The sequence below is a fragment of the Streptomyces bullii genome, assembly GCF_042657145.1.
Taxonomy (GTDB): domain Bacteria; phylum Actinomycetota; class Actinomycetes; order Streptomycetales; family Streptomycetaceae; genus Streptomyces; species Streptomyces bullii.
The window spans coordinates 1-57,429 of the sequence record NZ_JBHSNY010000019.1; the positions used below are offsets into that span (position 1 = coordinate 1).

At 69.2% G+C, this 57,429-nt stretch carries 50 protein-coding genes and 4 pseudogenes; 33 read left to right on the plus strand and 21 right to left on the minus strand.

The features are described 5' to 3' along the window. The 3 genes from ACFPZJ_RS37170 to ACFPZJ_RS37180 all read right to left on the minus strand — a co-directional run. Positions 1-144 (minus strand): transposase (locus ACFPZJ_RS37170; protein ID WP_381031230.1); only part of this gene is annotated, 144 nt, incomplete at its 3' end. A gap of 67 nt (positions 145-211) precedes the next feature. Then, entirely contained in the window at positions 212-1,978 is a 1,767-nt protein-coding gene (locus ACFPZJ_RS37175; RefSeq protein WP_381031136.1) for an outer membrane protein assembly factor BamB family protein, read from the minus strand. Next, positions 1,918-2,871: a hypothetical protein gene (locus ACFPZJ_RS37180; protein WP_381031138.1), complete on the minus strand. Its 954-nt coding sequence runs from the start codon at positions 2,869-2,871 to the stop codon at positions 1,918-1,920. Before ACFPZJ_RS37180 ends, ACFPZJ_RS37175 begins: the two co-directional genes overlap by 61 nt. A 602-nt stretch (positions 2,872-3,473) precedes the next feature. Here ACFPZJ_RS37180 and ACFPZJ_RS37185 point away from each other — a divergent pair. The 4 genes from ACFPZJ_RS37185 to ACFPZJ_RS37200 all read left to right on the plus strand — a co-directional run bounded on the left by ACFPZJ_RS37185 (position 3,474) and on the right by ACFPZJ_RS37200 (position 7,064). After that, the gene (locus ACFPZJ_RS37185) at positions 3,474-4,505 is read left to right on the plus strand and encodes a phosphoadenosine phosphosulfate reductase (protein WP_381031140.1); all 1,032 of its coding nucleotides are present in this window, start codon (positions 3,474-3,476) and stop codon (positions 4,503-4,505) included. Positions 4,506-4,553: 48 nt separating this feature from the next. After that, positions 4,554-4,895, plus strand: a complete 342-nt coding sequence (locus ACFPZJ_RS37190; RefSeq protein WP_229917461.1) for a hypothetical protein — start codon at positions 4,554-4,556, stop codon at positions 4,893-4,895. Between the two features lie 125 nt (positions 4,896-5,020). Further along, positions 5,021-5,725, plus strand: coding sequence for a hypothetical protein (locus tag ACFPZJ_RS37195; RefSeq protein WP_381031142.1), 705 nt, complete (start codon positions 5,021-5,023; stop codon positions 5,723-5,725). A 424-nt stretch (positions 5,726-6,149) separates the two neighbouring features. After that, positions 6,150-7,064, plus strand: coding sequence for a replication-relaxation family protein (locus ACFPZJ_RS37200; RefSeq protein WP_381031144.1), 915 nt, complete (start codon positions 6,150-6,152; stop codon positions 7,062-7,064). A 20-nt stretch (positions 7,065-7,084) separates the two neighbouring features. On the opposite strand, the gene ACFPZJ_RS37205 is transcribed toward ACFPZJ_RS37200, so the two are convergent. After that, positions 7,085-7,810, minus strand: a complete 726-nt coding sequence (locus tag ACFPZJ_RS37205) for a GNAT family N-acetyltransferase (RefSeq protein WP_381031146.1) — start codon at positions 7,808-7,810, stop codon at positions 7,085-7,087. A gap of 153 nt (positions 7,811-7,963) precedes the next feature. Between ACFPZJ_RS37205 and ACFPZJ_RS37210 the strand changes: the two genes are divergently transcribed. Continuing rightward, the gene (locus ACFPZJ_RS37210; RefSeq protein WP_381031148.1) at positions 7,964-9,091 is read left to right on the plus strand and encodes a hypothetical protein; all 1,128 of its coding nucleotides are present in this window, start codon (positions 7,964-7,966) and stop codon (positions 9,089-9,091) included. A gap of 205 nt (positions 9,092-9,296) precedes the next feature. On the opposite strand, the gene ACFPZJ_RS37215 is transcribed toward ACFPZJ_RS37210, so the two are convergent. Continuing rightward, positions 9,297-10,733 carry a hypothetical protein gene (locus ACFPZJ_RS37215; RefSeq protein WP_381031150.1) on the minus strand — a complete coding sequence of 479 codons (1,437 nt, stop codon included), beginning with the start codon at positions 10,731-10,733 and terminating at the stop codon, positions 9,297-9,299. Positions 10,734-10,758: 25 nt separating this feature from the next. Further along, positions 10,759-12,168 (minus strand): hypothetical protein, encoded by a 1,410-nt coding sequence (locus tag ACFPZJ_RS37220; protein ID WP_381031152.1) that lies wholly within the window; start codon positions 12,166-12,168, stop codon positions 10,759-10,761. 705 nt (positions 12,169-12,873) lie between these two features. Here ACFPZJ_RS37220 and ACFPZJ_RS37225 point away from each other — a divergent pair. The 22 genes from ACFPZJ_RS37225 to ACFPZJ_RS37330 all read left to right on the plus strand — a co-directional run bounded on the left by ACFPZJ_RS37225 (position 12,874) and on the right by ACFPZJ_RS37330 (position 37,209). Continuing rightward, positions 12,874-13,806: a conjugal transfer protein gene (locus ACFPZJ_RS37225; protein ID WP_381031153.1), complete on the plus strand. Its 933-nt coding sequence runs from the start codon at positions 12,874-12,876 to the stop codon at positions 13,804-13,806. Then, positions 13,803-14,144: a hypothetical protein gene (locus tag ACFPZJ_RS37230; protein ID WP_189891857.1), complete on the plus strand. Its 342-nt coding sequence runs from the start codon at positions 13,803-13,805 to the stop codon at positions 14,142-14,144. Before ACFPZJ_RS37225 ends, ACFPZJ_RS37230 begins: the two co-directional genes overlap by 4 nt. Further along, positions 14,141-14,722, plus strand: coding sequence for a hypothetical protein (locus ACFPZJ_RS37235; RefSeq protein WP_381031155.1), 582 nt, complete (start codon positions 14,141-14,143; stop codon positions 14,720-14,722). The genes ACFPZJ_RS37230 and ACFPZJ_RS37235 overlap by 4 nt, the downstream gene beginning before the upstream one ends. Further along, positions 14,719-17,406, plus strand: coding sequence for an ATP-binding protein (locus ACFPZJ_RS37240; protein ID WP_381031157.1), 2,688 nt, complete (start codon positions 14,719-14,721; stop codon positions 17,404-17,406). Before ACFPZJ_RS37235 ends, ACFPZJ_RS37240 begins: the two co-directional genes overlap by 4 nt. Then, on the plus strand, positions 17,403-17,759 hold the full coding sequence (locus ACFPZJ_RS37245; protein WP_381031159.1) for a hypothetical protein: 357 nt from the start codon (positions 17,403-17,405) through the stop codon (positions 17,757-17,759). The genes ACFPZJ_RS37240 and ACFPZJ_RS37245 overlap by 4 nt, the downstream gene beginning before the upstream one ends. A gap of 1 nt (position 17,760) precedes the next feature. Then, entirely contained in the window at positions 17,761-20,556 is a 2,796-nt protein-coding gene (locus tag ACFPZJ_RS37250) for a hypothetical protein (protein WP_381031161.1), read from the plus strand. A 35-nt stretch (positions 20,557-20,591) separates the two neighbouring features. Beyond that, positions 20,592-21,704, plus strand: coding sequence for a C40 family peptidase (locus ACFPZJ_RS37255; RefSeq protein ID WP_381031163.1), 1,113 nt, complete (start codon positions 20,592-20,594; stop codon positions 21,702-21,704). Positions 21,705-22,044: 340 nt separating this feature from the next. Next, positions 22,045-22,344, plus strand: coding sequence for a hypothetical protein (locus ACFPZJ_RS37260; protein ID WP_381031165.1), 300 nt, complete (start codon positions 22,045-22,047; stop codon positions 22,342-22,344). Then, on the plus strand, positions 22,320-24,947 hold the full coding sequence (locus ACFPZJ_RS37265) for an ATP/GTP-binding protein (protein WP_381031167.1): 2,628 nt from the start codon (positions 22,320-22,322) through the stop codon (positions 24,945-24,947). The genes ACFPZJ_RS37260 and ACFPZJ_RS37265 overlap by 25 nt, the downstream gene beginning before the upstream one ends. Before the next feature lie 279 nt (positions 24,948-25,226). Further along, positions 25,227-25,355, plus strand: a complete 129-nt coding sequence (locus ACFPZJ_RS37270) for a hypothetical protein (protein ID WP_381031169.1) — start codon at positions 25,227-25,229, stop codon at positions 25,353-25,355. A 386-nt stretch (positions 25,356-25,741) separates the two neighbouring features. After that, positions 25,742-26,341: a hypothetical protein gene (locus tag ACFPZJ_RS37275; protein WP_381031170.1), complete on the plus strand. Its 600-nt coding sequence runs from the start codon at positions 25,742-25,744 to the stop codon at positions 26,339-26,341. Next, positions 26,287-27,183, plus strand: a complete 897-nt coding sequence (locus ACFPZJ_RS37280) for an ATP/GTP-binding protein (protein WP_381031172.1) — start codon at positions 26,287-26,289, stop codon at positions 27,181-27,183. Before ACFPZJ_RS37275 ends, ACFPZJ_RS37280 begins: the two co-directional genes overlap by 55 nt. Before the next feature lie 21 nt (positions 27,184-27,204). Beyond that, the gene (locus ACFPZJ_RS37285) at positions 27,205-27,903 is read left to right on the plus strand and encodes an SAF domain-containing protein (RefSeq protein ID WP_381031174.1); all 699 of its coding nucleotides are present in this window, start codon (positions 27,205-27,207) and stop codon (positions 27,901-27,903) included. Continuing rightward, on the plus strand, positions 27,903-28,730 hold the full coding sequence (locus tag ACFPZJ_RS37290) for a CpaE/TadZ family protein (RefSeq protein ID WP_381031176.1): 828 nt from the start codon (positions 27,903-27,905) through the stop codon (positions 28,728-28,730). Before ACFPZJ_RS37285 ends, ACFPZJ_RS37290 begins: the two co-directional genes overlap by 1 nt. Continuing rightward, on the plus strand, positions 28,720-30,207 hold the full coding sequence (locus tag ACFPZJ_RS37295; RefSeq protein WP_381031178.1) for a CpaF family protein: 1,488 nt from the start codon (positions 28,720-28,722) through the stop codon (positions 30,205-30,207). The genes ACFPZJ_RS37290 and ACFPZJ_RS37295 overlap by 11 nt, the downstream gene beginning before the upstream one ends. Continuing rightward, positions 30,204-31,154: a type II secretion system F family protein gene (locus ACFPZJ_RS37300; protein WP_381031180.1), complete on the plus strand. Its 951-nt coding sequence runs from the start codon at positions 30,204-30,206 to the stop codon at positions 31,152-31,154. Before ACFPZJ_RS37295 ends, ACFPZJ_RS37300 begins: the two co-directional genes overlap by 4 nt. Then, positions 31,151-32,035, plus strand: coding sequence for a type II secretion system F family protein (locus ACFPZJ_RS37305; protein WP_381031182.1), 885 nt, complete (start codon positions 31,151-31,153; stop codon positions 32,033-32,035). Before ACFPZJ_RS37300 ends, ACFPZJ_RS37305 begins: the two co-directional genes overlap by 4 nt. A 42-nt stretch (positions 32,036-32,077) precedes the next feature. Beyond that, positions 32,078-32,386 carry a hypothetical protein gene (locus tag ACFPZJ_RS37310; protein ID WP_381031184.1) on the plus strand — a complete coding sequence of 103 codons (309 nt, stop codon included), beginning with the start codon at positions 32,078-32,080 and terminating at the stop codon, positions 32,384-32,386. Next, positions 32,386-32,811, plus strand: a complete 426-nt coding sequence (locus tag ACFPZJ_RS37315; protein ID WP_381031186.1) for a TadE/TadG family type IV pilus assembly protein — start codon at positions 32,386-32,388, stop codon at positions 32,809-32,811. Before ACFPZJ_RS37310 ends, ACFPZJ_RS37315 begins: the two co-directional genes overlap by 1 nt. A gap of 14 nt (positions 32,812-32,825) precedes the next feature. Beyond that, on the plus strand, positions 32,826-33,272 hold the full coding sequence (locus tag ACFPZJ_RS37320; protein ID WP_381031188.1) for a TadE/TadG family type IV pilus assembly protein: 447 nt from the start codon (positions 32,826-32,828) through the stop codon (positions 33,270-33,272). Next, positions 33,269-33,721 carry a TadE/TadG family type IV pilus assembly protein gene (locus tag ACFPZJ_RS37325; RefSeq protein ID WP_381031190.1) on the plus strand — a complete coding sequence of 151 codons (453 nt, stop codon included), beginning with the start codon at positions 33,269-33,271 and terminating at the stop codon, positions 33,719-33,721. Before ACFPZJ_RS37320 ends, ACFPZJ_RS37325 begins: the two co-directional genes overlap by 4 nt. Continuing rightward, positions 33,721-37,209: a hypothetical protein gene (locus ACFPZJ_RS37330; protein WP_381031192.1), complete on the plus strand. Its 3,489-nt coding sequence runs from the start codon at positions 33,721-33,723 to the stop codon at positions 37,207-37,209. Before ACFPZJ_RS37325 ends, ACFPZJ_RS37330 begins: the two co-directional genes overlap by 1 nt. Before the next feature lie 28 nt (positions 37,210-37,237). Here ACFPZJ_RS37330 and ACFPZJ_RS37335 read toward each other — a convergent pair whose 3' ends face one another. Then, positions 37,238-37,414, minus strand: a complete 177-nt coding sequence (locus ACFPZJ_RS37335; protein ID WP_381031194.1) for a hypothetical protein — start codon at positions 37,412-37,414, stop codon at positions 37,238-37,240. A 152-nt stretch (positions 37,415-37,566) separates the two neighbouring features. Further along, on the minus strand, positions 37,567-38,688 hold the full coding sequence (locus tag ACFPZJ_RS37340) for a DUF2637 domain-containing protein (protein WP_417801343.1): 1,122 nt from the start codon (positions 38,686-38,688) through the stop codon (positions 37,567-37,569). Positions 38,689-38,810: 122 nt separating this feature from the next. Between ACFPZJ_RS37340 and ACFPZJ_RS37345 the strand changes: the two genes are divergently transcribed. Beyond that, complete coding sequence (locus ACFPZJ_RS37345) at positions 38,811-39,290, plus strand: hypothetical protein (RefSeq protein ID WP_381031197.1); 480 nt, start codon at positions 38,811-38,813, stop codon at positions 39,288-39,290. A gap of 752 nt (positions 39,291-40,042) precedes the next feature. On the opposite strand, the pseudogene ACFPZJ_RS37350 reads toward ACFPZJ_RS37345, so the two are convergent. Together ACFPZJ_RS37350 and bla are read right to left on the minus strand one after the other, a co-directional pair. After that, a pseudogene (locus ACFPZJ_RS37350) lies at positions 40,043-41,046 on the minus strand (IS5 family transposase). A gap of 72 nt (positions 41,047-41,118) precedes the next feature. After that, positions 41,119-42,059 (minus strand): annotated as a pseudogene (gene bla, locus ACFPZJ_RS37355) (class A beta-lactamase). 145 nt (positions 42,060-42,204) lie between these two features. Here bla and ACFPZJ_RS37360 point away from each other — a divergent pair. From ACFPZJ_RS37360 to ACFPZJ_RS37370, 3 genes and pseudogenes are all read left to right on the plus strand, one after another. Further along, positions 42,205-43,107 (plus strand): LysR family transcriptional regulator, encoded by a 903-nt coding sequence (locus ACFPZJ_RS37360; RefSeq protein WP_381031199.1) that lies wholly within the window; start codon positions 42,205-42,207, stop codon positions 43,105-43,107. Continuing rightward, positions 43,104-44,045 (plus strand): serine hydrolase, encoded by a 942-nt coding sequence (locus tag ACFPZJ_RS37365; protein WP_381031201.1) that lies wholly within the window; start codon positions 43,104-43,106, stop codon positions 44,043-44,045. Before ACFPZJ_RS37360 ends, ACFPZJ_RS37365 begins: the two co-directional genes overlap by 4 nt. An 83-nt stretch (positions 44,046-44,128) precedes the next feature. Then, positions 44,129-44,260: pseudogene (locus tag ACFPZJ_RS37370) on the plus strand (IS5/IS1182 family transposase); the annotation flags it as partial. Positions 44,261-44,320: 60 nt separating this feature from the next. On the opposite strand, the gene ACFPZJ_RS37375 reads toward ACFPZJ_RS37370, so the two are convergent. The 10 genes and pseudogenes from ACFPZJ_RS37375 to ACFPZJ_RS37420 all read right to left on the minus strand — a co-directional run bounded on the left by ACFPZJ_RS37375 (position 44,321) and on the right by ACFPZJ_RS37420 (position 51,921). Next, complete coding sequence (locus ACFPZJ_RS37375) at positions 44,321-45,247, minus strand: hypothetical protein (RefSeq protein ID WP_381031203.1); 927 nt, start codon at positions 45,245-45,247, stop codon at positions 44,321-44,323. A gap of 10 nt (positions 45,248-45,257) precedes the next feature. Further along, positions 45,258-46,082 (minus strand): helix-turn-helix domain-containing protein, encoded by an 825-nt coding sequence (locus tag ACFPZJ_RS37380; protein ID WP_381031205.1) that lies wholly within the window; start codon positions 46,080-46,082, stop codon positions 45,258-45,260. A gap of 125 nt (positions 46,083-46,207) precedes the next feature. Beyond that, the gene (locus ACFPZJ_RS37385) at positions 46,208-46,420 is read right to left on the minus strand and encodes a hypothetical protein (protein WP_381031207.1); all 213 of its coding nucleotides are present in this window, start codon (positions 46,418-46,420) and stop codon (positions 46,208-46,210) included. 439 nt (positions 46,421-46,859) lie between these two features. After that, positions 46,860-47,449: pseudogene (locus tag ACFPZJ_RS37390) on the minus strand (transposase family protein); the annotation flags it as partial. Between the two features lie 389 nt (positions 47,450-47,838). After that, complete coding sequence (locus ACFPZJ_RS37395; RefSeq protein ID WP_381031208.1) at positions 47,839-48,162, minus strand: DUF6087 family protein; 324 nt, start codon at positions 48,160-48,162, stop codon at positions 47,839-47,841. Between the two features lie 69 nt (positions 48,163-48,231). After that, on the minus strand, positions 48,232-49,368 hold the full coding sequence (locus tag ACFPZJ_RS37400) for a methyltransferase domain-containing protein (protein ID WP_381031210.1): 1,137 nt from the start codon (positions 49,366-49,368) through the stop codon (positions 48,232-48,234). Next, positions 49,368-50,333 (minus strand): ATP-grasp ribosomal peptide maturase, encoded by a 966-nt coding sequence (gene tgmB / locus ACFPZJ_RS37405; RefSeq protein ID WP_381031212.1) that lies wholly within the window; start codon positions 50,331-50,333, stop codon positions 49,368-49,370. Before tgmB ends, ACFPZJ_RS37400 begins: the two co-directional genes overlap by 1 nt. After that, the gene (tgmA, locus tag ACFPZJ_RS37410) at positions 50,333-50,629 is read right to left on the minus strand and encodes a putative ATP-grasp-modified RiPP (RefSeq protein WP_381031214.1); all 297 of its coding nucleotides are present in this window, start codon (positions 50,627-50,629) and stop codon (positions 50,333-50,335) included. Before tgmA ends, tgmB begins: the two co-directional genes overlap by 1 nt. Positions 50,630-50,884: 255 nt before the next feature. After that, the gene (locus tag ACFPZJ_RS37415; protein ID WP_381031216.1) at positions 50,885-51,058 is read right to left on the minus strand and encodes a hypothetical protein; all 174 of its coding nucleotides are present in this window, start codon (positions 51,056-51,058) and stop codon (positions 50,885-50,887) included. Between the two features lie 620 nt (positions 51,059-51,678). Further along, positions 51,679-51,921, minus strand: a complete 243-nt coding sequence (locus ACFPZJ_RS37420; protein WP_381031218.1) for a hypothetical protein — start codon at positions 51,919-51,921, stop codon at positions 51,679-51,681. 112 nt (positions 51,922-52,033) lie between these two features. On the opposite strand from ACFPZJ_RS37420, the gene ACFPZJ_RS37425 reads away from it, so the two are divergent. Continuing rightward, positions 52,034-53,374: a hypothetical protein gene (locus ACFPZJ_RS37425; protein ID WP_381031220.1), complete on the plus strand. Its 1,341-nt coding sequence runs from the start codon at positions 52,034-52,036 to the stop codon at positions 53,372-53,374. Here ACFPZJ_RS37425 and ACFPZJ_RS37430 read toward each other — a convergent pair. Beyond that, positions 53,352-53,885 (minus strand): NUDIX hydrolase, encoded by a 534-nt coding sequence (locus ACFPZJ_RS37430; protein WP_381031221.1) that lies wholly within the window; start codon positions 53,883-53,885, stop codon positions 53,352-53,354. The two genes, ACFPZJ_RS37425 and ACFPZJ_RS37430, sit on opposite strands and share 23 nt — an antisense overlap. Before the next feature lie 746 nt (positions 53,886-54,631). On the opposite strand from ACFPZJ_RS37430, the gene ACFPZJ_RS37435 reads away from it, so the two are divergent. Further along, entirely contained in the window at positions 54,632-57,184 is a 2,553-nt protein-coding gene (locus ACFPZJ_RS37435) for a DEAD/DEAH box helicase (protein ID WP_381031223.1), read from the plus strand. The last annotated feature ends 245 nt before the right edge of the window (positions 57,185-57,429 follow it).

Sequence of the window (57,429 nt, forward strand, 5' to 3'; positions counted from 1 at the left end):
GTGCACCCACTGCGTCCCGGTCCGGAACTTGTAGGCGATCGCGTCGATCACCTCACGGTGGTCCCGCCAGCGGCCACCACGCTTCGGCGTCCGGTCCGGGAGCAACGGCTCGATCCGCGCCCACTGCACATCAGTCAACGGCACACCCGGACCAACGACCGACTGATCCAAACGAAACTGCCTAGGGCTTCGCAGCAGGACTTAACTGGGGTCAGTCGTGGCTCCCCGACAGCTCAACCGCTTCGGCAGCGCGCCGGACCAAGGCAGGCGTGGTAGGTGTGGTAGTGATCCGCACCACGGACGTGCCGACCCGAACGTATACGGCGTATATCTGGCCGCTAGGAGGTTCCTCCGTGACAGCAATACGCCGTGATCCGATCCATTCGGCGGTCTGAAAACTGAGACGGGCCAAGGCCAATCGGGAACGCATCAGGCGTTCGGCTTCTCGTGCGGAAGGTGCAGTGTACTCGACAGAAAGACGGATCAACGGTGCTGTGCCCTTATCTGGCACATAGGTACAGGCCGAAGGCTGCGGCAGACGCGTGCCAAAAATAGAGCGCCGCTGCGGAATGGGAGTGTACTGGACGGAGGTTGACAGTTTACCGAAATGAAGGAGGCGGCATGCATCTGGCCATCTTGCTGGCGGCAAGCCAGCGAGGGCAGGGTGAGGATTCCCCGGGTCGGCGACAAGACGGTATACGGTGAGTCGGCCAAACAGACCATCCGGAGGCGTAACCGTATTACCCTTCTCTTCCCAGATAGCCAGTAGGTCCCCGTGAGATCCGATGAGCTCCGTGTGCCACACACTGCTAAGCACTGGCACCTGTACGGAGTGTCCGGAGTCAAGCGCCAAATACTCAACATACGTAGCCATCGGCCATTCATGACGAATCTGACCGATCATTGCGTTACCTTCTAGCTCCAGAGACGCGTAGACGGGGCGGTCCCAGAGCGTCTCACCTCGATTGACATCGAGGGCGCGCAGGCGGAAGGGCTTATATTCCTTCTCCTGTGGATCCCTTTCTTGTACGTAAAGCACCGACCCTTTCCGGGTTAGGCTCCATACGTAATCACTTCCACGCGATAATAGGCGCCCAGAATCAGAATACATACGAAGCTCTTCCCCTACTTTCACCGCGATGTCACCAGCGTCAGACGGGGTGAGTCGCAGCTGATAGGGGTACCCGATAGCGTCATATGCACTGGGTTCGACGGGCATGCGTATAGCCTGCTGCCAGAGTCTCCTGCCGGTGAGGGAATCCAGAGCGGTCAACTTGGCCAGGGATCCCGGAGAACGGTGCCACATGAAGACGTACCAAATTTTTCCCGCGTCGGCGTATACGGCGCTGTACTCCAGCGATTGAAAGCGTAGGCCCGCGATCGTGGGTTCGGCACTCCATCGCTGAGCCCCGGTGTAGACATCGAATGCTTTAACCTTTACGGGAAAACCACTGAAGACTGCGGCGATTCTTCCCGTGAGGGCCACCCGTGGCCCCAGCCCGGAAGGTTGGGCGACATCCCTGTGCCAGACTTGCCGACCAGTTGCCACGTCGTAGCCACGGAGCAAGACGGGATCAGATCCAACAGCCGTCCAAGCAATCACTAGCGTCGAGCCGTTGATGCGCAACTGCTCCGCCCCGTATTCCTGCGGAATACCGTGAGGAAGTACCTCGGAGATGCGACTTCCGGTCGCCATCCTGCTAATGATCAGCCCACGGCCGTCGCGTACCGATGACACAATGTATCCATGGTCGGCATACAGGCCGTTTAGCTCGCCGAGGTTGAGGTCTGCGTTCCATACTTCACGCAGCCCCACCGCAGGAGGCCATGCACGGGTAGGGCCACCCGTCCCCACAATCCAGGGCCAGAGCGCCAGGCATACAGCCACTAACACGGGACGGACCCACCGCTTCATGGTCAGCATTTTTGGTTGGTGGCCGACGGTACACACCAACTGCCTGGGGGAGCCTGCACCCATGCCCCCTCGGACTCGTTGAAGACCTGGGTGTAACCCCGAGGGCGGTCCTGGGGCCCTGTGATGCGGAACGGTTTACCGCCCGAGGAGCGGATGACCACTTCTTTGGATTTCCCGTCCGCGATGACGTTAACCAGCACATCGAACTCGTACGCTGCTGTGCGTGCGGTGAATGACATTGCCAGCGTGGTCTGCTCGCCCCGCACTAGATCAATTTGATGCGAGCGGAAGTAGGCCCGACTTTCCTCCTTCGCCTTCCCCTTGTCCATAACGAAAACAGGGTTGCGTCGGTCCAAGTTGGCAGCGAGAGGGATCGTACTGACCTCGCCAGCAGTCGCCGGCAAGAAATACGCCCCACTCAACCGGGGCTGCTTCCGCAGGATGCGAGGACGCATATCGATCACTCTCGCCTTGCTCCGCCACCCCTCAAGTACGGCGACAACGTTCATCTGGCCGACCGGCTCCGCCCGTCGGCGTTGCAGAAAATCCTGCCATTGCTCGCTAGCGGCGGGCTCCGCCAGCATGGCCCGGTCCCGCTGAGTGCTTACCGCGTTTCGTAGCGCAAATGGCCCCTCATCCACAGAAATTGTGACGTTTGCTACCTTAATTGGCGGCTTGCCAGTGGCCCTGTCGACCACGTCGGGCACATCGTTCTGAAACCAGCCGGTGAAGAGAGCCGTAGCCACGCCTCCAATAACCACTGCGGCCACCCCTCCTCCCCAAGCCTTCAACGCAGTTCGCTTGGACGCTTGGGTCTCGCCCTCACCGGAAGCATCCGCATCTCGCGCCGGCGCGCTCGCCGGGCCGGGCACCTCAGGCGTGCGGGCCGCGGCCACATCACCATCCGCCCCCGAAACTGCATCACCGCGGTCACGCGCCGCAGGATCCTGCGTCATCCCGCCCCCTCGACATGTCTTGCACAGCGCTCGTTCAAGAGCTTGCGGGACGCAGTTTGGTTCTACTTGACGCCTTAGACAACAGGTAGACCGAAATTGTTAAAATAGAACGAAATGAGTCTGTGTTGTGGCAAGAGCTGAACGGTCTGGCAGACGAACCCGCGTGCTCAACCGCCGCGTCGGCGGTTGAGCACGCGGGTTCCCGCTCGTGCCCCTCCAAGAATCTGCGAACCTGCGCGCTTCCGACCGGGCAGCGCAGAAGATCCGCCGCGCCGAGCAGGGCCACGAATACGCCGCTGCTCAACTCCTTGCGCTCGGAGCTCCGCGGCCGCGGCCCGGCTGCGACCCGGCTCTGTGGCTGCGTGAGGCCCTGGTCGCGGTTGGCGCCCGCAACGTCCGGCACCGCGGTGTGCACCGCTACGTGTTCCGGCTTGGCCGGACCCGCCGTGAGCGGGAGGAGATCGAGCTCGGTCTCCCCGTGCTGCGGCCCTACCCGAAACGTCCAGACGCCGAGCCTGCAGCGGCGTGAGGTGCTCGGGCACCGCCGTCCGCGATCGGCCGCCAGTCCTGGCGCCCCCCGTTCTCGTCTCCTTGGAGCTGCCATGCCTTCGCGTACCGTCCACCGCCCGCCTCGCCTGCCCGACTTGACCTCCTACGACCTGCTCGCGCCCCAGCTGTCCGGCGGCAAGGACAGCGCGGTCATGATGTTTGTGTTCATGGAAGCCACCCGGGCCGCCGGCGTGGACGACCGGGTGATCTCCTACCACTCCAGCCTCGGAGTGCTGGAGTGGCCGCCGGTGGTCTTTGGCGGCATCCGTTATCCCGGGGTGTCCGAGCTCGCCGCGCTGCAGAGCGCTGCCTTCGGGGTGCCGGCCGAGCGGCACCTGGAGGTCACCCGCACGATGCCGGGCCCGGACGGCACCCGGATGCCGCGCAGCCTGCTGACCGAGATCGCGGCGTACGGGCGCTTCCCGCGCATGGGCAGCCCGTACTGTCGCAAGAGCGCCAAGGAGAGCGTGGTCTCCAGCGCCTGGACGCCGATCGTCAACCGTCTGAAGCGCGAGCTCGGCCGCCCGGTGCGGATCCTCAAGGTCATGGGTCTGCGCAGCGACGAGGGGCCCGACCGCAAGAAGCGGGCGGCGTTCCGTACGGTGCAGGCCAACAGTGCGCGCGTCGTCGACGAGTGGCTGCCCGTCAAGGACTGGTCGACCGACGCGGTCAAGGAGTGGCACGCCGACGCGCCGGTGCCGTACTGCTGGACGTACGATTCGGCGCCCGGTGCGGGCGACTGGGGCGGAACCTCCCGCTGCTCGTGCTCGCTGTGCGTCTTCGCCTCCCGCCACGACGTGCTGCTCTCCATCGGCCGGCGGCCGCGGCTGGCCGACCTGTACGCCGAGGTCGAACAGGTCCGAGGCGACAGCTTCCGCGCTGACTGGCGCATCACCGATCTGATCCGGCACGCCGCGGCCTGCGGAGCGCCCGACCCCGGCGTGGTCTGCTCCGACGACGGCCCGGAGTTCACCGCCCTCGAGGAGCAGGTCCGCGCGGCTATGGAGGAGGAGCCCCGCAAGGAGCCCGACCTGGCCCGGCGGGCACGACGATCGCCGTGCGATGGCTGTGCCGCTCCGCTCTGAAGATTTCCCACAAGCCTCTGATCTTTCTTGAAGGGCATACTGCTGATGATGACGACGACCACCCAGCGCCTCCTCGACCTCGCCGCGGCCGCACCGGCCAGCCACGACGAGGACCTGGTGCTGCTCCTGCGCGAAGCGAGTGAGCTGTACCAGCAGGGTTTTGCAGACCTGCGCGACACGGTGGCGGCCCGCTTCGCCGGGCTGTCCGGCGGGGATCTGGTGGCGGCCGCGACCGCGGCCGGCATGCCGTGCGATGCGTCCCAGGACCGCGACGAGCTGGTCCTGCTGCTCGCCTTGGCCGAGTGGGAGATGACTCCGGCGGCCCTGGCCTACTCGGAGATGGCCCAGGACGCGGCTCGCCGCGGTGTGTGCCTGATCCCGGAGGAATGACTTCTTCCTCGCGCCGGCCGGGAAAACCTGGGCAGCGTACTGGACCCCCGCCCCAAACTCCTGCCATTATGTGAGTTGTGAGCCGGGCAGGCCGGCTCACCTCCGACAGGACGGACGGTTCTGCCATGACCTCGCGCCGTGAGCCTCGCCTGGCCGACGCTGCCGAGATCGCGGCTGAACAGGGCCTGACGCCCGCGCGGATCAGCGGCCTCTACAACGACCGCGCCGAGAACGGCTTCCCCGAAATCGCCGACATGCGCGGCCGCGCCCGCCTGTGGGACCACGCGAAGGTCACCGAGTGGTTCGCGAACCGCCCGCCGGCACGCCTGCGCGAGCACACACCGCCCGCCCGTGACCCGCAGGACCTGCTGAACGCCGCCGAGGCCTCGAGGTTCCTGGGCTACAAGAACCCCAACCAGGTCACCACCTTCGTCCGCGACCACCCCGGGTACTTCCCCGACCCGGACGTCGTCGAAGAGCTGGGCACCGCCGAAAACCCCTACCGCCGACAGCTGTGGCGCGTGCAGACCCTGCTGGACTGGATGGCCACCCGGCCGGGCCGCGGCAAGCACGCCGGCGCGAAGCGCACTGCCCCCGCACTGCCCGACGTCCCTGTCGACGGCGACCCCGACGAGCTCCTCGGAGCGACTCAGGCCGCGGCACTGCTGGGGTTCAAAAGCGTCAACTCCTTCTCCAGCAGCCTGTCCCAGGGCAATCTGCCCCTGCTGGAAACCCCCGACGCTCTCACGGAGAAGGGCGGGCGCCGACGGTGGACGCGTCGGCGCATCCTCGAGCAGGCCGCCCAACCCCGGGGCAGAAACCGGCGGTGAGCGCCCTTTCGCCCACCGCCCCATAGACGCGGCATCCGGTTACGGGTCGTTGGTCCCTTGCGGGCCGGGTGTCGCACGATGGCCGGCATGGCGTGGCTCGCCACCACGCCCCGCAGCAGCCCTCGGCTGCTGCGGACCGGCCATCGCCGAACTTCTCATGGGGCCGCCCTCTTCCTGGTTCACCCCCAGCCCCTTGCCGTAAAGCTGGCGAACTCCCCGGCAGGAGCAAGCTGCTCTGGCGCGCGGGCCCGCCCAGTGGTCGGGGCCATGGACGTCAGCAAAGACGCAGAGCGCGAGGCTGTTTCGACTTCGTGACCATGGTCGGGGCTTCCTGGTCGGGGGTCTGGTCGGGGCCTGCGGGTTTCCTCAGCAGCAACCGACGGTCTCCGCCGGAGACCACCACGGCCGCGGAAGGAAACGTCTCATGAGCAGCGCCGCACGGAGCACTCCGGCGACGAAACCGGCCCCCAGCCCCGCTGAGCCCTTGGCCCACCAAGTGCTGGCGGGGCTCGCCCAGCACCGCATCGCCACCACCAGCCAGTTGCGCCGGATGCTGCGCCCGGACGGCACGCGACAGCTGATGTCCCGTGTTCTGAACAGGCTGCGCTCCGACGGCTTCGTCGACTGCACGGTGCTGCCGGACGCGAACCGGACCCGTACCAACGCCTGGTACCTCACGCAGGAAGGCGCCCGGCTGACCCGGGACCTGCCCGTCCTGCGGGGGCGGCCGCCCTACCCCATCACCTCGACCACAGCAGCGTCGCTGAAGACCCCGCACACGCTCGCCGTCGTTCGCGCTCACCTTGCTTTCGCCGCAGACGCCCGCCGGCTCGGGCACGAGCACGGCCCCTGGGACTGGACCCCTGAGGTGTCCCACTCCATCGGCGAGGGCGAGCGGATCGTGGCCGACGCGGTGATGTACTACACGGTCGTCGAGAGCGAACACCGGCGAAAGCTGCGTGCGTTCGTGGAAGTCGATCGCAGCACCATGAGCAGTGAGCGGCTGGCCGTGAAGCTGATCGAATACGCCCGCCTGTTCCAGTACGAGGCCCAGCCCGTCGGCCGGCGGAGGCAGGCCACCGCCGGTCCCGCCTGGCTGCGCTGGTATCCGGTTTTTCCCCGGGTGCTCTTCGTACTCACCGGTGCCTCCCGGGCCAGGCTGGAGAATCGGATGAGCGATCTGCAGGCAATGGTCGCTCAGCACCCGCTCGTGGCGGGTCTCGCTCGGGAGGTCCGGCTGGGAGCCGCCGTGCTGGAAGACCTGGAGCAGCTCGGTCCCTCCCAGGACGTGTGGATGCCTCTGGTCGGCGGTAATCCTCGCCCGTGGACGGACCTGTGAGGTGAACGGCCGGCGGCCGCTCAGCGGGGAGGCCGCCAGCGGGTGAACACGCATTGGTCGGGGCCGGCGTGGATGCCGAAGGGGAGGTCGATCCGGTCGAGAAGGAATCCCTCGCCGGGGGCGTGCACGGTGTATCCGCAGCCCTTATAGAAGGCGCCCAGGTCCCGCTCGGTCTCGAAGGACCCGTACAGCAGGAAGTAGTCGAGCTGGTCGTAGACCTGCCAGGCCCGCTTCAGCAGGAAGCTGGCGAGGCCCTGGCCGCGGGCCTGCTCGGCTACCGCAAGGCCGTGTACTTTGGCGATGGCCACGCTCAGGGTCACAGCCTGCACGTTGCTGTACCCGTGCTCCAGAGCCCGCTCGATGATGGTTCCGGGGGCGGTGACGGACAGAGCGCCGATCGGCCGGTCCTGCTCGTCGACCGCCACGAGAGTTAGGCTGACACTGGCCATCGAGTCGGCCATCGAGTGCCCGATGGTCCGGCGCGCGAAGTCCTCGAAGAACGTCTTGGTGGTGCCGTCCAGACCGTCCAGGAGGGCGGCACCTGCCGTGCCCTGCTCGATGGAGGACCGCAGAGCCGGAATGAGCCGGGCTCCAGCCGTGTCGAGCAGCGCGTCGACGGTGTCCGTGTCCGCTGCCGTGGCGAGCCGTACGCGGGTGCCGGCGGGGCCGGGCCAGCCCTTCCGTAGCCGGTCGGCGGACAGCCGTACTGGTCTGCTGCTGCCCTTCTTCGCGGTGCGCTTGGCCATGGACAGCCCCCTGGGGTCGGCATGAACTGGGACGACGCTGAGCGCCATGAGGGATGCTGTCCACCGCGAAGGCCGTTCAAGGACCGTTTCCCGGCCGAATGCTCATGCTCTGTGGGCCAGTTGGAGCCTGCCTGGGTGGGTGATGATGACGCGGTGAGTCTGGATCTGAGCAACTACGAGCTCCGCTGGCCGACGTCGCTGTTCGTGTCCGAAGGCGAGCGCGTCCTTCGGTCGTCGAACACCTCGTGGGAGGAGCAGGCGGTATGGCTGCTGACGGAGGCCCTGGTCGGCACCACAGCGGCGGCCGACTTCGAGGACCTGCCCGAGCGCCCCGCACCCTCGGACGATCCGTGGGCCAGCACCACCCCCGGCTGGGGGCAGCGGGGCGGGATGGACAAGCGGGAGTGGCTGAAGGAGCTGGTCAGCCGCGCAGCCGAACTGCGGCATGCGGCCGAGCCGCGACCGTACTGGCCACAGCGGCAGGGCCGCGGCCTGTCGCACGACGGCAGCACAGCACGCGACACCCGCCGTGACTTCACCCGGATCATTAGCGACTTCGCCGACAACGGCTACCTGGCGGAGGTCTTCGGCGAGGAATGCGTCGACGACCCCACCGAGCTGCCGGACGCCTCACGAGTGATCGAGCGGCGACTGGGCATCCCGGACCTGTGGCCTCTGACCCCGGAAACATGGGACGAGGACACCTTCTTCGGTCTGATCGAGGTCTTCCACGACCTAGTCAGCCGGCCCCGCACCCGCCGCTTCCACTCCTGGAACAACTGCGGGTGGCACCACTCGGAGTTCCACAACGGGCCCGCCCGCATCCTGTACCGGGGCAAGGTCAACGAGCTACTGCGCGAGGCCGGCATCGAGTACGAGCTGGCTGCCGAAGGCGAGGACCTCGGGCGCCTGGTCGCCGTCACCGACGACGCCCGCAGCGCGCTGGTACACCAGGCGCTCAACGACAGCGCCCCGGACATCACGACCCGGGTCCGCCACGCGATCGCCCTGTTCCGCGGCCGGGACACGACGGTGGAGAGCAAGCGGTCGGCGATCGTCACCCTCGCGGGCATCCTCGAGGAACGCCGCGCCCTGCTCAAGGACAAGCTCGGCAAGGACGAGGGGGCACTGTTCGAGATCGCCAACCGATACGACCTGCGCCACCGCAAGGCAGACCAGCGCGGCGACTACGACGAAGCGTTCCTGGACTGGATCTTCTGGTGGTACCTCGGAACGGTGGAGCTCACCAACCGGCTCATTGCGTCCCGGATCGCTGGCTGACCCTCGCGCACCATTACCCGAACCCATGGTCGAAGCCCTTCAGGACCGGGTCAAGCTCGGCGGCGGCGCCGCACAGCGAGCACAGTCGCCGGCGCGAGCGTTAAGTGTGGATCAGCCTGCCGCCCCAGGACGCCGGTCCTGGGACGGCAGGCGTTCGTCTGAACCGTCGTGGTCGCTTGATCAGCGTTCTGCTCCCACGTTGCTGTCAGACGCTCTGGCACAGCGGCGGCAGGAGTCCGTCGCCCGGCCAGAAGGGTTGCTCGGCCGCCAGGCCGGTGAGGAACATGCCGACCTCGGTCAGGACCTTGGTGCGGTCGTCCGGTCCGTAGACGGTGAACTCCCCTGCTGCAGCGTCGAAGGCGCGCACCTGGCTCTCGGGGCCGGTGCAGATCAGGGCCCGGGCGACTTCGGGGAGCCCGAGGCTGAGGGCATCGCACATCTGTGTCTGTACCAGGTGCACCAGGTCGACGGTGACGCTCTCCCAGTCGCCGACCGCCGGCCAGTCGGCGCCGCCGTTCAGTTCGTGGGTAAGGGTGGCCAGCGGGATGATCTCGCCCGGCCGCCGTCCTTGGGTGAGGAGGGCGTGGATCCGAGTGCCGTCGGGCTGGAGTACCTGCGGATGGAGCAGGGTGTCGGCGGCAACGAGGGTGGTGTTGATCTCCTGGGTACCGGGGCCGGGGTAGTAGGGCTCGTGCGCGAAGAGCAGGTAGACCGCTGAGGTGCGGGCAGCGGTGTTGGGTCCGGGCATGACGAGTGCTCCCTCCGGTGGTGAGGTGCCGGGCGTGTGCTGAGGTGCTGGCAATGTCGTCGACCGGGCGCCAGGCGGCCGCCCCGGTTTGCGGGCCTGGTCCGCGTGGTCCGGCCGGGCCTGGGCGGGTGCGTGCTTGAGGATCCGGGCGACCTGGTCGGCGAGCTGGAGCATCAGCCGTTCGCAGGTGATGAGTGCGCATGATGCCGAGCGTGTGTCTTGCGTCTGCACCATGTCGGCGGCGTCCCACAGCAGGTGCTGGCCGATCTCGGCCGACCGGCGCAGTTCGTAGCGGTCGCTGCCGGCGGCGGCCTTGATGAGGCAGGTGTGCAGGGCGGCGAGGCGCTGGAGGTAGCGGCAGGCGCTGGCACCTTCGACGCTGCGGACGTGTTCGCGGGCCCGGGCGTCCAGCGTGGCCGGCAGGTGTTCGGCGAGCAGCGGAGCGAGCAAGATCGCTGGCAGGGCGACGTCGGCGGGGATGCCATCGGCCATGGCGAACAGGCCGGCGACCAGGCTGAAGAACGCCACCGCGACGGTGCCGAAGCGCAGCGAGGCGCGGATGCCGGGGGCCAGGCCGATGCGCCGGGCGGAGCGCCTGGTCAGCCAGCGCAGGGCCATGCGCTGCGTGGGTGTGGCCGATGGGGTGAGGACTCCGATCTGGTGGGGGAGTTCAGGCCGTGAACCGTCGCCTGGGACCGTCCAGGCGAGCCAGCCCCACCGGGTGCGCTCGTAGACGAGCACGGGTTCGCACTCGGCTGTGCAGGTGTGGTCGCGGACGTGGCCGGTTCGCAGGGCGCGTGCGTGTTCCGCCTCCCACCGGCCCGGGGCAGCCGCGAAGGGGTGCAGGTGCTGCGCGAACCCGGGTGGCGATGGTGTGCGGCGGGTGTCGGTCACGGGCTGCTTCCTTCCGGTTGGTCGGTCAGGCGGAGGCGCACGTCGTGCAGCGGCCGTCGCCGTCGGGGTGGGCTCGCTTGCGAGTCGGGCCGGGGCAGGTGCGGCACAGCGGCCAGCCGAGGCAGGTGGGGCAGAGGTCTTCGCCGGGGGCGGTGGCGGGCACGCCGCAGCCAGCGCACTCGACGAGGGCCCGGTAGGTGAGGGCTTGGGTCACGGAGCGGGCAGCGGCCGCTGTCGATGACCTGGTCGCCTCCACGAACGGTTCGTCCAGCGGGGCCGCGGCGGGGCGGGCGGCGCTGGCGGGCGGCGGGTAGGCCTGGGCGGCGCGGAGCCGGGCGGCGATGATCGCGCCGATGGAGGTGCGCACCGGGTTCGGCAGCGGCCGGTCGGTGATGACGTGGCGCAGCTGCTCGGGACTCCAGCCGGCCTCCAGCATCACGGTCGCCACGCGGCCTTGATCAGTCAGTGCCGGCCCGGTCAGCAGCAGTTCGGGACGGCTCGCCCCGATGTCCAGCAGCAGCCGGATCCCCGCGTGCATCTCGTCCGCCGGAGGCGGTGGCTTCGGCGACGTTGTCGCGTGCGAGGGGGCCGTCCGTGCGTTCGTGCGCGCCGCGTCGCCGCGATCGCACGGACGGAGGGGGTTGGTCTTCTGCTTGTTGGTCTTCTTAACGATGGTGTTCTTAGTGCCGGGATCAGCCAACACTGGCTCAGCCAATCCTGGATAACCCGACTCTGGTTGTGAGCTGGGGTTTTGCAGGGCGGGCAGGTCGGTGATGAAGTACAGGGCCTGCCCAAGCGTGCCGTCGGGGTTGCGGTCCCGGTCGCGCAGCAGGAATCCGTGGTGCTCCAGTTCCTCCAGGCCGGTGGTCACCGCGTCGACGCGTTCGCGGCCGTGTCGCGCCAGGTTGGCGACGGTGATCTGCCAGCCGTCCCGGTGGGTGCTGATGTAGCCGAACAGTCCCTTCGCCTTGAAGGAGATCCGGCTGTCCCTAAACAGCGCGTTGGCGATCTGCGTGAACTGGTCTCCGGCCATCACCCCGCGGCGGATGCCCGCGCCGAAGTCGGTGTCGCTGCTGGCTTCCCGGAAGGTGGATGCTGGGTCGATCGGGGGAACGTCCGGAGCGGCGGGACGGTCGGTGATGCTGTAGACGATCTCTCCGAGGGTGCCGTTGGGGCGGCGCACGCGATCGCGGACCAGGTAACCGAACTTCTCCAGCTCGTTCAGTCCTGCCCGCACCGCGTCTCGCCCGTCGGGGCCCAGGGCGACGAGGGCGGCGATGGTCACCAGCCATCCGTTGCGGTGGGTGCTGATGTAGCCGAAGAGGCCCTTCGCTCGGTACGAGATGCGGCTGTCGCGGAACAACCCGTTGGCGATCTGCGTGAACTGATCGGCCGCCATCACGCCGCGGCGGACCCCGGATCCGAAGCCGCTCATCGCGCCGTCCGGTATGCAGGCCGCGTGCGGTGGCCACGGCAGCGCACCGTGCCCGCCGGGGTGGGGCGGCCGGTGGGCGCGAGGGCGGAGGCGTACGTGCGTTCCATGCCGTCAGCTCATCCGCCGGCCCCGACCAGGCTGACGGCCATGAGCCCCGACCATCGGTCACGATCCGGCAACGCAGCCTTCTAGCTGCCGTGGTCGGGGTCGTGGTCGGGCCGACCACGCCGTGCCAGCACGGTGCGCAGTCGTTGCGCAGCCCCGATTGCGCAGCCTTCGTGGGCGTTGCGCAATCGGCCTGCGCAACCGATCGAGGGTCGTGCGCAGTCGGGTTGTGTGCCGCGGGTGCGCAGTACGGCCCGCGGATCCCGATGTCCTGTTGCGCAGGGTCGGGTGTGCCGATGCGCAGGCTGCCCCCGCGGGTCTGGTGGTGTCCTTCTGCGCGCTCGCGTACGGCGCCGGCCGGGGTGCGGCAGACGGGCGCCAGCGCATCCGTCGGCGGGGTGCCGGCGGATGACGCGGTGAGCGCCCACAGACCCAGGTTGGCTCCATGGTCGGGTCTGTGGTCGGGCCGACCATGACCCCGACCACGGGCTTCGTGTCCCCATCGTGACCGTGGTCGGGGTCTCGTGGTTGGTGGTCGGGTCGGGGTCGGCGGGTTTTCTCAAGGTCAGCAATCACACGTTCTGACCTGGGAGTTTGACCATGTCTCCTGGCAAGCAGGCCTCACAGAGCGAGGCTGCTGCTCCGATGGCGGGTGGCGCCCGGCTGGAGGCGATGCGGCGCCGCGTCCGGCTCTCGCGCTTGGCGGTCTGGACGGTCATCGCGGCCGGCCCCGTCGCCCTGGCCGTCGCCGTCGCCTCCACCCCGACCACGGTCGAGGCGGCTACTCCGGCCAAGCCCACCGCCGTGCGCACCGCGGCGGCCGCCGCCAACCCGGCCGGCTATGCGCAGTTGTTCGTCAGCGCGTGGCTGCGCAGCAGCGCCGATGACGCGACGACTGCGCAGGCGCGGCTTGCGCAGTCGATGGCGCCGGACGTCGAGCTGCCCAACCCGGCAGCGGGTGCGCAGTCGTCGCCTGCGTCCGTGACCGCGGTGCGCAGTGCGCAACGCGCGGACGGCGCGTGGTCGGTGACGGTGGCTGCGCAGTACGCCAACGGAACGGTGCGCTACTACACGGTGCCGGTGGCCGCCGAGGCCTCGGGCGCCTCGTTCACGGTGACCGGCGCGCCCGGCGTGGTGGCCGGCCCGGGCCGGGCCGAGGTGCCGAGGTCGCCGTACGGCGTGAGTGTCCCGGAGGGTGAGCTGTCCTCAGCCGTAGGGGAGTTCCTCGCCGCCTACCTGACCGGCGCCGGCGAGGTCGACCGCTACCTCGCGCCCGGTGTGCAGATGTCGGCCGTCTCCCCCGCTCCGTACACGGCGGTGTCCGTCGAGCAGGTGTCCGCGGTCGAGGAAGACGCGGCCGGCGAGAAGGTGCCGGCCGACGGCACGGCGGTGCGGGTCCTCGTCCGGGTGGAAGGCCGGGACGCCGGTGGTCGGTGGCCGCTGGCGTACGAGCTCACGCTCAAGGCCCGCTCCGGCCGGTGGGAAGTCGCCGCGCTTGAGTCCGGGACCGCTCAGGGCGGGGGTGTCCGGTGAACACGATGCACAGCCTGGTGCTCGCCGGGCAGCTCAACGACCTCGGCGACTCGTGGATCAACATGTTCAAGGAGTGGGCGACCAAGGGTCTGCAGGCCGGTCTCGTCTGCCTCGTCGTCGTCATCATGATCCAGAAGTTCAGTCTCAAGGCGGGGATCGGCGCCCTGCTGCTGATGATCATCGCGCTTGGGCTGTACAACTCCCGCGAGAGTCTCGCGAACATGTTCGAGGACGAGGTGAAGAACCCGGCCAAGGGCGCACCCGTCGTCCCCGGCGTCGTTCAGTCCGAACTCCCGTCCTCTCGTGACCACTCGCGGGGCGTCGGGGGCTGGCTGTGACCGCGGCAGCGGCGCGGGTGGGCCGCTTCTACACCGCCGCCCGACGCCACCCATGGGTGCTGGGCAAGGTCGCCGACTGGAAGATCCCGCTCGGCCCCTACACGCCCGCGCAGATCGCGGTCGCCGTCGGCGGCGGTTTCCTCCTGATCAAGACCATCAGCTGGTGGTCGTGGATGGGCCCGGTCCCCATCGTCGCGTGGCTGCTGGCGATCTGGACGGTACGCCGGCCGAAGATCCGGGGCCGTGCGCCGCTGCAGGCCGCGTTGGGCTGGGTGCTGCTCGGCTGGCAGCCGAAGGGCGGGCGGATCGGTGGGCGGGCGGCCCGTGACCGCGCTGCCCGCCCGCTGCTCGGCGGCTTCTCGATCGAGGGCGCGCCCGCGCTGGACCCGGCGGTGAAGGCCAGACCATCCTCTGCGACTCGGCAGAGTGCTGCCTCTCGGGCGCCGCTTGCGCGGCCGGCCGCCGGTCGCTCGTCCGCGCGCCGCCCCACGGAGCCGGTTGCTCCTGTCATGCCCGCGGGGCCGGTCTCTGGTGTGCAGCAGCTGCTCGCGCTCGCCCAGCAGGGGGGTGCGCGGTGAGGGTTCCAATCCGTCACATCGCCGGGCACCTCGTGTGGTCGACGCACGGCAGCGTGTGGGCTGTCTACCGCCTGAACCCTGGCCCGGACGCGCAGGGCCAGCGCGAGGAGACCGTTCAGGGCACGTACCTGCCCGCCGCAGTCCGCGACGAACAGCTCGCCAAAATCACGCACTTGGTGCGGTCGCTGTCCGGGGCACCGCGGCTGTTCGGTCTGTGCGCGCAGGTCGATCCGGGTGAGATCGCCCTCAAGATGATCGAGGGCATTGAGCCGGCCGAGCAGGCACCCGGTGCGGGCCGGCACCCGTGGGTGGAGAACGTCGAGGCCACCCTGGAGCTGCTGGACGACCAGGAGATGCACCACCGCACCCTGTGGCTGGCCGTGCCCCTGCAGACCGAGACCGGCGGCCTGCAGGTCTCCGCGCAACTCGGCGCGGCGTGGGCAGAGATAGCGCCGATGCTGGGCATGCGCCCGGCACCGGTGGCACGCCGCGAGGTGACCGCCTACCGCGAGCAGGCCTCCCGGGTGGAGGCCGCGCTCGCCGGCGGCATCGCCTTCCGCCCCGCCCGCCCGGCGGAGATCGTGTGGATGATCCAGCACGCGCTCCACCGCGGTCTTGCCGAGCCCCTGCTTGCCGAGGCCGAGACCAGCGAGTTGTACGGCGGGCAGATCCGGGACGGCGTGCTGCGCTCCCCCAGCTACGCCGACCTGGGCCAGGTCCGCCTGCAGGAGGGAGGCATCGACCCCGAGCTCGACGACGTCGACGAGCTGAAGACCGCGGGCCGGATCACCCGGTCGGGACGCAAGGCCTGGTGGCGGGTGAACACCGGCTCGCCGCTGGGGCGGCGCTGGCTGCAGGTCGAGTCCGACACCGGGGTGGGCTATCAGGCGCAGTTGGCGCTGGCCGAGTGCCCGCCCGCGGTCAGCCAGGACGCCGCGGACCTGTTCGCCCAGCTGGAGCTGCTCGACTTTCCCGTCGACTACACGGTCGACCTCACGCTGGTGCCCGCGGAGAAGGCCCGCGATCAGGTGCGGCGCAAGAAGAACGAACTGATCGACCAGGCCGACCAGTACGACGCCCGCCCGACCGGCATGCCGGCCTCGCTGACCGAGGCCGCCCGCGACTTGGGCGAGCTGGATGCCCGCCTGTCGCGCACGTCGGTCGAGGTTGAGGTGCAGTCGGTGACCGTGCTGACGGTGTGGGGGCCGACGGCGGCCGTCTGCGACGCCCGGGCCCGCGCCCTGGCCGCACTGCTCGGCGGAGCCGACTACCGCGCCGTGCGCCCGGCCGGCCTGCAGGAAGCCCTGTTCACCCTCGGCCTGCCCGGCACCGTACGGCCTGGCGTGGTGCGGGAGTTCACCCAGCACCAGATCAGTGAGGACTGGGCGCTTTCCGGGGCCTTCACCACCGCTCAGGTCGGCGACCCCAACGGGATGTTCCTCGGCATCGACCTGGACTGCGGTACCACCCGCCCCGTCATGATCAACGTGGCGGACGCGCCCAAGGTCGACGCGTCCGCGTCGATGGGGATCGTCGGGGATCTCGGCGCGGGCAAGAGCGTGCTGCAGAAGCTGATCGCAGAGGCGGTGTGGGCGCGCGGCGGCTGCGCAATCTGCATCGACCGCACTCCGGTCCGTGAGTGGGCCACCTTCGCCCGCACCGCGGCCAAGGGCCGCGCCCAGATCATCGACGCCGCCCAGGCCGAGGTCTCCATCGACCCGCTGCGCATGTTCAACGGGCCCGAAGGACGGCACTACGCCCTGTCCTACCTCACCCTGCAGCTCGGCATCGGACCGATGAGCACCAACGGCGAGGTCCTCCACCACGCCGTCGAGCAGGCAGCCGCCGGCCCGGAGCCGTCCATGCACCGCGTCCTTGAGGTCCTCGAGGAGATGGCCACGCACGAGGTGGGCAAGCGGAAGGACTCGGCCTCCACCCTCGCCGGACTCATCCGCGTCGTCGCCAGCAACTCCCTGGCCCGGATGGTCTTCGACCCGACGCTGCCGCCGGTACGGCTGGACGCCTCCAGCACCACCGACATGATCGTGATCACCACGACCGGGCTGAAACTGCCGCCCAAGGCAGCGTTCGACAAGCCGGAGGTCCTGCACCAGCAGCCGCTGGAGGCGCTGATCGGCCGCGCGGTGCTCTACCTGATCGCCGCGATCGCCCGCCAGACGGCGTTCGAGGACCCCGAGCGGTTCACCCAGGTGGTCCTGGACGAGTTGTACTGGCTGACCTCCTCCGCCGAGGGCACCGCCCTGGTCCACGAGATCCTCCACGACGGCCGCAAGCACGGCGCCGGGCTCCTGGCGGGCTCGCACGACGCCGAGGAACTCGGCCCGGACCGGGGCCTCATGGCCTACCGCGCGCTCGCCCGCACCACCGACCGCGAACGCGCCCGCCGCGGCCTGGAGTTCGTCGGGCTCGATCCCAACGACGACGCACTGGTGCGGCTGGTGACCACCGGCCTTTCCCCCGTCGGCCAGAAGGGGCGAGAGGGCGAGTTCCTGCTGACCTGCCCGCGCCAGAACACCGGCCGCATCAAGGTCTCCATCCCCCGCATCCCGCGTATCACCACCTCCATCACCACCACGCCCGGACGCCGCACGAGCGCTGCCCCGCCTTCCGTAACCGGTGCTGGTGAGGCCGTGGATGCCCGTCCGAAGGAGTACGTCCGATGACCACGTCTTCCTGGAACCGCGCCCGGCGCGTCGCCGCGGCCGCGAGCGTCCTCACCGTTCTCGCCGTCGTCGCGGGCGCGGTCATCCTCGCCCTTGGGGTGGGCGTGCCGGACACATGGTGGCCGAACACCGGACAGGCCTTCGCCACCAGCACCCGCACCGCGCACCACGATCCCTGCGCCTTGATCGTCGGCCCGGCCAAGGCCTACTGCGAACGGGGCGCCACCACCACCGCGTCCGCTGAGAGGCGGGACGTGGCTGGTGCAGCGTGGAGACTGGGCACCGCCGGTGCCGGTATAGCTGCCCTGGCGGTGTGGCGGCTGCGGTCCGTCGCTGGGCAAAGGCGGCACTGACGTGCTCCGTCCAGACCGCGCGACCCTGCGTTCCGCCGGCTTCGTCGTGCTGCTCACCGGCGTGTTCCTCATGGTGAACAGCCAGGTGGTGTACGCGGCGAGCGGCACCAGCGAGACGGGAGACCTCCTCGCACCGCTCAACATCACATCTTCCGAGGGCGTGCCGGTGGGTGGGTATGAGCTGAACGCCGAGGGGGGTTCCATCGTCAGCTTCAAGACGCAGTCCCTCGCCTTCGCCCTGTCTGGCCTGTTCACCCTGATCCGGCTGCTGGTGGGCTTGGCCGGGTGGGCGATCGAGGTGGCCTTCCGGTTCCCGCTGCTGCAGATCCTCACCCGCCCGGCGCAGAAGGTTGCCGACGCCTACAACAACGTGGTCGTCGACACCCTCGGGTTGAAGGGGTTGTTGCTGGCCTGGGCGTTCGTCTTCGCCGGATTCCTGATCGTGCGCGGTCGGGTCGGCCGGGGTCTCGGCGAAATCTTCCTGACCCTTATGATCGCGGCCTTCGCGGCATCCACGTTCGTACGCCCCGACTATCTGCTCGCCCAGGACGGCCCACTGGGGCAGACCCAGCAGGTGGCCGCCGAGGTCGCCCAGGAAAGCGTCAACTCCTATGACTGGGGAGGCAAGCTCGCCAGCCGGGGACCGTGCGACGGCATGGCCGGCAATGCCGAGATCAAGTGCCTGGAGCACGAAGCGGAACGGCCGGTCTCCTCCACGGACATTGCCCGCCCTCTGCAGGACTCGCTCACCAACGCATTGATCGTGAAGCCGTTCATGCTCCTGCAGTACGGGCGCGTCCTGGACCCCGGCAAGGAGTCCGACCGCAAGGCCTACGCCGTACATCTGAAGTGGGTCGCCGGCGGATACAAAGCCTCCGACAGCGCAGACCGTGACGCCAATTGTGATCAGCTCGCCAAACCGGCCCGGCGGCACTGCGAAGAGCAGAACAAGAAGAAGGATGCCTGCAGCCTGGTCGAAGGCCCGGCCAAGCAGTACTGCCAGCGGGACATTGGCGGCATGCCCAGCAGCGGAGGTCTGCCGGAGCTGACGCCCGGCGGCGAGCTGCTGGACGCCTCCCACGCGATCGTCACCGACGAGGACCGCGAGTTCTCCGCCTTCCTGCAGGACATGAAGAAGGCCGGCGACGTCGGCACGGCGTGCGCCAACTACGCCGAGAAGCCCACCTGGTGGCGGGTCGGCGGCGCCTTACTGCTGCTGATCGCCGCGCTGTTCATCTGCGGCATGCTGCTGTCCAGTGCGATCGTCCTGCTGGGCACCCAGGGCGTCTGCGCTGCGGCGGCGGCCGCTGGCGGCATCGCCTTCGTCGCGGGCATGCTGCCTGGGCCCGCGCGCCAGTCAGTGTGGAAGTGGCTGTCGCTGTGGGGCATCGCGGCCCTGGCGGTGGTCGGGATCTGCGCGTTCGTGCCGTTCTTCGGGATCGCCGTGGACGCCACGATCACCGACGGGCCTGACCTGATGGTAGAGCGGATCCTGCTAATCGACGTGCTGGCCATTGCCGGTACGGCCGGGCACCGCCGTCTGCTGGTCGGCATCACGTCCTTCGGCCGGCGCATGGCGATGCGGATGCGCTATGCCAAGGTCGGCGGCACGCACATGCCCGGTGACACCTCCGAGCTCGGCGCCGCGCTCGCTATGAACTCCCCCGCAGCGATGGGCGGATACGGCGGCGGGCTGCGCGCCTTCACCGGCGGGGGCGGCAGGTTGGGGATGCCCGGCACCCAGCAGCGGCTGATGGGCGCGCTCACCTCCCTGTTCGACGGCGCGGGCATGCCGGTGGACACTGGCGGGCTCCTCGCCGATGCCACCGCCGAAGCCGGGCGCGGCCTGGCACCGCTCACTGCTGCCGCAGCCGTGGGCGGGCTGGGCGCACGGCTCGGTGCCAAGGGCGCGCACTGGTTGCTGATCGGCCGCCGTCCGGACAAGGAGCAGTTGGCCAAGTGGCGCAAGCCCGCAGCAGATGGCGATACGGGCGGGGGCGGGCCGTCGGGCGGCGGGGACGGTGGTTCAGGCGGCGGCGCAGGTCCGCGGCGGCCCTCAGGCCCGCCCGACCGGTACCGCAACGAGCAGGGCCAGGTCGTCGACCGCAACACCGGCCAGGTACTGCACGACCAGAACAGCGACCGCACGCTGCTGTCGACCCGGGCCCACAACCGGCTGGTCCGTTTCCGCGGGTACCGCATCCTCAACCGGGGCGGCCGGGCCGCGTACGGGGCGACTGTCGGTCTGCCGGCGAACGTCCGCCGGGCGCGGTCGGGGGGCTCGCGCTACTCCCAGGACGCCCTCCAGCAAGTGCGGGTATGGGGCAACACCGTCCGCGAGGACGGCCGGGCCTGGGGCGATACGGGGCGTCACGTGGCCCGTGTCCTGCGGGAGAACAGCGGCAGCGGCGCACCTGGTCCATTCGCCAGCCGCCGCCTGCCGACTGCAGCCACGCCGGCGCCGTCCCCTCGCCCGGCAACGCCTGCGCGTCCCGCACCGTCCGGCCGTCCCTCGGGTGTCCGTCCGGCACCTGCCCCCGCGCGGCCCGCTCCGTCGGCGGGCGGTCCCGCGGCGACTGCGCCTCCGGCACCGCTCCCGCGCCGGGAAGGCCCTACGCCGCAGCCTCGGTCCGATCTCGGCGGGCCCGTTCTCCCCGGAGGCGGGAGCGCCCGCAACCGGACGCGTGACGAGGCGCGGGCCCGGATGCAGGAGCTGATGCGGCGAACCGCGCCCGAGGCCGAACGTCTGCGCCGGGAGCGGGCCCGGCGGCGCAACGAGGACGGTGACGACGAGTGAAGCCGCCGGGACGCCGCGTCCGGCGGTGGGGATGCATGGTGGCGCTGCTGATGTTCGCTGCCGTGTGCTGTGCCGCGCCGGTGGGGAACGCGATCAGCGCGTACGTCGCGCTGAAGACGGGTGCACAGGACGACGGCGGGATCGCCGAAGGGGGCAGCGCCGCCGACATCCCTCCCCGGATGCTGACCGCCTACAAGAACGCCGTCCAGCAAGTCGGGAAGTACTCGCCGAAGTGCCAGGGCATGCGCTGGCCGATCCTCGCGGGGATCGCCAAAGTCGAGTCCAATCACGCCATCGGACGGAACATCGCCGACAACGGCGACATCCGCCCGAAGATCTACGGGGTGCTCCTCAACGGCTCCGGCCAGGGCGGCAACACCACCGTCTTCCCCGACACCGACGGCGGCAAGTGGGACGGCACCGCGAACGGGGAGCGCGCCGTCGGCCCCTTTCAGTTCCTGCCCTCCACCTGGGAGGGAATCGGCAAGGACGTCAACGGCGACAAGATCGCCGACCCGCACAACGCTGACGACGCCGCCCTCGGCGCCGCGATCTACCTGTGCGGCAACGGCCGTGACCTGACGAAGCGGTCGCAGTTGAAGGCCGCGATCATGCAGTACAACCACTCGAGCGAGTACGTCGCCAACGTACTGGGGTGGATCGATAAGTACACGGCGGCCGCCAAGGACCCGGACCTGAAGAACGTCACGGGGAAGGTCCGCACCGTCATCGAGGCCGCACTGTCCCAGCGGGGTGTCCCGTACTCGTGGGGCGGCGGCAACGCGAGCGGCAAGTCGTACGGGTTCTGCTGCTCGCCCAGTGGCAAGAGCGGCGCGAGTATCAAGGGCTTCGACTGCTCCGGGCTGACCACCTACGCGTACGCCAAGGTCGGCATCCGCCTGCCGCGCACCGCGGCTGCCCAGGCCGGTGTCGGCAAGCGGATCCCGGCCAGCCTCGGCACGGGCGCGCTCAAGCCCGGTGACCTCGTCTTCTATGCCACCGCTCCTGGACGCGATTCCACGATCTACCACGTCGGCATCTACGTGGGCAGCGGACAGATGGTCAACGCCCCGCGCCCGGGCACCGTGGTGCGCCTGGACGCCGTCAACGCGATGTCCGGCTACGCGGGGGGTGCACGGCTGCTGTGACCACCACCTCGCGCTCACCACGCCTTCTGCTGCTGAGTACCGTCCTGCTCGCCGTCGCAGGCGTCGCTCTGCTGAGTGTGCCGCACGGTAAGGAGCCGTCGGCTCCGGGGACGGCATCGACCGCGCATGCGACTACGGATGCATCATCGGCGGTTGCTCCGCCTCCCGCCGACAAACCGAACTCCGGCACGGCTGCCTCCCCGACGCCCGCCGCGTCGACGCCGTCGGCTGTCCCCTCCGCTCCGCCGCCGCACGGCGAGGGAGTGGCCGGCGACCGGGTCATTCAGCGGAACCTGGAGGCAGCCTGGCCTGCTGACCTCCTGCCGATGACGAGCGCGAGTTGCTCACCGCCGGTCGCGCGCTGCTGCGTGCGGACGCCACCGGAGTCGGCCGCGCGAAGTGGCCTTCCGTCTTCGGCGACGCAGGCCAGGCGGTGGTCCCGGCGTTCACCACCGCTCACTTCCGCATCCAGGCCGCGATCGCCCGCCGCGACGGCAGCCCGAACAGGGCGGTGGTCCATCTGGTGTGGGCTGGCATGGACCGCGGCGGCACCTTCACCGACCTGCGCATCACCGACTGGTTCTTCACTCGCACTATCAAGAAGGGAGCAGCGACGTGGACTCCGCAGCCTCGTACCTGAGAGACCGGGCCGATGACACGGCCGCTGGTCAGGTACTCGGCCTGGTCACAGGCCTGGTCGACGCCGTCGACTGGCTCTACGACCACTGGTACCTGCTGGCCCTGGTCGTTGCCTTGGCCTGGGGGGTCGGCGAGATCGTGGTGCGTCGGCTGGCGGCACGCGCCTCGGCCGAGCGGATGGCCCTGGAGCTGGTGTCCAGCCGGCACTTCGCCCCCAGCCTGGAGGAGATCTTCCGCCGCGGCGTCCAGCTCGCCCGCGCTTCCACGGCCATGCCCTGGTGGGCGCCCCGCCGGGCGAAGGCCGTACAGATCCGGCTGCGTGCGGACGGCTCCAGCCCGCTGCGCTACCGCATCGAGGGCCCGGCCGGCGGTCAGCGGCTTTTGTCCATCACCCCGTTCGGGCCGGACGTCACTGTCAACCGGGCCCGGCCGATCGCCGATGAGCCGAGGACGCACACCGTGCGCGCGGAGTTCATCCTGCGCGGCAAGCCCACGGCACCCTTGCGCGAGGTGCCCCTCACCCCGGACCCGCTGCAGCCGCTCATCGACGCCGTGTCCGACCTGCGCGCCGAGCTCGGCGACCTCGCCGAGATCCGGCTCGACATCCAGCGCGCCCCCAAATGGGCACTGCGGGCGCGCCGGATTCAGTTGATGGGCGCCGCCCGCCGCGCGGAGCGCCGGGAGGCACAGCGGGCCGCACGCTGGCTGCGGCAGGATGCCGGCGGCATCGAGGACTCCCTCACCTGGCAGCTGCAGCAGTTGCTCAGCGACAAGCCCGCTGCGGGCGCCGGCCGGCGGTTGGTCATGCCGCCGGTGCCCCGCCGGGTCGAGCCGGCCGAGGCGCTGGGCAAGCTCGCCGACGACGACCACCTCGTCCGGGTTCAGCTGCTGGTGATGTGCGCCTCGAACACCGAGGGCCGAGCCCAGGCCCGGCTCGCCCAACTCCAGGCCGCGCTGGATGTGTTCGGCGGCCGCTCGAGGTGGGCCATGCGCGGATGGCGGCTGGGACCGTGGCGGATCGGCGCCGACCACTGGCCCACCAAGCGTGCTTTCGAGCGCCGCTGGAATCTGGGGCACTGCCAGCCGCCCCGCGCCAACTGGGTGAGGTTGGAAGAGCTGACGGGCCTGCTCAAGCCGCCCACCATGCACTGCCGTCTGCCGGTACTCGCCGGTGACCTGCCGACGTTCGAGTTCGGCGATCCGGAGCTGCTGCTCCAGGGCATCTACCGGGGCCCGGACGGCCGCGAGCGCCTGGTCGCCACCTACGCCGAGGAAACCCTGTTCGAGGTGGGGGTGGGTAAGGCTGGCGGCGGTAAGACCGAGCGGGCTTTGGCGCAGGCGATCGGCTGGGCGCATGCCGGGGGCGGGTTGCTGTTCGTCGACCCTCACCGTGACTCCTGGCCCCGGGCCACCACGTTCCTCGCGCACGAGGCCCTCATGCGGCGGATCGCGCTCGTCGACCTCAACGGCCTGGGCGCCAACCCGTTGGTGAGTTCGTGGAATCCGCTCGGCATGCACCACGGGCAGGCGGCGCACGAGGTCGTCGAGGCCATCACCGACGCCTACGCCTCCGCACTGGCCTGGGACGATGCGACCGCACCCCGGGCGATCACCATCCTCACCGCCGCGTTGGCCGTCCTGGTCGCCGTCAACGAGGCCGCCTGTCAGGCCGGCCGCCCCGAGGACCAGGCCACGATCTTCCACGTGCGGGCACTGCTGACCGATGCTGCGTTCCGCAAGGCAGCGCTCGCGACGGTCACCGATCGTCTGGACGAGGAGACCCGGTCCTGGTGGCAGGTGGTCTTCCCGACCTTGCCGCCGGACGCGTTCGCCGTGGTCCTCAACCCGATCGCCCGGCTGGCCGCCAACCCCATCACGCGTGCCTTCCTCGGCCAGCCGGTCGGCGTCTACAACATCCGCGCCGCGATGGACTCGCGGATGGTCGTGTGGGTGTGCCCGGGCGGCAACGGGCCCACCGACCGGTTGGTGACCGCGCTGCTGGCCCGTGATTTGCTGCGGGCCGTGCGCTCCCGGCGCGACACCCCGGAAGCCAGGCGGGTGCCGTTCCGCCCGTACTTCGACGAGCTGATCACGTTGACTGGCGCGGCGCCGGAGACCATCGCTGCCATGTTCGAGGACTTCCGGAAGTACAGGTGCCAAGTCCACGGCATGACCCAGCTGCTGGCACGACTGCCCTCGCCCGTGCGGCTGTCTCTGGTGCAGAACGCGTCCACGCTGGCCACCACGGCCGGGTCGAAGTCCGCGATCGCACCGATCACCGCCGAGTGGGGCGATGACCCCAGCCCGGACCGGGTGGCCACCATGGAGCGGTTCGAGCACTACGTGTCCATGAACGTGCACGGGCGCCGGGTGGGGCCGGTGCAACTGCGTGGGCCCCATCTTGACGCGGTCTTCGCCGCTCAGGCCCGCCCGCGGCAGGTTCCCGTGCTGGAGCAGGCCGCCCTCGCGAACGCCGGGGCGCTCCCCCTGGATCGGCTCATCGGCCGCGCAGCCGAGCAGATCGGCCGCGTCGCTGCCTTCCTCGCGGAGCACTCCCCCGCCACCGCCACCCCCGTACCTCTGACGAAGGAGGAGTACGAGTGATCGTCGCCCAGCCGCACGGCCGCAGATCCCGTCCCTCGGAGGGCGCGGACAATGTCGCAGCCTTGCAACTGCGCCCGAAACCCCTTGAGATTTGCTCACGCGAACATCTAGTTTACTTCGCACAAGGGAGTTTCACCCGTGGAACCCCTTTGCTGTGGACGGACGTTTAGGGGACGTCACATGTCTCAAGCTCTTGGTGAAGTTCGCACAGTCGAAACGGACGGCGAGGGAGAGTGGCCCATCCGGACGCGGGCCGTCACGTATGTCGGGAGTGCCTGCGTGGTCCAAGGGGGCAGCGACTTCGACGTTGCCGATCTGGGCATGGTGCGCAGCCGCTTCCCCGACCGGCACGTCACCCTCGACGGCGACGTGATCACGGTGTGGCCGCCGGCCCGGCAGCAGGGATGAGGCGTCGCGGGTTCGGCGAGAGGCATCCGGTGGCCTCCAACGCCACCGAGGTCGGCCGCGAGAAGAACCGGCGTGTCGAGATCCGGTTCTTGCGCACAGCGGACCCACAAGGTTCGTTCGACCCGGCGGACGCGTCCTGACGGTGTGCGGGAGTGACGAGTGAAGACACAGACCTACAAATCGACATCCGGTTCCGAATGTGACCGGATACGTCCCGAGTTGTACGAGTGAACTCAAATATCAAGCTGGGAAGTTGACTGGCATATGCGTAACCTTGCGATCACGCAAACGCATTACCGCAGCTGGACCAGGCCGCGGTTCTGGGCCGCCGCATGTCGGAGGCCGGGGGCGGCGGTCTACCGCACCGCGTCGTACGGGGAGACAACGTGACAGTTACACAACGACGCTCATCGGGGCTGGATATCGCCACGGTTCGCACCCGGAAGCACGCAACCGCGCTGATCCTCGCCGGCAGTCTGCTGGCGCTGGCCGGATGTAGCGACAGCGATTCGGAGACGTCGTCCAAGCCCAGCCCCACCCCGACGGCTGTCTCTCCGTCCCCCAGTTCCACCGCCGGCGCCGAGGACGCCGCTGTCATCGCGGCGTACACCAGCTCCTGGGACGCTCAGACCGCGGCCTACGCCAAGGCCTCCTCCGCGGGTACTGACCTGAAGAAGAACACCACCTTCAAAGCCCTGGCCGACATCGAGAAGGACCTCTCGGCAATGCGGAAGGCAGGCCAGGTGACCACCGGCAAGCCGGTGATCCATCCCAAGGTCGTAAAGGTGACCGACGCCAAAATCCCCACGGCCACGGTCGCGGACTGCGTCGACACCACGAACTGGACGTTGATCGACAAGGCCTCGAAGAAAGAGGTCCCGCTGCCCACGACGCGGCTCACCAAATACGTCAGCACCGCAACGCTTGAAAAGTGGGGGAAGACGTGGATGGTCACGAAGTTGACCGCTCAAGATCAGTCCTGCTGACCCGACGACTCGCCGCACTCACTGGCGCCCTCGTCCTGGCCTCGGCAGGTGTCGCGCACGCCGACGATGATCCCGTCGATGCCGGCAAGTGCCAGGTCATCAAGTTCTGTGTCGGCGTCGGCGTCGGTGACGAGACCGGCGGAAGCGGCGGGCAGGCGGGCGGCTCCACAGGCGGCAGCAGCGACAGCGACAGCAAACTCAAGTGCGGCTACACCAAGATTGAGCCGAAGCCGCCGGCCGAACACCCAGCATGGAAGGGCAAGGACCCCGCGAAGTACGACATGTATTTCATGTCCTGTTCGGATGGCGGCCTGAACAACCCGGACGGATTCATTGTCGTGCCGGAGGGGCAGCCTCCGGTGCCGCAGGTGGACCCACAGGAGTTGGCTCAGCGCGCGGTGGACTCCATGACCCTGCTCGGTCCCGACATCGCCAGTCCCCGCGCGGCCGGGAAGTACACCGTGGGTGTTCCGATGTGGATGTGGGTCAACCAGAGCGCCACGACCTACGGTCCGAACACCGCGTCGGCTTCGGCGGGCGGGATCACCGTCACCGCGACCGCGAAGGTGTCGAAGATCGTGTGGACGATGGGCGATGGCGCCTCCGTGACGTGCAACGGCCCCGGCACGCCCTACACCTCGTCCCAGGGCATGGCCCAGTCTCCGGACTGCGGGCACGTGTACTCCAAGACCTCGGCCGGTGCCCAGAACGGCAAGTTCCCGGTGACTGCGACCTCGACGTGGACGATCAACTGGCAGGGCGGCGGACAGGCCGGCCAGCTCACCGAGGTTCGGCAGACCAACGTGCAGGTGGCAGTCGGCGAAGTACAAGTCGTCAGGTAGAGCCGCCGGAAGGACTGAACGGTGAGCAAGACCCAAGTAGAGACATCCCCGAACGGACTTCCCCAGCAGGGACGCGTGGCCGGACCGGTGAGGCCGCCCCGGGTTTCGGCTCGCAGGCGGCGACCAGGTGTCATCGCCCTGTCGCTGGCGCTGATCGCCGCCGGGGGCGCCGGAGTTGCCGTCCTGCTGCTCCAAGTCGGCAACCGCACGGAAGTTGTGACCGTGGTCCGCGACGTCCAGGTCGGCCAGGTTCTCACCGAGGACGACCTGGGCAAGGCGTCCATTGCCCTGGACCCGGCCGTCAAGGCGGTGCGCGCCGACGACCTGAAGTCGGTGGTGGGCAAGCGGGCCGCCGTTGAGCTCATGCCCGGATCCCTGCTCGCCCCCTCACAGGTGACGAAGGACTCGCTGGTGAAGGCCGGCGAGCAGCTGGTGCCGATCGGCCTGGAGCCCAAGCGGATCCCGGCCACCGCGCTGGTGCCGGGCCAGAAGGTAAAACTGGTGCACGTCCCGGCTCAGGGAACCACAGACACCGGCAAGACGTCCGACGCCGCGCCTCAGACCATCGACGGCCGGGTCGTCAAGGCATCCAGCGCCGCCCCGGGTACAGGAATCGTGGTCGTCGACGTGGCCACCTCTGCCACTGACGGCCCCACGGCCGCCGCATGGGAGGCGGCCGGCACCCTGCGCCTGGTCCTCACTGCCCCGGACGGTAACTGATGGCTGTGATCGCACTCGCAGGCTGCAGCGGAGCGCCCGGCGTGACCACGAGCGCTCTCGCCCTGCTGCTGTCATGGCCGCTGGAGGCGGGCCGACGGATGATCCTGGCCGAGTGCGACCCGGACGGCGGTGCCGTGCTGCACGGCCTGCTACAGGGCACGCTCGGCGACCGGTACGGGCTGCGCAACCTCTCGGTCGCCGCCCGCAAAGGCGAGTTCAGCGACGCCTTCTGGCGGCAGCTGATCGACCTGAGCAGTGAGGACGGCAAACAGGACTCCCTGCGCGACCGGCTGCTGCTGCCCGGCATCACCGACCCCTCCCAGTCGGCAAGCCTCGGCCAGGTCTGGAAGATCCTCGCGCAGATGTTCCGCGGCATCGAGGCCGAGAGCGGCCACGACGTCCTCATCGACCTCGGCCGCCGCGGGGCATACGGGCCCTCCGGGATCCTGGCCGAGCAGGCCGACGCCACCTTCGTGGTCGTCCGCAACACCCTGCGCTGCCTGCAGGCAGCAGAGGGCCGCGTACGCGCACTCGAAGAGCGCGTCGGCGACGTCAGCGTGCTCATGATCAACGAAGGCCCGTACCCCGCTGGCGAGGTGCAGCGCGTGCTGCAGGTACCGGTGATCGCCACCCTGCCGTACGCGCCGAAGGACGCCCGGGTGCTGTCCGACGGTGCCGAACAGCCGCGCCACTTCACCAAGTCGCCGCTGATGAAGGCCGCCCGCACGAGCAGCACGCTCCTTGTTCAGCGGGCCGCCATGCGCCGGGCACGCCTCGATCCACGCGGCCTGCACGCGGCAGGCGGGGAGGTGACCCATGCGCGCTAAGCCCCTGCACCCCGACCCCACGGTGGCACCGCTGCCCCAGCAGTGGGTGCACGAGAGCAACGGTGCGCCAGCACCGGCTGGCGCTGCCTCGAGCACCCAGGCGCTCGGGACGGCGGCTCCTCAAGTCACTGTCGACTACCGGGTGGCCCGGGACATTGCGTCCCAGGTCGCCAAGCAGCGCGAGGAACTGCTCAAGACCAAGCCCGACATGGACCGGGCCAGCGAAGAGCAGCGTTGCCTGAACTGGATCGCCGAGGCCGTCGCCCTGTGGTCCGATGCCCAGGCGATGACGCCGCAGGAAGACGAGGCGCTGCGCCGCGCCGTGTATGACCTGCTCTTTCGAGCCGGCCGGCTCCAGCCGTACCTGGACGATGACCGGGTCGAGGACATCATCATCCAGGGACCGCACGAGGTGTGGCTCGACTACGGAGACGGCGAACGCCGTCGGGTCGGACCGATCGCGGATTCCGAAGAGGAGCTGCTGGAGCTGCTGAGGGAGTTGGCCCGCGGATCCGGGCATAGCGAGCGGACCATCTCCACCGCGAACCCCACCCTCGCCCTGTCCCTGCAGGACGGCTCCCGCCTGCAGGCCATCACCGGGCTCGGGCCGATGACGTATGCGGTCATCCGCCGACACCGGGTCTCCCACGCCGACCTCGACGACCTGGTCCGGCTGGGCACCATCGACCCGATCCTGCGCGAGTTCCTCGGCGCCGCCGTACGCGCCGAGAAGAACATCATGATCGCGGGGAAGCAGAAGGCCGGTAAGACCACACTGATGCGGGCGATGCTCAAGGAGTTCGACCCGGAGTGCCGGTTCGCGACCATCCAGACTGAGGATGAGCTGTTCGCCCACGCCAACGGCTACCACAAACAGGTCGTGTCCCTGGTGGGCCGCGAGTCCAACGGGGAGAAGGACGTCACCGGGCGCGGCGCCGGTGAGGTTACGCTCTTGGACCTGATGCACCCCGCGCTGCGGATGTCGCTTGAGCGGATCGTGGTCGGCGAGGTCCGCGGCCCCGAAGTCGTCGCCATGATGCAGGCGCTGACGAACGGCTCCGGCGGCAACCTGTGCACTATTCACGCGCGGCGGCCGGACATCATCTTCGACCGGATCGCCGAGCTGTACGCGCTCGCCCAGGAGAACCTCTCCGAGCAGCTTGCCTACCGGCAGACCGCCAACGGCCTGGACTTCATCGTGTACGTCGACATGACGGACGAGACGCAGATCGGCGGTCGCCGTCACCGCTACGTCTCCCACGTCTTGGAACTGACCGGGATCGGCGAGAACGGCCGTCCCGCCACCAATGAAATCTTCGCCCCCGGCCGCGAGTGGGGAGAGCTGCGGGCGGTGCCGAAGATGGACCCGGGCTGCATCGACGACCTGCGCCGCGTCGGCTTCGACTCCTCGCTGCTGCAACAGCCCTACGGGGCCTGGCCGGCGCCGCTGCCGCTGAAGGTGGGGGTGAGCCGATGACCCTGTTGTTCGGGCTGCTGAGCGGCATGGCTGTCGTCGGCGGGCTGATCGGTGTCGTGGCCGGTGTCGTGGGCACCACGGCGCCGCGGCGGGCCCCGCTGCGTCAGCGTTGGCGGGTCCTGCGCGGCGGGAAGAACCAGAGCGAGGACGCCCGGATGCGGCAGCGGACCCTCATGGTCGCGGCCGTCGTGGTCTTCGTAGCTGTGTGGCTGGTATCCGGGAACTTCGTCGGCGGAGCTCTGCTGGGCGCGGCCGTCATTGGCGTGCCCTGGCTGATCACCCCGGCGCAGTTGGCGCAGGAGCGCATCGGCCAATTGGAGGCGCTGAGCGAGTGGACGCAGCGGCTGGCCGGGCTGCTGCGGCTGGGCATGGGCCTGGAACAGGCGATGATCACCAGCCGTCAAGGGGCGCCGGACGAACTCGCCCCGCAGATCATCAACCTCTCCGACCGGCTGCGCCTGGGGTGGCGGCCGGAGGGAGCGCTGCGCGCGTTCGCCGAGGAACTGGACGATGTCACCTCGGACAAGGTGGTCGCGGCGCTGATCCTGTCGGTCAACGACCGCGGGCCGGGCCTGGCTCAGGCCTTGGAGGACCTTTCGGGCACCGTCCGCGAGGAGGTCGCCCGCAAACGGGCCATCGAGGCGGACCGGGCAAAGCCGCGCACCACCGTGCGGTGGATGACCATCATCACCGTGGGTGTCGTGGTGGCCGGGTTCTTCGTGCCGAGCTATACGAAGCCGTACTCCACGCTGCTGGGACAGCTCGTGCTGGCCTTCCTGACGGCCGGGTTCCTCGGAGTGCTTGCCCTGATGCGGCAGTTGGGCTCCTTCCGCCGCATCCCCCGCTTCCTGGTCACCGACCCGACCAGCACCGTCCGGCTGCCTGCGCCCGCGCCGGAGCCGGATGTGCCGATCGCTGCCCGGGAGCCGGAAGGAGCCGCATCGTGAACCTGATCCCTGTCGTTCTGACCGGCGGCACAGTCGGCGCCGGCGTCGCATTGCTGATCCGGGAACTCCTGCAGCCCCAGCCCGCCTTGGGGTCGGCCCTCAAGCGCAGTGCCCCGGCCACGTTGACGATGCCCGAGCCGGAGCTGGACCGCGAGGAGGTGTGGGGAAGGTGGCTGCTGGCCCGCCTTGAGCGGCTTCCGGGCGTGAGGGTGCCCACGACGAACCTGGCCCTGCTCGGGCAGGGGCCGGGCCAGTTCATGCTCAAGAAGGTCGCGCTCGCCGCGCTGGGTCTGCTCTGCCCGGTGATTGCGACGATCCCGTGGATCATCGCGGGCGTGGACCTGCCGTTCTACGTGCCCGCCGGCGTCGGACTCATCGTCGCAGTCCTGCTGTTCATCACACCCGATCTCGCGGTGCGGGACCAGGCCAAGCGGGCACGGGAGGAGTTCGCACACGCCCTGTCCGCCTACCTCGACCTGGTCGCGCTCAAGCGGGCCGCCGACGCTGGCCCCGCCGAGGCCCTGGAGAAGGCCGCCGAGGTCGGCGAGGGCTGGCCCTTCCTGTATTTGCAGGGCGCACTGCGCCGGGCACGGCTGGAGAAGATCCCTCCGTATCAAGCGCTCACGGAACTCGCCCATGAGTACGACCTGCCCGTCCTGGACGACGTCGCCGACATCATGCGCGGCAGCGCCACCGACGGCGCCGCCGTCTATAAGGCGCTGCGGGCCCGCACCGCGGCCCTCAACGCGGAACTGCTGGCTGATCAGGCCGCCGAGGCGAACGCCGCCAGCGAGAAGATGACCGCGCCGGGAGCTCTCTTGGCCGTCTTGGTGATGCTGCTGATGGCCTTCCCCGCGGTCATCCGCATGCTGACCGTCTAAAGACCACACCGAATCGTTCAACGCTCCGGAGAGGTAAGGAACATGAAGCACACCGCAGCCCGCACCCGCCGTGCTGTGCTCCGCGCGACCACGCACCCGCACACCGGGTCCCGGGGGCCGGGGCGTGGCGGCCGGGGAGCGCGTGCCTGGGCGCGCGCCAACAGGGCGGTCCTCCACCTGACCACGCGCGTGCAGGAAGGCCTTCAGGAGGCCGCCCGCCGGCCGGACCGTGGCGACATTTCCACCACGACCGTCATCATCTGGGTGGCCGCTGTCACCGGTGCCGTCCTGATCGCCGGGACTATCGCCGTTGTGATCGCCAAGTACAACGACCAGCTCAGCGGGCTGTGATGTCTCCGCCCGAGCGGCTGAGCAACTGGTGGCAGGGGCGAAGATGGCGCGACGACCGCGGTGACACCAGCATCCAGATGGCGATCATCTTTCCCTTCGTGCTGCTCGCGACGGTCGCCGTCATCCAGGCCTCCATGTGGTACTACGCCCGGCAGATCGCCCTGACCGCTGCCCGCGAAGGCGCCACTGCGGCCCGTGCCTACCAGTCGAGTCCGGCCGACGGTGCGGCCCAGGCACGTAGCGTGCTTGGCCGCACTGCGGGTGACAGCCTGAGCGGCTACAGCGTGGCCGCCAGCAGCGACGGGCAGCGTGTGCGGGTCGAGGTATCTGGCACGGCCCTGTCGATGATCCCGGGTCTGTCGGGCCTGCGGGTCGCGCAGTCGGCGTCCGGCCCTGTGGAGCGCTGGACGGTCCCGGGGGAGTGAATCACGTGCGAGACATGGCCCGCCTGGCTCACAGGCTTCGCAGCGATGAGGGCAGTGCCGCGATCGAGGCGGCCATCATCCTGCCGTCGCTGATCATGTTCCTGTGTCTGGCGATCGCCGGGGGCCGGATCGTCACCTCCGGCTCGAAGATCGACTCTGCGGCTGAGGATGCGGCCCGGGAGGCATCCATTCACCGCACGGCGGCGGCCGCCCACAGTGCCGCACAGTCGGCGGCGGCCGAGTCTCTGGACGATCAAGGCATCAAGTGCGTGTCGACATCAGTGAATATCAACACTGGCGGTCTCAGCGTGCCGGTGGGGCAAGTCGGCACGGTCACCGTGACCGTGACCTGCACGGTCAATCTGTCCGACCTCCTGCTCCCGGGTGTGCCAGGAGCGAAGACGCTCACGTCGACGGCGACCTCGGTCGTGGACCAGTACAGGGAGCGGGGGGATGGATGATCTTCCGTCAGGTGTGCCTGGACCGAACGCGGCTGGACGACCGGGGAGGCATCACCGTGTTCGTCGCCGTGTGCGTGTTCGCGCTGATCGGAATCATCGGCGTCGCCGTGGACGGCGGCAGCAAGATGCGCGCGACCGAGCGCGCCGACTACATCGCCGGCGAGGCCGCCCGGGCCGGCGGGCAAGCCATCGACCCCGCCGACGCCATCAACGGCACCGCGATCACCGTCGATCCCCAAGCGGCGGCCGCCGCGGCGCAGGCCTACCTGAGCTCCGCCGGTGCCACCGGCACGGTCAGCGTGTCCGGCGACGGCGGGACCCTCAACGTCACTGTCACCGGCTCGTACGACACGAAGTTCCTGTCGGTGGTCGGGATCGGCTCTCTGTCGGTGACCGGCCATGGCAAGGCCAGACTTCTGCATGGCGTCACCGCTCCCGAAGGAAACTGATGCGCACCACCACCCGCTCCCCCGCCGCTTCGGTGGGCCGCACCCTGGCCCGGGTCTTCAAGGCCGTGATGAGCCTGCTCGTCCTGGCCGCCGCAGTGGCCGGGCTGCCGCTGCTGCTGGCCTGGGCCACCCCGGTCATCTGGGCTGCCACGCACGACGACCTCGCCCACCTGCTGGACCGGCAGGACACCGGCAGCGTGTTTCTGCTGCTGCTCGTCGCGGTGGGCTGGATCGGGTGGGCGCAGTTCAGCTTCTGCGCGGTACGCGAGCTGATTGCACAGCTGAGGGGCCGGACCTGGCAGGCCCCGCGAGGGATGGGTGCCGCGCAGCGCGCCGCGGCCCTGCTGATCGGCAGCATCCTGGTGCTGCTGCCCACGAGCTCGGCGCTGGCCTCCGATGCCCAGGCCGCGCCAGCCCCCACGGCGGGACAGGTGGCGGGTCGGGCGGTCCAAGCCCCGCAGTCAGCCGCCCAAGCCGACCAGGCCTCACCCGCATCCTCTGCGAGCACGCCAGCGTCCCGTACGTACACGGTGCGCGAGACGCGGCCGGCGGAGAGCTTGTGGGGCATCGCCGAGCAGGAGTTGGGGGACGGCGAGCGGTGGCGGGAGATCGCCGATCTGAACGAAGGGCGGACCATGGCCGACGGCACGGTCTTCCGCGCGAACAGCTTTCTGCAGCCCGGCTGGCAGCTTCAGATGCCCGAGCCCGCCACGGCTGCGGGAGGTGTCCGTACCCAGCTGGGTGACCGCGCCCCGGCTGCCGACGAGAAGGGCGGGCACGTCGTCACCGTCCACTCCGGCGACTACCTGTCGAAGATCGCAGAAAAGGAGCTCGGCGACGGCGACGACTGGCCGCAGCTGTTCGAGGCCAGCCGGGGCAAGCCGCAGCCGCACGGCCTGCCCGAGATCACCGACCCCGACGTCATCTACGCGGGGCAGCAGGTCACCGTGCCCGGTACCCAGACCGATCAGCCACCCCAAGGCCAGGGCCACGGTGAGGAGTCCGGCAGTCCGGAGACCACTCCCCCGACCACTCAGAACCCCGCCGACACGCAGACGCCGAGCGACAGCACGGGGTATGCACCAGCGCCCGCACGCAGCCAGACCCAGGCGCCTGCACCGCAGTCGTCGGCGCCCACCGCGCCGTCCAGTCGCCCGGCCGAGCAGGCCGGACAGGATCAGTCCTCACCGTCCGCTGCGGCGTCCGCGACACCCGAGGGTAGCGACAGCGCCTCGGCTTCTGTCGCCACGCCGTCGGCGTCGGCCGAGCCGCCCGGCTCCGCTGCCTCCTCCTCCGCGCCCGAGGCCCCAGCGACGGCTCCGGCCAGCAGCCCGCTGAACCTGCGGATCGTGCTCGGCGCTGGCGCGCTGCTCGCCGCCGCCGTCACCGGTGCGCTCGCCCTGCGCCGGACGCTGCAGCGCCGACGCCGCAAGCCGGGCGAGAAGATCGCCATCGCAGCGGAGACCTCCTCAGCGGAGGCGCAGTTGGCGGCGGCCGCCGAGCCCGGCGGTGCTGCCCGCCTGGACGTGGCGCTGCGGACCCTGGCTCACCACGTGGCCCAGCAGGAGGAGGACGACGCGGTGCTGCCGCCGCTGCGGGCCGCCCGGATCGGGAGCCGTGCGGTTCAGGTGATGCCCGAGGACCTCGCCCAGGAACCAGTGGCGCCGTTCACCGCCGGGCGGGGCGGCTGGTGGGTCCTTCCCGCTGAGGCCGCCCTCCTGGAAGAGGAGGCCGCCCGCGAGGTGCCGGCACCGTATCCGGGGCTGGTCACGATCGGCAGCACCGAGGCGGGCGACCTGCTGCTGCTCAACCTCGCGCAGTTGCCCGCGCTGCTGCTGGACGGCAACCCGGTGCACATCACCGAGGTGTGCACCTCACTCGCTCTGGAACTGGGGATGAGTCCGTGGGCGGCTGACGTCGAAGTCGTCACCGTGGGGTTCGGCGAGGACCTGCCGCAGCTGCTGCCCACCGCGCGGATCGCCCACATGCGCCAGGCCGCGCATGCGCTGCGCGATCTGAGCGAACGCCTGCTGGAAGCGCATCAGATGCCCGAAACCCAGCATCAGCCGTATGTGCTGCTGTGCGCGTCCCCCCTGGAGGCGGACCTGGCCTGGCAGTTCGCGGCCATAGTCGACAAGGCCGGCACCATCCCCGTCACGCTGATCGCCCCCGCCAGCAGAGCAGACGCGCACTTCCCCGACGCGGAGCTCCTCAACGCCTCCGTCAGCCAGCCGCAGCACGTCGACTGCGTCGGCACCGACATCACGCTGCAGCGCCTGGAGCACGCCGCCTACCAGCAGATCACCACCGCGTTGAAGGTATCCGGGCAGGCACCCCACCCGGCCGAGGGACCCTGGCAGGACGTCCCGGATGAGCTAGACAGCTTGCGCGAGCCCGAACACGCATCGCAGGAGGAGTCCCCCGTGCCCGCAAGCGCTGCCGCCTCGGTCCCGGCGCCGGTGGCGGCATCTGATGTGAGCGGTGAGGTCTTCCCGGCCCTGCTCGCCGCCAGCACCGATCCGTCTGGGCTCCGTCTCCTCTCCCCCTCCGCTTCGTCGGCCGGACGGGACGACGAAGCCGGCCCGGGCATCGAAGCAGCGGTGCCGTCGGCCCCGGCTTCCTCCGTTGCTGCGGACTTCACCGAAACATTGCAGGCTCAGACTGCGGAGAACGACGACTCGGCCGCCGTCGAGGAGCCCGCGGTGCCGGAGGCGGGAGACTGCGAGGCGCAAGACCTGAACGCCCCGGAGATCCGGGTCCTGGGACCGGTGGAGGTGACGGGCGTGGACAGCACCGGCCACGGCCCCAGAATGGCGCAGCTGGCCGCCTTGTTGTACTTCCGGCCCGGGCGGAGTGCGGATGTGCTGTGTTCCGACATGGATCCCGTCAGCCCCTGGTCGACGAGCACCCTCAACGCGCGGATGCAGGGCCTGCGCAGCTCCCTGGGCACCGACTCGGCCGGCAACCTCTACGTCCCGCGCCGCCGCAGCGGCGACGACCCCTACCGGCTCGCCCCCACCGTGCGCTGCGACTGGACCCGTTTCCTCCAACTCGTCGAACGCGCCCTGCCGCTGGGCCCGTCCGGCCTGACCGACCTGGAAAAGGCGCTGTCCCTGGTACGGGGCAAGCCGTTCGGCGGCAAGCCCCTGCCCTGGGCCGAACCCTACCGACAAGAGATGATCACGCGGATCATCGACGTCGCCCACACCGTCGCCACCTACCGCACCCCCACGAGCCCCCACCAAGACCTCAGCGCCGCACGCCAGGCCGTCGCCACCGGTCTCGACGCCGACCCCACCGCCGAGCTCCTCTACCGGGACTGGATGCGGCTTGAGGCCGTGCGCGGGAACCGGTCCGGCCTCCATACCGCGGTCACCCGCGTGCAGCAGGTCAACCGGGATTTGGACTGCTCGCTGGAGATAGAGACTACTCAGCTCATCAACGAGCTCCTCAACGGCTCCGGCACGGCAGTGCGTAAGGCCTTGTGAAACCTTGGTGCGCAGGTCGCGCGGTGCGCTACTGGGTGGGGTTGACGTCCCGGGTCGGGTAGGCGAGCAGTTCGATCAGGGCCGCCTCGTTGGACGTGTGCGGCCGTGTGCTCCACTCCCCCAGTGTTCCCGTACGGTCTGGGCAAGCGGGTGCCGTGCTGGGCCAGTTCGTCGTCCAGGCCGGCCACTCCCCCGTCCCGAGCACGTCCGGTGACGCTGACCGGCCCGTGGATCGGGAGCAGGGCGATGCCTCGCCGCGCTCGCCACGGGCCCATGCGGTGATGTGCTGCGCGAGCCCGTATCGCGCGTCTGTCTCCCTGAATGTGCAGGAGGGCCCGTCGGTGGTACACGCCTTGATCAACCGCGTCGGTCGTTCTGGTGTGGTCTTGGATCGCGGAGTGCGCATCGGCCTCGGGCAGGCCGAGTTCCCTGACGGTGATGTCGGAGGCAATCCGCAGGGCGCGCATGGGTCCTCCTGTCTCGGTGGCGGGTGCGCAGTGCGCAGACCGCTGTGCGCCGTGGCTGCGCAAGGGGCATCCCGGCTGCGCAATGCTGGGCGGACCTGCGGTTTCTCTTGATGGTGCAGCAGTTAGTGGGCTCGATTCCGAAGGCGGCCAGCCAGTCCTGGTAGGCGTTGGCGAGGTGTTGGGGGTTCCCTTCGTCCGCCGGGTCGTGCGACGGCTCCGGGTGTGCGGGTCGCGGCTGGTTCACCGGCTGGGGCTGCACGCCGCGCACCGGCGCCAGTTCTTTCTCCTGGTCGACGGCGGCCTGGAGTTCGGGGCTCTGCCGCTGTGCCGGAACCGGTGCCTGCTCGAGGGTGAACTGGATCGGCGGCTCGTCGATGCCTGCGGCGGCCAGTCCGGCCGGGGCTGTCTCCGCTAAGGGGATGCCGTAGCGGGCCAGGCGGAGCGGCATCAGTGACTCCACTGGGGCCTTGCGTCGCCAGGCGCGGCCGAAGCGGGAGCGGAGGCTTGCCTGGTAGACGAGGCGTTCCTGTTCGAGCTTGATGACCTGGTCGTAGGAGCGCAGCTCCCACAGCTTCATGCGGCGCCAGAGCAGGAACGTGGGGATCGGTGAGAGGATCCAGCGGGTGAGGCGGACGCCTTCCATGTGCTTGTCTGCGGTGATGTCGGCGATCCGGCCGATCGCGTGCCGAGCCGCCTCGACCGAGACCACGAACAAGACTGGCATCACCGCGTGCATGCCCACGCCCAGCGGGTCGGGCCAGGCCGCCGCTCCGTTGAAAGCGATGGTGGCGGCCGTCAGGAGCCAGGCCGTCTGCCGCAGCAGGGGGAACGGGATGCGGATCCAGGTCAGCAGCAGGTCCAGGGCCAACAGGACACAGATGCCAGCGTCGATGCCGATCGGGAAGACGTAGGCGAAGGCCCCGAACCCCTTCTTGGCCGCCAGTTCACGGACCGCCGCATACGAACCGGCGAAACCGATACCGGCGATGATCAAGGCGCCTGCCACGACCACACCGATGAGGACCCGATGCGCTCGGGTCAGCTGGGGTATCGCACCGTTCCGCGCGGCAGTCACTGCTGTTGCCACTCCCCGTTATTCAGACCTCTGCTTGCACACATCTCACACTTCCACGAATGTCGGGGGTTTGGTGCCCGCAGCGGAGGTTCACCGCTGATCGCAAGGGAACTGACCATTGCCGCATCGCCGATCTCGGTGACGTCCCCCTCGACAGCTATCCTGACGAACTCCTCGGGTCAACGCAGGCGGCCGCCTTGCACGGATACACGAGCTTCAACTCCACCTCAGGTGGAGGGCTTGTGGCAGAGAGAAGGGCGGCTCGTCGGGCAGAACGCGCGGCGAGAGTCGAGGCGGCGGTCGGGAAGGACACGGCTCCCGCGGCGCTCGACTTGCTCGATTTGGTCGAGTTCGCGTGGCACGACTGCTACGGCGACATCACGCCGAGCGCACGTGGGGTGGAGGACATCCTGACGGGCTCCCATGGTGACCTCGCGTGGATGATCCGATTCGCCCGGCTGGCGGTCGAGGAGTGGCAGGATCTGCGGAGGACCGCCGACGAGGTCAGGTGCCGCCGAGAATGGCCCCGGCACCGGTGAGCTCGCCAGCTGAGGTGTCAAGTATTCATGGGTACGGTCGGTCCTGGTGTCACCGCGCTTGGTCGCCGGGCGCGTACCGGCTCCAGGTTTAGACGGATTCCGTGACAAGGCGGGTGGCCGGTGCTCAGCTGCGGCCGTCGCCCGATACAAGGGTTGCAGGTCCTCATCCGACGACTCGATCGGCAGGCCGTAAGCCTCCAGCGCCTTGGCGGCGGGTCTGAACCAGGTCGCCGACGCAGTACGCCAGCAACTCGTCACCGTCGAAGTCGACCACGGCGAGCCGGCCGTTGTCGAAACGCGGACCGCCGGCCGCCGCAGGCAGGCTTCTTCGCCGCCTTGACCGAACCCGCGGATGCGACCACGTCGACGGCCTAACTCCGGGGCCGCTGCCCGGGCGGGCTCAGTGTCTGGTGCGGGGAAGCCCTCGGCCGGCTTCTCCAGCAAGCGGCGTATGCGGCGCGCTGCGCCGACCACGGTTACTTCTTACCGGACCCCTGCAGCTCGCGCCCTTTCCCGACACGTGTTCAACGCTATGTCCACCGAGCCCCGGCGAGGCAGCGGGTGTGCTTGGCGGGGCTGTGGCGGTGGCACTGTCGTTGTCCGCTTGTCGACGCGTTCCTTCGGGCGAAGATCGCTGCTCCCTGCCTGGTTACCCGAGCTCGGCTCCGACCGGGGTGTTGGTGTGGTCTCGTGGTGGCCGGGTGCGGTCGCCGGAGCGGGTAGCGGGCACTAGGGCGCGTATCGAGTCGTGATCATTGGGTGGTCCGCGTCAGGTCTTTGATCCAGATCATTGACGCACGCAGGTGCAGGCCGGCGAGGTAGCTGTCTGGAGTCATGTCGTATCGGGTGGCGATGCCTCGCCAGGCCTTGAGCTTGTTGATCAGGCGCTCGACGGTGTTCCTCTCCTTGTAGAGGTCGGCGTCGTGGATGACGGGCCGACCGCCTCCGGAGCCCTTCTTCCTCCGGTTGGCCGCCTGGTCCCGCTTCTCCGGGATCACTGCCTTGATGCCGCGTCTCCGCAAGTGGGCCCGGTTGCTCCGGGACGAGTAGGCCTTGTCCCCGGCGACTGTGTCAGGCCGGGTGCGGGGGCGGCCGACGGGCCCGCGGACCCGTACTTTCTTCAGGACAGGGATGAACTGCGGGCTGTCCGCTGCCTGGCCCGCGGTCAGGATGAACGCCAGCGGGCGGCATTTGCGGTCGGCGGCGAGGTGGACTTTGCTGGTCTGCCCACCTCTGGAGCGTCCGAGGAGAGCGGCCTTCAGCCGGAGTTTTCGCCGCATCCGGATGCGTCTTCGTTCTTCCCGTGCGGGATCGCTTTCGGCCTCCTGCCCGCTTTGTTCGACGCAGCTGCCCCCTTTGACCTGGCCTTCTCCGCCTCGGCGGCGGCTTTCTCCAGGGCGGTGAGGACGTCCTCGTCCAGGTGCATCCCGGCGGCGTCGTGGTGAGCCCGCGCGGTGGTGGAGTCGATACTGACCAGGGAGAGGTCCACCTCACCGCGCTTCGCGGCTTCCGCGATCAGGCCCTCCAGCAGGGCCTCGAAGACCCCGGCGTCACGCCACTGCCGGAAGCGGTTGTGGACGGTCGACCAGGCGCCGAAATCCGTCGGCATCTCCCGCCACTGCCCGCCCGTCTTGAACCGCCAGATCACGCCCTCGAACTGCTGCCGCAGCCGCTCGGGGTACGGGCCGTATTCGCCGATCGGCAGGTACGACCCGATGAACTCCCACTCCTCGTCCGTCAGTTGCACTCGCGTCACGCAAGAAGATCTACCGGTCCAGGCCTCACCGAGAGGGCGAATCCCGCAGATTGATCAGACTCGCTATGCGCCCTAGCGGCCCAGGGCGTCGGCCGCCACGGTGGCGGCCTTGGCGATAAGGGCGTCGCGGCGGTCGGCGCCCTGCTTGCCGCGGGTGGACATGACCGCCATGACGATGGGGTTGCCGCCGTCCTCCGGCCACACCACGGCGATGTTTTGCGGCCCCCGTATCCGGCGGAGCCGCTCTTGTCGGCCACGTCCCAGCCGTCGGGAACACCCGCCCTGATGAGCGTCCGACCGGTCATGTTCGTCGTCATCCACTGCCGGAGAAGCTCGCGTTCGTCCCGTTTCAGGGCGTCGCCGAGCAGGAACGCCCGCAGGCTCTCTGCCATCGCACGCGGTGTGCTCGTGTCGCGGATGTCGCCCGGTGTGCCGTCGCTCATCTCCGGCTCGTACCGGTCCATCTCGGTGACGTCGTCGCCGAACTCCTCCAGCACCTTCTCCAGGCCGTCGGGGCCGCCGAGCTCGTCGAGGAGCAGGTTGACCGCCGTGTTGTCGCTGTACCAGAGAGTGGCGGCGCACAGCCCCCGCAGACTCATGCCGGTCTCGACGAAGTTCTCGGACACTGGCGAGTCCGCGACCACGTCGTCCCGCGAGTACGTGACCACCTTGTCGATGCCGTCCGTCCCGTACTTCTGGAGGATGGCGCCCGCCGCCAGCGCCTTGAACGTGGAGGCGTACGCGAACCGGTCGTCCGCCTGGTAGCCGACCGACCGGCCCGTGCCGGTGTCCAGAGCGTAGACGCCGAGCCGCGCGTCGAACTCCCGCTCCAGTGCGCGGAACTTGGGAGCGGTCTGTTTAGTGGCCGCAGCCGGCGATGTCGACCGCTTCGAGGCGGCCGGTGAGCCGGGTTCGGACTCGGTCTGCTGACCGCACGCCGGAAGGGCGGCGAGCGCGAGTAAGCCGGCCGCCGCCCAGGCGGCGCCCCGGCGGATGCGAAGCGGGTACGTCATGGAATGGACCTCCAAGCCGTCGAATGACAAGTGGACCGTGCGAGCCCGGGGAAAGCCCTGGGCGGCGACCACTCTCCGGCCAGTGGGTCGCCGAGGTCCAAGACGCGGACGTTCAACTCCATGCTGTTTTGGCATAGTAGGGCGCGTGGATCTTGTTGCGGCATGCCGCGCGTTCGTCAGTGTGAGCGAGCACGGCAGTTTCACGGTGGGCGCGGCAGCGGCCCGGACGGCCCAGTCCGTCGTGAGTCGCCGCGTCGCCGCGTTGGAGCAGCGCCTGGGCGAGCGGCTGCTGGACCGGTCGTCGCGGGCGGTGACGCTGACGCCGTTCGGCCGGGACATGCTGCCGTCGGCGAGGCAACTCGTGCAGTCGGCCGATCGGTTCGAGAACGAGGCGGAGGCCGCGCTGCGCCGGCCACTGCGGCTCGCCGTTCCCGCCATCTGTCCCACCGGAGCCCTCGCCCGCCTCATCGCGGAGGCGCACGGCTACGGAGTTCTCCTCGAACCGTGTCCCGCAGGGCCCGCGGAGCGGTCCGACCTCGTCACGTCCCGGCATGTGCGTGCGGCGCTGCTCGCGGTGGCTCCCACCGAGGCGGCCTGGACAGTGCCGCTGGGACTGGCGGTCGCGGACGACCCGCAAGGGCCGATCTACCTGGACACCCTGCGCCCCGGCCGGGCCGACCGCGACCTGCGGCCGCGGCGCGTGTTGCTTCAGCCGGAGGACGACGTGCCGCACGTCCGGGACCGTCTCGTCCGCCTGCGCGACGCTGTCGGTCTGCTCCCGTCCCAACTGGCCGTCGCACCCGCCGTGGCCGCCGCCGCGGCGGACGTGCTGAGCAGGGGCGACGCGCTGCTGTGCTCGGCCGCACAGGCCCACGAACTCCGCCTCCACTGGCGGCCCGTCGGCGAACTCGGCCCCGGCTTCGCACGAGGCTTCTCCCTGGCCGTGGCGGACGAGTCGGACGCCGATGCGATCCGCCTACGCCAGGCCTGCGCGTACGGCATCGCCCGGTGCCTCGGCGCCACGGAACACTCGGAGGCAGCCGCATGACCACGGGTACCGAGAGACTGCTCGGGGAGCTGCGCCGGACGCTGCGCGACGGCGGGCTGTACGGCTCGTTCCTCGTCCGGGACCTGGAGACGGGCGACGAGATCGGTATCGACTCCGACATCGAGTTACCCGTCGCATCCCTCGTGAAGATCCCGCTCGCCCTGGTGACACTGGAACGCATCCGGCGCGGGGAGCTCGACGGCGCCGCGGTGATCGTGGTGCCGCCCGGGCGGATCACGACCCCCGGTCCGACCGGCCTCAGCCGGTTCCAGCACGCCGCCCACATCGCCGTGGAGGACCTGCTCTACCTCAGCACCTGCATCAGCGACAACAGCGCCGCCGACGCCCTCTTCGCACTCACCCCGCCCGACCGGGTCGGGGCGGTCCTGCACGAGTTCGGGCTGCGCGGCATCGCCGTCCGGCACACCATGCGCGAGTTGATGGAAACCCCGGTGGAGCGTTTCGACCCGGCGGACGTACACCTCGCGCACGCCCTCGCGATCGACGCCGGCACCCCCGGGCGCGGCCACCGGGTGCCGCAACTTGACATCTCACGTGCCAACACCGGGACGGCGCGGGCTTTCGTCGACCTCCTGCAGGCACTCTGGCAGTCGCGGCCCGGAACCGAGGGCGCCGAGCCCCCGGCGATCCACCCCGACGTCGCGGCACGGGTGCGCGGCTTCATGGCCAACAACCTCGTGCGCAACCGCCTCGCCCCGGACTTCGACTCCGACGCCTCCACATGGTCGTCCAAGACAGGCATGCTGCTCAACCTGCGCCACGAGGTCGGCGTCGTCGAACACGCCGACGGCCAAACCTATGCCGTGGCCGTCCTGACCGAGTCACGGGTGGCCGCCGGCAGGCAGCCGGGCGCCGACGCCCTCATGGGCCAGGTGGCTCGGCGCCTGCGTGACGAGCTCCGTTCGAGATGGGTCTAGGGTGCGTATCCAGTTCGTGACCACGGCGGGCCAGGCGACGGGCAGCCCGCAGTTCATCCCCGTCCTGAAGTAGGTGCGGGTTCTACAGGGAACGGAACACCGTCGAGCGCGCAGTCAACAGGATGAAGGCCTGGCGAGGCATCGCCACCCCCTGACACAAGACCCCGGCCGGCTACCTCGCAGGCCTCCACCTTCGTGCCTCGATGATCTGGATCAAGGGATCTCGATCAAGGGCCTCACACGAGCCACCCCTTGATCACAACCAAATACGCTCCCTAGACCGAGGTGGCGGTGGCACGGAGGAAACGCATGAGTACTTCCCGCTGGCCCGGCTTTTGCGGCTGCTCCGGGGGGACTTGTCTCCAGGCTGGGGCGACGGCCGCGTGGAAGGCGGAGGCGCACTCGGCGTCGGGGGCCGCGAACTGGACCAGGACATGGTCTGGTTCTGGTGTCTGTGGGCGGCGGATGGTCAGATCGTCATTTTCGATCGGTCGGGCGGGCAGTGGGCCTGGGGGTGGGCCGGAGCGGTCGTCGTGCGGGTCGGTGACAGCAGCGAGGATGATCTGAAGCATTTCGGCGAAGTACGGGCCGGGGGCGGGGATTTCGACGTCGGGGTGGAGGCGGTATCCGGCGGTGACGGCTGCGGCGGCGTAGGACATGACGGCGAGGGTGGTTTCGCTGTAGGAGCGGTCGCTGTCGGCGGTCATCTGCGCGACGATGCGCAAGATGGTGGCGGTGCTTGCCCCGCATCCTTCGTCTGCATCGCGGCTGTCGCTGGCCTGGTCGAGCCAGAACTTGGCAGCGTGATCGTCGCCTCGCGCCCGGTGGTACAGGGAAAGGCAGTAGATGGCGCCGCGGTCACCGGCTCCAGCGGCGTACTGCCACCAGTAGCGCGCTCCGTCCTCGGCACCGGCGAGGTGCAGCAAGCAGCCGAGGATCCAGGCCCCTGCGGGGCCGGGAAGCTGCTCGGTGATGAAGTCGGTGATCTCAGGGGCGGTGGCACGGGTCACCGCAGCTTCACACAGCGAGCGCAGGTGACCTGCGGCAGCGTTGTCGGCGAGGACATCGCCGCCGAGTACCGGGGCCCCGGGAGGCGGCAGAGGGAGGTCGGGATAGGTGTCCACGTAGGGAACCCTGTCTGCAGGGATACGGGGGTTCTTCAGCAGGGCCGCGCGGGCGAGGAGGTTGTCGATGGTGGTCATGTCGGGGTGATCACTCCCGGGCTGTGGGACGCTGGCGGAGCAGTTCCAGGGCTCCTCGTGCGTGGTGGTCGAGGGTGTGGACGTGGGCTGGGGACAGACCGGTGGCCTCCTGGACCTCTTCGGCGGTGAGTTCGCACAGGTAGCGCAGGACGACGACGTCGAACTGGTCCTGGGGAAGGCGGCTGATGGCATCGAAGAACTCAGCGACTTCACTGATCTCGACGAACCGGGCCACAGGGTCTTCGATACGGCTCTGCGCAATCGTCATGAACGCGGCAGGCCGCAGGTCGGGCCGCCCGTCTGGATGCCGCCGGACACGCAGCAGCACCCGCGAGCGCACAAGCCGCCACGCGTACCGGGGAAGGTTCGGGCCAGCGGCCGCCTCCGCCTCGTCCCAGCCGACCCAGAGGATGTCGAACGCCTCGTCGACGATCCGCTCCGGCCGCTCGATGTGGAGCAGCGCCTGGGCGTAGGAGACGTAGTAGCGCTCCATCTTCTCGATGAAGCCGCGGTGTTCCACGGGCCGTTCCTCGGGCCCCAGGGGCTGGACAGCCTGGATGCGTTGCGTGATCCACGCGGTGGACTTGGCGGCTTCGTAGGCGCCGGCAGTCCACAGGCGTCGCAAAGGCCAGGGCGGAAGGCCCAGGGCGTGGACCACGCTGTAGGTGATCTCCCAGCTCGGGTAGTACTCGATGCCACGAAGAAGAGCGGAGATGCGGGTCTTGGAGAAGCCGGTGCGCCGAGCCAGCTCGTCAAGGGTGACTCCACAGGCGGATATCTGGTGGCGCAGGCGCTCCAGCATCGCCTGATGACTAGGGCCGATCTTGTCGGACATCGGCTCCGCTCGGCGGCCCCGCCGGACCTGCCCAAACGATGACGTGGGCACCAAGGACAATGGTGCGTCGGGGGCGTTACCGGTAGCGGACGGGTCGTCCTGGGGGTTCGAAGAGGGCGAGGAAGTCATCGCTGTGGCTCCTCCTGCCCGGTCGGCGCCGGGGCGCGGGCCGGTGCGGTGCTGGAGCCGTGCACGGCGGCGGCGAGCTGCTGCACAAGCAGTCCGAGCGACGGCAGCAGCGCCAAGACCGCGGCGAGGTGTCCCAGCGCGGTCATCACCGTGCTCCACGCGAGGACCACCGCCAGCACGGCGATGGCCCACCACTTTCTACTGGGCATTTCACCTTCCCTGAGTCAGGTTCAAAGGGTCTGGAAGGCTCCTTCCTCGGCGGTGCTCAAGCGCCGAGGAAGGAAGTGCTGCACAGCATGGTCGGCGCCACCGCCGACACTCAACGTGATCATGGAGTCACGGAACAAATACGTTCGATGGACCTGTCGTCCGAAGGTCAACGCGCCAACTTCAGCCGCAACTAGGCCAGATATGGATGGGAACGGTCGCTTCCGATCGCCATTCCTGCAATTGCACAGTCACTGTCCTGACAGAGGCACCATGGAGGGGACGCCTTGGCGTCACCTTCCCGTCTGGAAGGCCGCACGGGCTCCCTCGTGCTCAAGGAACCCTGGAGGGCCCCGTGCCGCTCCCGTCCGGCAAATCGGCGATGCCGGACGGGAGCCCCACCCCGCCAGCCCCATACGGCTCGATGGGACGCCCTTACCCTCAGAACAGGGACATGCCGGGGGACCGGCAGCCGGTGATGGTGTGATCAACCAGTTGGCTCAGGAGGTCGTTGATCCAGATCATCGAAGCGCGGAGGTGGAGGTCGGCGAGGTAGCTTTCGGGCGTCTTGTCGTATCGAGTCGCGATGCCCCGCCAGGCCTTCAGCTTGTTCATCAGGCGCTCGACGGTGTTCCCTTGCCTGTAGAGATCGGCGTCAAGGCGTGTGGGCCGGCCACCCCGGCTGCCTTTCTACTCCCGGTTGGCGGCCTGGTCCTTCTACTCCGGGATGACTGCCTTGACGTTGCGTTCCGCAGGTAACAGCAGCTGGCGCGGCGTGCGCAGGCCTTGTCCGCGGCTACAACCTCAGCCACACTCCGAGTCCGGCCCGACACGCAGACAGACCCGCACCTTCTGCAGCACGGGCACGAACCGCGGACTGTCAGCGGCCTGGGCCCGCCGTCAGCAGGAGACACAACGGACGACACTGCCAATCCGCGGGCCATATGAAACTTGCTCGTCAGCCCATCACGGAACCCACCGAACACAGCTTCTCAAGCGGAGCCTGCCCGCCGCCTGATGCGCCGCCGCTCTTCCCGCTCTGCGTCGTCACGACCGTCCTGCCCGTTCCGTTCCGGCAGACGGCACGCCCCTACACCCCTGCCCCAACCGCACCCCCGAGCACCTCTCACACTCCCATGAGCGAGCGGGTTTGTGACATGTGTCATGTATTGCGGATCGTCAGCGAGCCCTCTCCGGCGCTCTTCCGCGCCTGCGGTCACCCTGGTTGCCACCATGAGCACCCCGCCCACCCGCCTGCACCGGTCTCTGACCTGGGACCAGGGCGCGGAGATAGGCCGCGCCCCGACGAGTTCTCCGTGGCCACCGCCATGCCGGGAACGTCAACGGCCGTGTCCTGTTACACCCCCACGGCTTAGCGCCCCCGAGCCGGAGGTGACTCGGGGCCGCAGCGGAGGGCGGGTCAGGTATCAGGGCGACGGAACACCTCGGTCGGCCGCCAGGGTTGCGGCGCTGGGGGGAGCTTGTTGAACGATGGGAGAGGGACCCGGCCGGCCCGAGCCGCTGCATCCTCGCCGGTCTCCTGGGCAGCGGTCGGAAAGTCCGCGGCGACGCCGACCGGCACCCACTGGTGCCCGTCCCACTCCTGGATGCCGCGCGGCGAGTCAGGGTCGACGTGAGCTCCCTGCTCCGCCTGGTCGCCGAGCGGGGCGAGCCTGCGCTCCCCCTGCACGGGGCGGCGCTGCTCACGGCGTTCCGCCCACTCCCCAAGGGGCTCGTCATCCATGCGGTGCTCCCTCCTGGTTGACCCGTCCAGTCTGCCGCGTCGACCGTGGCAGGGTACCTGCGGCTGGGCTCACAGCGTTGCGCTCCATCCCCCACGCGACAGCGTGGTTGTGCCGTCAGGACTGATAGTGACCCGGGCGCCATAGACGGGGAGTTCCCCGTACTGCAGCCACCACCATCGGATGTCGTCGAGTTCGTCGTACAGGCGGCGCGAGCCAAACTGGTGCACGGTCGCGGTCTGCTCTCCTGGCCTGGTGCACGCCCGCGCCCAGGATCCGTCCGTGTGCAACATCCACGTCATGCGGCTGCCGTCGTCACCGGTGCCGGTGCGGTGCTCGATGCCGGGGACCTTGAGGGACAGCATCGACCACACCTCCCAGGCCTGCATGACGTCGAGCACAGGGAAGGGCGACCTGGTGACTTCCTCGCCTTCCTGGTCGACTGCCTGGGCGAACACCTCGTTCAACGAGGGCGGATAGTCGTCGCCGGAGCGGGTCGTCATGAACGAGCCACGCTCCCATTCGACGCGGCCCTCGGCGCCGCCGTCTTCGGTCTTGTCCGCGGTGACGATCAGGCCCGTGCCCGCGATCGTGGTGACCAGGCGTCCGCCGGGTGCGAGCGCGGACAGCCACGCGGCGGGGATGCGGGGCATCGAGACCATCGACACGATCCGGTCGAAGGTGCCGGGCAGGTCGTCCGCGCCAGCGTCCGCGGTGACGACTTCCGGGTGCCAGCCGATCCGGTCGAGCCGCTCGGCGGCGGCCTCGGTCAGGTAGGGATCGACGTCCAGCGTCGTGACCAGGTCGTCGCCGAGTCGCTGGCAGGCCAGGGCGGCGCTGTACCCGGAGCCGGTGGCCAGGTCCAGCAGTCGTACGCCCGGGGTGAGACGGCCCTGCTGGAGCATCGTCACGACCAGGCTCGGCAGTGTGGAGGATGACGTGGGGTGCCCGGTGACGGGCTTGCCAACGGTGGCGTGGTCGGCGTGCGCGGGGCCGATGCGGGTCACGAGCGTGGTGTCTGAGTAGGCGGCCGTCGCCCACGCCTCCTCGTCGACCGGGCCGTCGACGGCGGTCCATCCGTGCTCGCCGGGGGTGAACCAGCGCTTGACCAGCAGATGCCGGGGCGTCTCTCTGACGGGGGCCCACCAGTCCGATCCCGGGTGCGCGATGGTGGCCGCCAGGGCGGCCGCGTGCGGCCTCCAGTCCATCAGGTGACTCCTTGAAGATCATCGGCGATTGCTTCGGCGATCGGCAGGCCGGTCGCGCCTTGGATCCAGTCCCATTGGCCACACGGGTTGACCTCGAGGAACGTCCACTGCCCGTCGGGACCGACGATGAAGTCTGCCGCGCCGTAGCGCAGTTGCATCCGCTCCATCAGGCGCCTCATCCCGGCGGCCACCGCCTCTGGGACCTCGGTGCTGGTGTAGGACAGGGACCGGTAGTCGCTGCGCCAGTCCTCGTGAGCGGCTTCGCTGCCGGCGTGGATGGCGACGGCGAACATACGCTCGCCCACTACCGTGAGACGGACCTCATACTCCTTGCTGACCCAGGTCTGGAAGAGGTGCGCGGTGGCGTCGATTCCCCGCAGGTCCTCGAGGTCCTCCGGGCGCAGGCGCTGCGTGTATACGGACTTGAGCTGGTCGTCCTCGATGAGCACAGGAGAGGCAACCGGCTTGCAGATGATCGACCAGCCGGTCTCAGCGGCGAAGGCCCGTACGTCCTTGGCCCGGTTCGTGATCAGCGTGGGCGGGATGTGCAGTCCGCAGGCGCGTGCGGCGGCGAGCTGCACGGGCTTGTACTCGGCGCGCGCCATCCCGGTCGGGTGGTTCACCCAGCGGCAGTCCAGCGCAGACAGGACACCGCCGAGGCCGGCGCGGGCCTGGGCGGCGGCGAACCTCTCCTCCGGGCCGGACATCCCCTTGGGGAACCGGAACGCCCCGGGGGCGCGGTAGTAGACCGCGCCGACCCGGGACAGCTCCACCGTCCGGTGCTCGGTGGTGAGGACGCCCGTCCACGCCTGCCCCTGGTCGATCCTTCCGGCCAGGGCGAGACGCTGCGGGAAGTCGGCGGTGTCCATGCGGAATACCTCGACCCCACGGCTGTCCAGCTCGACGACGACTCGGTCCGTGGGCCAGTCGTCGCAGGCGGCGATGATCAGGACGGGCGCCGACATCAGTCCTTCGGCCCCTCGTCAAGCGGCGGCGGGTTGGTCGTCGAGCCGTCCGGCACGGTCGGCGTGTGCGTGTTCGCCATGCACGTCAGCAGGCCGCCGTCGTCGGAGATGTTGACCTGGCGATCGTGGTCGTAGGCGTGCGCCGGGATGCGGGCGGCCCCGGTGGAGTCGGGGACGCGGGCGAATCGCAGTGCCCAGGGCCTGGTCTGCGGGGACGACGGGGGCTCCGTGCTGTGCGGGGTACGGCTTCCGGACGGGGTGAGGGGGAACGCTTCGCGGTCCAGAGCTGTTGTCACAGTCTTCTCCAGTCGGTTGTGGAACGGGATGGCGCTGGGTAGGGCAGGCCCGCTACAGAGATGGAGCCGAGGGCGGCTCCGCGGGCCCGCCCCGTCACCGGCCACCTGTCCTTTGAGTGGGCGGGCCGGCGAGCCTTGGCCCGGCGCGGGGCGACCTGACCGTGGGGGAACACGAGTCGGGCAGTCGACCCCGCGCCGGGACCTTGCCCTGTCCGATGGCCCGGCCCGGTCGGCACCTGGGCCACCGGACAGGCGTCAGGGGATGGCCGCGGCGAAGGCGGCTGCGGTGGTGCGGCGCAGCACGGCCTGGCGGGCGACGAACGGCATGTCGGGCCAGCCGTAGAGGACCAGGGCCCTCTTGGGCGCGCTGTTCCCGCCGGGGCGGGGGTGGTGCGTCCTTCGGTCACCGATCGGCTCGGCCTCTTGCACGCGGAGCTTCACATGCCTGCTCGCAGCACAGGGCATGGACGCGGCGCCGTCATTGCGCAGGCTTCGCACCTCGGCGGGATCGCTGAGTGCACGCCTCCCAGCGCGTGCCCACGGCGTCGTCGAGGAGGGAAAGGACCCGCAGCACGCCGCGCTCGTCGCGGGCAGCAGGCTTGGTGCAGCCCGCACAGGGGAAGTGTTCCATCGCGATCCGGCTGCGTGACCAGGAAGGCGACCGCCTGGTCCGCGATCGGCTCGGCCCGCTCGAGCGACTGCCCGTTGTGGACGATCATGAAAGCCGTGAAGCTTTCGAACAGCTCCTCACCAGCCACCGCGCGCCCGGTCCTCCGATTGTTCACCGTTGCCGTCATGCGACTACTCCGTCGTGTGTGCGGTACATGGCGCTTGCCGCCCGCATCGGTCGCCGAGCCTTGCCTCGACAATGACCAGGAGGCGGGCTTGGAAGGCGACCCCGGACGGGGAAGGAGAAAGCCGGGGAGTTGGCACCCGTCCGGGGCGGCCGGTCTACTGGCCGATGGCGAGAGCCATGCCGATCACCAGGCCACACGACCCGCTGATCATGATGATGAAGAGGACTCCCGCGTATCGGCCGATGGTGCGCATCACAGCCTGGCCCGCCTGTTGCCATTCCTGATGGCCAGACGTGTACTTAGTTCCTCCCTCGCACTCGGTGGCACAACGTTGCCTGGCATGGCGTCCCACTCCTTGCCGCCACCGATCGGCCTTATCTGCACACGGCCGCCAACCTCACCCATGACGACGCCGATACGCCCACTAACGGTGTCCTTCGCCAGTTCACCGATGCCTGGTCTGGTCTGCTGCTTGCTCGCCATGCACAGGAGCATCGCGATCTGGGGACCGCTGCCAAAAGGTCAGGCTGATTACCCAACTTGGATAACATCGCAACAAGTAGAGACCCAGCGACGTTGCGTAGCCCTCGAAGTGGGGAGCCACCCAATGCCCGACGCCGACCGGCCGCAGGAACTGCCTGCCAGGCTGCTCACCGATCCCGAAATGATCGATGCGTGCCGGGTAAGGGACTTCGCCAGAGTCTTCCGACTGGTGAAGTCCATGGCCGGCATCTACCCCTCGATGATCGCCCGGCGCTGCGATCTGACTCCGAGCCGCGTCGGCGAAGTGATAGCAGGGCGACGACAGTTGCAGCACATGGACGTAATCGAGCGGATCTCGGACGGCTTACGCATCCCAGGGCACATGCTCGGGCTTGCCCGCAGACCGTGGGAGACACCTCAGGCCCTCGCCGTCTCCGAGCGAGAGGCGCCGCAACTGTCGGAGCCCGAGCAGCGACCCCCAGCATCACTGCCTGGTCCCGATGTCGACAGCATCCTGGCTCTGGCCACGCGAACGAAGCTCAGCGCAGCAACTCTTGAAGCGTTCCGCTCCTCCATCGAGGACTACTGGCGACGAGACGACCAGCACGGCGGCGAGGCGCTGAGGCCGGCCATCGTCGGCCAGCTCCGGCATGTCGCCGGTCTCTTGAAGGAGAACCGGCCACCCTCCATCCAGAACGGCCTTTACGGCATCGCGGCCGAGTTGGCACGCCTCACCGGCTGGACGTACTTCGACGCCCGCCAGTACCACCAGGCCCGCGCGTACTTCAACGAGGCCCTGCAACTGGCCAAGGAGATCGACGACCGGCAATTCATGGCCAACGTCCTCGCAAGCATGAGCTTGCAGGCCACCTACCAGAACAAGCCCGCGGACTCCCTGGCACTGGTGACAGCCGCCCAAGACCAGGCCCGCTCGGCACTCGGCACCACCCCGCGCGTCCTTTCGATGCTCTCCACGCGGGAAGCGTTCGCCCATGCCACCCTCGGGAACCGCGACGATACTCATCGGGCGATCGGGGAAGCGCACCGATATTTCGAGCAGATTCGGTCGAGCGACCCGGATCCGTCATGGGTGACATACTTCGATGAGCCGAAGCTCCTCGTGGACACGGGCATCGCCCACAGCCAACTGGGTGAAGCAGCGACCGCCGAACCCTTGATCGCGGATGCCCTGCGGCGGGAGGACCGCACCAACCGGCGAGGCCGCGCCTTTCACTCCTTCTGGCTGGCCCGTACACAGCTTTACCAGGGCAAGCTCGACCAGGCATGCCACACCGCCACGCAAGCGCTGAAACCAGCGTCCGCCGTCGCCTCTGAGCGTGTGTCAGGCCATCTCCGAGAGTTCTACGGGCAGCTGGCCCCGCACAGGCAGGAGCCCGTAGCCCTGGCCTTCGAAGCGCGGCTACGGGAACTTCTACCCCCAGTCAGCGGGTCGCCTCGTCCATGAGCAGGTACAGCAGCCCCACGAGCGATCCACTGCTCACGATCTCCCGGCGGTCGATCATGCCCCGGATCTCAGCGAGGGGAATCCACTCGATGCGATCCGACTCGTTCTTCTCCGTGGGCGGCCCGGCGTAGGTCGCCCCGTCCACACGGAAGACGTGGTGCTGCGAGTCGGTGATGCCGTTGGCCGGCTCAGCGTAGATCAAAGGCTTGATGGGGCCAGGGCGCCAGCCCGTCTCTTCCAGGACTTCGCGAGCCGCCGCCTCCTCCGGGGTCTCCCCCTTCTCCACCAGGCCCATGGGCAGCTCCCACGCCCACGAGTCCGTGATGAAGCGGTGCCGCCACATCATCAGCACCTCTTGGCGGTCATTGACCACGGCGGCCACGGCCAGATGCCGGAGGCGAACGACGTGGTACTCCCACCTGCGCCCGTCAGGCTGCTGCACGTCTACCAGACACAGACTCACCCACCTGTTGGTGTAGATCTGTCGCTCACCGTGGGTCTTCCACTCCATACCTGCGGCCCCTCTCGATCGGTCTTCAGGATCTCAGACCGACGCGGCACGCCAGGTGGCATTCATGTCAAAGTGACGAAATCGTCAGCGGGTCAACCGAGTGGGTTACTTGATCTTACGTCCAGGCGCCCAGGCTCGCTGACGAGGCGGGCGACCACATCACCTACTGCCGCACGCTGCGCGGCATGTGGCTCCAGGCGTCGAACCTCCGGCACGGGCGGATGACCCCGGAACTGACTGACTCCGCGGACGAGACCGCACCGTCGGCCGGTCCGCGCCTGGTGGTCTTCCTACGCGCTCAGCAGCCGTGCGCCAGGACGCGCGCGATGCGCGAGTTGTCCGGCCGGGTTGCGAGGTCTCGGCAGCCAAGGCCTCAAACTGGGGGCGCCTCCAAGGAGCTGCCGGCAACCCCAGAGACAGTTCCTCGCCGAGCGGAACTTGCTGACCGTCTACCAGCTGCCGCCGTATTCGCCGACCTCAGCCCGGTTGTAGGTATCTGGTCCATCCTCCAGCGCACCACCCTGGTCAACCGCGCCTGCGCAGATCCTGATGACCTAATCAGCGCCGTCCGGCAGGGCCTACGCCGGCTCCAGTACCGCAGCGACGTGCTCGATGGCTGCCTTGCCGGGATCGGACTCGTCCGCGCCAGACCATAACGACATCACGCATTCAAGGTCAGTAGGTGCCGGTTCGTGCTGTCTGATGGTAGTCCCCCGCGCCCGGCCAGAGGGAGAAGGCTGATCGGAATGGCAGCAAAGGAACCCCGCCCCCACCAGCGAGCAGCTGTGGACGCGGTACTCCGCGCGCTTGAATTGCCTGCAAGATCGACTGTGCCCGAGCGTGGGCTTCGGACTCAGGTGATCATGGCGACAGGATCGGGCAAGAGCCTCGTCGCCATCCGGAGCGCGGAGGAGCTCCAGGCGGGCCGTGTGCTGGTGCTGGTGCCGTCGCTGGACCTGCTTGCCCAGACTGAGACCGCGTGGCGCGAGGGCGGCCGCAGCGGGCCGATGATCGGGGTCTCCTCCCTGCGCGGGGATCAGGTGTCCTTCCCCAACACCACGAACGTGGACGAGCTGGTTGCCTGGGTGCGGCCGTTCGACAAGGTGACCGTGTTCGCCACGTACGCGTCGCTGGGGCTGGGCACGCTGGAACGCGCGCACGCCGCCGGCCTACCGGGCTGGGACCTGATCGTGGTCGATGAGGCGCACCGGACGTCCGGCCGGATCGGCAAGCCCTGGGCGGTCCTCCACGACAACACCCGCATCCCCTCCCTGCGCCGCCTCTACATGACCGCCACGCCCCGGCTGTGGCAGCTGGAGGAGGACACCGAGCAGGGCGCGCCGGGCGAGCTGGTGGCCTCGATGGAAGACAACCCGGACGGGCCGTTCGGTGCCCGCTGCTACACCCTCACCCTGTCGGAGGCCATCGACAGGGGAATCTGCGCGCCCTACCAGGTGGTGTGCGTGGACGTCACCGACACCCAGCTCCAGGCCGCCGTCCTGCTCGGCGCGGACGGACGGTCAGAGCAGGTACGCGGGGCGCGGCTCGCGGCGCTGCAGACGGCGTTGGTGAAGGCGTCCGCGGAGGAAGGCTTCGGCCGTACCCTGACCTTCCATCACGTCGTCAAGGAAGCCGAAGCCTTCGCGGCCGGCCTTCCCGACGTCGCGGCGCAGCTGCATGACGCGGACTCGGAGCTGTACCCGGCGACGATCTGGGCGGACTGGCTGTGCGGTGACCACAAGCCCAACCACCGGCGCCGTGTCCTGGGTGAGTTCGCTGATGGGATCGCTACGGACGGCACGGTCGTGGAGAAGGGCTTCCTGAGCTCGGTGAAGGTGCTCGGGGAGGGTGTGGACACCCGAAACTGCGACTCCGTGTACTTTGCGGACGTGCGCGGTTCGATGCCGGACCTGGTGCAGGCCGTGGGCCGGGCGCTGCGGATGCAGCCCGGCGAGGGCAAGATCGCCTCCCTCGTCGTTCCGGTCCTGCTGGGGCCCGGGGAAACACCGGACAACATGCTCACCAGCCGGGCGTATGGCGGCCTCGCGAAGCTTTTGGAAGCTCTCAGGGCGCATGACGCCAGGGTCGTGGAGGCTCTGGCGCAGCAGCAGGCGCCAAGCCGTGTACGGGGCGTACAAACCCGCTCGGGCAGTGAGGAGGGCGAGGGAGCCGACAGCGACCGAAGCGACCGAGTGTCGGTGCCGGCCAGAGAGCTGCTGAAGTTCTCCAGCCCGCGTGACCCCGCGCAGCTGGCCGCGTTCATCAACCTGCGGGTCCTCGACCCCGAACACGCCCACTGGCGACGCGGCATCGAAGCCGCCACGCTGTACCAACGGCTCCATGGGGACCTGAAGGTGCCGTTTACGTACCGCGTCCCCGCCAGTGGAAGCCAGCAGGCCCAAGCCGAGGGATGGCCAGCCTCCCTCGCCGCGTTCCCACTGGGGCAATGGATCGCCGACGCTCGAAGGTTTTACGCCCGCGGGGACATGGACGCCGACCGCATCGAGCAGTTGGTGAAGCTGGGCATGGTGTGGTCGCACCACGACGTCGCCTGGGAAGAGGCGCTCACCGCGGCCCGTGGGTGGGCAGCCGAACACGGCCACCTTCTGGCCCCGCTCGACGCCACGCACAAGGGTTTCAAGATCGGCACATTTTTGAAGAACGCCAGGGCCGCCGCCCGCCGGGGCATGCAGGCCGAGCAGCGACAGGCCGAAGGACTGCCCGTAAAACCGACGACGGCGTGGGTGCTGTCAGCCGAGCGACGCGAACAACTGGACGAGATCGATCCATCCTGGTGCCCCGCCTGGCCCGGGGAATGGCAACGCGCTTTCCACCTGACACGGCTGCACCTCGAAGCTGGCGGCGCACTGCCGATGGAGCCGGGCATCGTCGTACGCCAAGGCGAGGACCTTGGCCGGTGGGTCAGGGCGCAGCGACTTGGGTGGGACAAGCTCACCACGGTGCAGCAATGGATGTGCGAACACATCCTCGGCATCCAACCCGCTGGCGAGGAGGAGAAGCCGCGCCCGCGCCGTACGCAGGCCGACAAGTGGACCATGAACTACGCCGCCGCCAGACAGTTCTACGATCGCGAGGGGCACCTTCGCGTACCCAGGAAACACGTCGAGACCATCATCATCAGGCGCACCGGGGACGGGAACGACGATCGCGACGGCGAAGGCCAGGAAGAACACCAGGTCAAGTTGGGTGCCTGGACCAGCAACCAGCGGAGCAGGGCAGCGACACTTTCCCCCGAACGCATCGAGCAGCTCTCCGCCATCGGCATGCGCTGGACGTAGGCGGCGCGGCGGCAGGTCGGGCGTGGAAGCACTCCTCGCGCCACAAGGGCTGTGCCCCGTTACCCGATGAGCCGACAAGCCGTGGTTGGGTGAGGTTAATGAGTTCGGGAGGCACCGGGTCTCTTGCCGGGGCAGTATCGGGATGTTCCTGGTGAAAGGTGCTGGTCATGCCACGGATGTCGAAAGTCGAGCTGTACGCGGCGATCCGACGTGACCATCGGGGCGGCATGTCGATGCGGGAGCTT

Bases quoted from the DNA above. Each gene is read 5' to 3' on its own strand.
- ACFPZJ_RS37175 (WP_381031136.1), bottom strand. From the start codon at position 1,978: ATGGGTGCAGGCTCCCCCAGGCAGTTGGTGTGTACCGTCGGCCACCAA.
- ACFPZJ_RS37180 (WP_381031138.1), bottom strand. From the start codon at position 2,871: ATGACGCAGGATCCTGCGGCGCGTGACCGCGGTGATGCAGTTTCGGGG.
- ACFPZJ_RS37185 (WP_381031140.1), top strand. From the start codon at position 3,474: ATGCCTTCGCGTACCGTCCACCGCCCGCCTCGCCTGCCCGACTTGACC.
- ACFPZJ_RS37190 (WP_229917461.1), top strand. From the start codon at position 4,554: ATGACGACGACCACCCAGCGCCTCCTCGACCTCGCCGCGGCCGCACCG.
- ACFPZJ_RS37195 (WP_381031142.1), top strand. From the start codon at position 5,021: ATGACCTCGCGCCGTGAGCCTCGCCTGGCCGACGCTGCCGAGATCGCG.
- ACFPZJ_RS37200 (WP_381031144.1), top strand. From the start codon at position 6,150: ATGAGCAGCGCCGCACGGAGCACTCCGGCGACGAAACCGGCCCCCAGC.
- ACFPZJ_RS37205 (WP_381031146.1), bottom strand. From the start codon at position 7,810: ATGGCCAAGCGCACCGCGAAGAAGGGCAGCAGCAGACCAGTACGGCTG.
- ACFPZJ_RS37220 (WP_381031152.1), bottom strand. From the start codon at position 12,168: ATGAGCGGCTTCGGATCCGGGGTCCGCCGCGGCGTGATGGCGGCCGAT.
- ACFPZJ_RS37225 (WP_381031153.1), top strand. From the start codon at position 12,874: ATGTCTCCTGGCAAGCAGGCCTCACAGAGCGAGGCTGCTGCTCCGATG.
- ACFPZJ_RS37245 (WP_381031159.1), top strand. From the start codon at position 17,403: ATGACCACGTCTTCCTGGAACCGCGCCCGGCGCGTCGCCGCGGCCGCG.
- ACFPZJ_RS37255 (WP_381031163.1), top strand. From the start codon at position 20,592: ATGGTGGCGCTGCTGATGTTCGCTGCCGTGTGCTGTGCCGCGCCGGTG.
- ACFPZJ_RS37290 (WP_381031176.1), top strand. From the start codon at position 27,903: ATGGCTGTGATCGCACTCGCAGGCTGCAGCGGAGCGCCCGGCGTGACC.
- ACFPZJ_RS37295 (WP_381031178.1), top strand. From the start codon at position 28,720: ATGCGCGCTAAGCCCCTGCACCCCGACCCCACGGTGGCACCGCTGCCC.
- ACFPZJ_RS37300 (WP_381031180.1), top strand. From the start codon at position 30,204: ATGACCCTGTTGTTCGGGCTGCTGAGCGGCATGGCTGTCGTCGGCGGG.
- ACFPZJ_RS37310 (WP_381031184.1), top strand. From the start codon at position 32,078: ATGAAGCACACCGCAGCCCGCACCCGCCGTGCTGTGCTCCGCGCGACC.
- ACFPZJ_RS37315 (WP_381031186.1), top strand. From the start codon at position 32,386: ATGTCTCCGCCCGAGCGGCTGAGCAACTGGTGGCAGGGGCGAAGATGG.
- ACFPZJ_RS37320 (WP_381031188.1), top strand. From the start codon at position 32,826: ATGGCCCGCCTGGCTCACAGGCTTCGCAGCGATGAGGGCAGTGCCGCG.
- ACFPZJ_RS37325 (WP_381031190.1), top strand. From the start codon at position 33,269: ATGATCTTCCGTCAGGTGTGCCTGGACCGAACGCGGCTGGACGACCGG.
- ACFPZJ_RS37330 (WP_381031192.1), top strand. From the start codon at position 33,721: ATGCGCACCACCACCCGCTCCCCCGCCGCTTCGGTGGGCCGCACCCTG.
- ACFPZJ_RS37345 (WP_381031197.1), top strand. From the start codon at position 38,811: ATGTCGGGGGTTTGGTGCCCGCAGCGGAGGTTCACCGCTGATCGCAAG.
- ACFPZJ_RS37365 (WP_381031201.1), top strand. From the start codon at position 43,104: ATGACCACGGGTACCGAGAGACTGCTCGGGGAGCTGCGCCGGACGCTG.
- ACFPZJ_RS37375 (WP_381031203.1), bottom strand. From the start codon at position 45,247: ATGACCACCATCGACAACCTCCTCGCCCGCGCGGCCCTGCTGAAGAAC.
- ACFPZJ_RS37380 (WP_381031205.1), bottom strand. From the start codon at position 46,082: ATGTCCGACAAGATCGGCCCTAGTCATCAGGCGATGCTGGAGCGCCTG.
- ACFPZJ_RS37385 (WP_381031207.1), bottom strand. From the start codon at position 46,420: ATGCCCAGTAGAAAGTGGTGGGCCATCGCCGTGCTGGCGGTGGTCCTC.
- ACFPZJ_RS37395 (WP_381031208.1), bottom strand. From the start codon at position 48,162: ATGGATGACGAGCCCCTTGGGGAGTGGGCGGAACGCCGTGAGCAGCGC.
- ACFPZJ_RS37400 (WP_381031210.1), bottom strand. From the start codon at position 49,368: ATGGACTGGAGGCCGCACGCGGCCGCCCTGGCGGCCACCATCGCGCAC.
- tgmB (WP_381031212.1), bottom strand. From the start codon at position 50,333: ATGTCGGCGCCCGTCCTGATCATCGCCGCCTGCGACGACTGGCCCACG.
- ACFPZJ_RS37420 (WP_381031218.1), bottom strand. From the start codon at position 51,921: ATGCTCCTGTGCATGGCGAGCAAGCAGCAGACCAGACCAGGCATCGGT.
- ACFPZJ_RS37425 (WP_381031220.1), top strand. From the start codon at position 52,034: ATGCCCGACGCCGACCGGCCGCAGGAACTGCCTGCCAGGCTGCTCACC.
- ACFPZJ_RS37430 (WP_381031221.1), bottom strand. From the start codon at position 53,885: ATGGAGTGGAAGACCCACGGTGAGCGACAGATCTACACCAACAGGTGG.
- ACFPZJ_RS37435 (WP_381031223.1), top strand. From the start codon at position 54,632: ATGGCAGCAAAGGAACCCCGCCCCCACCAGCGAGCAGCTGTGGACGCG.